The following is a 57671-nucleotide window of genomic DNA, read 5'->3' as shown; positions in this document are numbered from 1 at the left end:
AATGCCTTAGACTTTAAAAGTTTTATAGCGTCCCTTCGCCCCGCAGCCCGCCCATAAAGATGAATTGAAGAGGGGTTTGCCCCATAGAATATTCTTGAATATGCTATTTAATTATATCATATTAAAAAGCTGAGCAATAAATTTTACTGCTTTATGCAAAAAGCTTTTTTTGCTTCTTTATAATTTAGTAAAAAATCAATGACATATGTAATATAATTAAGTTGAATTCAAAAATGAGAGGTGGTGTTCTATGGGGATATCTTTAGTTAGCGATAAATTCAAGAAAGAAGAGTCTAAGTTAAAAGCCTTGTTGAACGATTATTTAGACCTTATCAACAAGAATTCTTTTTTGATTAAAGATAAAATTGACGAAGTAAAGAGCGAATTCGAAACACTTTTCAATTTTGTGGTTGTAGGCAAAGTTAAAGCTGGTAAAAGTAGTTTTTTAAACGCTTTACTTGGAATTAAAGAAGGAGAAGAGAATATCTTTGAGGTTGGACCAGGACCTCAGACTTCCAAAATAACAATCGTTCGAAAGGGTCAAGGAAACGTTGAAACAAAAGGTGATATGGTTACAATCTACAAAGATTTGGATTCTTTGGAAGGAATAGAGATAATAGACACCCCAGGAACGGACACAATAATGGAGAAACATGAAAAGATTACTAGAGATTTTTTAGAAAATAGCAATCTGATAATGTTTGTTTTCGACTCGAAAAATATATACACAAAAAGCGATTGGGATTTGATTGAAAAGATTATCAAGGATTTGAAAAAAGATGTCATCTTTATTCTTTCCCAGAAGGATAGAGCTTCACAAGAAGAGATAGAAACTGCTAAAAAAGAACTTATAAATAGATGCAACAAAATAGATTTGAATGATCCCAAAATCTTTTTAACTTCAGCTAAGTTAGAAATTGAGTCTAAAGATGATAGTGGGTTCCAACAGGTTAGAGAGTACATTTTTAACGAAATAGGTAGTCATGACAAGAAAAGAATGAAATTGAAAACAATTATAGGTAAGATTAGATTTTCCGTTGACCAAAATAGCAACATTTTGAACGAAAAAATCGAGAAATTGGAACTTCTTGAAAGATATTATGAAACCCTTAATGCATTCTTAGACGAGAACCATTCTTTTTTGAATATTAGGTTTGAGTCAATTAATGATTCTATAAAAAATTATTACTTGAGTAAGTTAACTAATTTGAAAGATTCAATCTTAAACTTTTATAAAACGCAGAAAAAAGTGAAGGAATTGATCGAGTACGAGATTACTAAATTTATAAAAGAGGGATCAAATATACTGGAAGAGAAAATAAAAAGAGAAATCACATATATTATCGATGAAGAAAAAAGAAGAATAGATAAATTTTTTGATAAAGAAGAAGTTGTTGAAAGATTAGGAAAGGATTCTTTCTTAAATGAAAAGTTAAAATCTGATGTTGATAAATTTTTTGACGATTTTCAGGAAGATTTGGAGAAAGAAATCAACACAATTTTAAATAGAACCTTTAAAACAGTGACGTTTAAAAACAAAAATCTGTTGAACAGGTTATACATCTCTAAAAGTGTTCAGAAGAGATTGGATAATGAAATTTCTAATCAAATGAAGGCTTTAGAAAATACACTTAGAACTAATGTTGAATCTTTTTTAAATAGCTTAAAAGTAAAAATGCAAACAAGTATGTTTGAAAACTACGAAGCATTTAAAAACGAAATAAATAACCTAGAACATTTCAAAGATCTAAAAGAAAGAATTGATGATTACACAAGACAATTGGAAGATATAGAGTCATCTATCAGCAGTAAGTCTTTTTAGTTTCTCTTATTTATGATATAATATTTCTATATTTTTAGGTTTGTGGAGGTGCTTTCTTTTTTGTTTGATCCCAATTTTATTAGAAATATAGCAATAATTGCACATATTGATCATGGAAAAACAACTTTGATGGATAGAATACTGGAATTGACGCATTCAATAGATGAAAGAAATATGAGAGAACAGTATTTAGATTCAATGGACCTTGAAAGAGAGAAAGGAATTACTATAAAATCACATCCGGTCAAGGTTTTTTATACTGGAAAAGATGGTAATGAGTATGAGCTAAATATTCTGGACACTCCCGGACATATTGATTTTACCTATGAAGTTTCAAGAAGTTTGGCAGCATGTGAAGGTGCTATTTTATTGGTCGATGCCACTCAAGGTGTGCAAGCCCAAACGGTTACTAACACGTATTTAGCGTTGGAAAACAATTTGGAAATCATAGGTGCAATAAACAAAATAGATCTTCCCACTGCAAATATTGATGAAACAATGTTGGAGATAAATGATTTGGTTGGTATCGAAGCTGACTCAATAATCCCTATTAGTGCTAAAACTGGAGAGAGTGTTACAGATTTACTGGAATTGATTATTCAAAAGGTCCCTTCTCCCCTTAGCAAAGGCAATACTTCAGACAAGTTGAAAGGTCTGGTATTCGATGCTAAGTACGATAAGTACAAAGGAATCATCGTTTATTGTAGAATATTTGGTGGGAAGGTAAAAAAAGGCGATAAGATTAAATTAATGGCGTCTGAAGGAACCTATGAAGTTACAGAGGTTGGGATCTTTCACCCAGAGATGATAGAGACAGAGGATTTGTCCGCTGGCGAAATAGGTTATATTATAGCGGGGATAAAAGATATTGAGCAAGCAAGAGTAGGAGATACAATTACTGATGCGCTAAATCCCATAGAAAAACCTCTTCCTGGGTACAAAGAAGTAAAACCTATGGTCTATGCTGGACTTTATCCAGGCTTACCTGAATATTATGAGGATTTAAGAAAGGCTCTTGAAAAGTTGAAATTGAATGATGCCTCTCTTGTGTTCACACCCGAAAGTTCCCCCGCTATGGGATATGGTTTTAGGGTAGGTTTTTTGGGCTTACTTCACATGGAAGTTGTTAAAGAACGTTTGCAAAGGGAGTTTGAACTTGCCGTTATCCTTACTGTTCCGAGTGTAATTTACAAAGCCAAGCTAAGAAATGGGGAAGAAATAGAAATTACGAATCCTTCAGAGTTTCCTGATGAAGATTTGATAGAGAAAGTTTACGAACCTTTTTGCAAGTTGGATATTATCACGCCGCCTGATTATATGGGAGATTTAATCAATCTTGCTCAAGTCGAAAAAAGAGGTAATTTTTCTCATGTATCAAATGCAGGTAAAAATCGGGTAGTTTTACATTTTGAAATTCCTTTGGCTGATTTGATCTTCGATTTTTTTGATAAGATGAAGGCTATCAGTAAAGGTTACGCCTCTATGGATTACGAGATAACTGGATACAAAGAGTCTAATTTAGTGAAGTTAGAAATTTTAATAAATAGAGAGAAAGTCGACGCCTTGTCTTACGTAGTTCATGAGAGCCAGAGTTATACACTTGCAAGAAAATTAGTAGATAAATTAAGGGATTTAATTCCCAGACATCAGTTCGAGATACCTATACAAGCATATTGTAAGGGTAAGATAATAGCGAGATCCACTATTAAAGCCTTAAGAAAAGATGTCCTTCAAAAGTGTTATGGTGGAGATGTGACAAGAAAGATGAAATTGCTAGAAAAGCAAAAAGAAGGTAAAAAAAGGATGAGAGAGATTGGTAAGGTCAATATTCCGCAAGAGGCATTTTTGGCTTTGTTGAAAGTCAATGAAGATGAAGAATAGATTTGGAGGTGTCAAAGTTGGCAGGAGATTTAAAAGAGAGCAAAAGTAAAGGTAGAATCATCTACAGAATAATCTTATGGATTGCCGGTTTGGCTTCTTTATTTGTGTTTTCCTTGGTTATTAACCAACCATGGATTCTTTTTGCTATAACCATTGTAGCTCTTTTGAGTAAAGAGTGGTTGTTGGCATTTATAATTACTGGAATAAGAGGAACAGGCATTTTTGGGGCTATGGGAGAAGTTGAAATGTTGTGGATTACATTATGTATATTTTTTATATTCATTTGGGGACTTTTCAGATTCTTCTTTGATACTGATAGATTTTTGAGAAAAAAGGTAAGAAGTTTACACACGAATCAGGAAAAAGAAAAGGTGTAGAATTTCTACACCTTTTTAAGTTATTTTTTTATAGTCAATTTTGTTTTATGTTGTATTTTCTTTTTATCCTTTTGATCTCGTCTCGGTACTTTGCTGCTTCTTCGTATTTTAATTCGGATGCCGCTTCGTACATTTTTTCTTCAAGCATGGCTAAGTAATCATCTGGAGAGAGGTTCTCCTCTACGGCAAATATATAATCTTCTTCTTTTACCTCGTTATCTTTGAACGGCGCAAATATATCTTCCGGTAATTTTTTAATGATGCTTCTTGGAGTGATGTTGTTATCTATATTGTATTGAATCTGTATTTCTCTTCTTCTATTGGTTTCGTCGATGGCGGTTTTCATAGCCTCCGTTATTCTGTCGGCATATAGTAATACCTTTCCTTGAACGTTTCTTGCAGCCCTACCAATCGTTTGAATCAATGTTGTTTCAGATCTTAAAAACCCTTCTCTATCTGCATCCATTATGGCGACCAGAGAAACTTCCGGTAAATCCAGCCCTTCTCTTAGTAAGTTTACACCCACAACTACTTCAATTTCGCCGTTTCTTAGCTTTTTCACTACCTCTGACCTTTCAATTGTGTCCAGTTCTGAGTGTAGATACAGTGATTTAATGCCCATTAGGTTCAAATGGTCCGAGAGAATTTCTGCATCTTTCTTCGTCAAAACCACCGCTAGAGCCCTTTCTCCTCTTTCTACGACCTCTTTTACTTCGGATATGAAATCATCCACTTGCCCTTCCGTAGATTTTACTTCAACCTTTGGATCCACAAGCCCTGTAGGTCTAATGATTTGTTCAACTATTTGGTCTGATACTTCCATTTCAAATGGACCTGGGGTAGCTGATACAAAGACTATTTGATTGGTTCTTTCTAAAAACTCTTCGAATCTTAAAGGTCTGTTATCTAAGGCAGACGGTAGCCTAAATCCGTAGTCAACTAGGTTTTTCTTCCTCGCGTAATCTCCTCTGAACATTGCTCTTAACTGTGGTACGGCTATGTGGGATTCGTCGATAAACGTAATAAAATCCTCGTCGAAGTAATCCAAAAGGGTCCACGGAGGGTCTCCAGGACTTCTTCCATCGAAATACCTTGAATAATTTTCTATCCCTTTGCAATATCCCAATGTTTGAAGAAATTCCACATCTTGACGTACACTTTGTTCTATTCGTTGAGCCTCTAAAAGTTTTCCTTCCCTTTTAAAATATTCTATTTGGGTTTGCAGATCGGCATTTATTCTTTCAATAGCTGAAAAAATCTTTTCCTGACTGGTTACAAATTCTTTCGCTGGATAAATAGTAATTTTATCAAATTCTTCTATTATAGTTCTGTTGAATACGTCCAGAGCTTGGATCTTTTCGACTTCATTATCAAAGAAAGTTACCCTTATTCCAAAATCTTCGTAGGGAGGAAATATTTCTAAAACATCACCCTTCCATCTGAACGTTCCACCAAGATAATCTTTTTCTTGCCTTGTGTATTGCATTTTACCGAGTTTAATAAGGATCTCTCTTCTAGAATACTCTTCATTCACTCGCAAATAAAGGTTTATGTTGGAAAAGTCATCAGGGTTTCCCGACGCATAGATAGCTGAAACACTTGAAACTACAATTACGTCTCTCCTTGTTAAAACTGATTTTAACGTTGAAAGCCTCATTTTGACTAAAATATCGTTTATGTCTGCATTTTTTTCTATGTATATGTCTCGCGAGGGGATGTAGGCTTCTGGTTGATAGTAATCGTAATAACTTATAAAAAATTCTACTTTATTTTCTGGAAAAAACTCTTTGAATTCGTTGTATAGTTGAACAGCTAAGATTTTATTCGGGGAGAGCACTAAAGTTGGTCGATTCACGTTTGCAATAATATTAGCCATTGTATAGGTTTTACCAGATCCAGTAACTCCCAATAAAGTTTGAAATCTATAATTTTTATTGATCCCAGAAGAGAGTTCTTCTATTGCTTTTGGTTGATCTCCTTGAGGCTCGTATTCTGAACGAAGCTCAAACACAATAAATACACCTCCATTCAACCTCTGCTTTAGATTCTAGTAGATTTAGAATCTAAAGGTGAATCCTGCGCTGATTTTAAAATCATTTGTCGTTTCGATATTTCCTACCTCTCCCATGGGGAATAAGAAATTGTATCCTACTTCCGTGTATAATCCTAAGGTTTCGTTCATATAATAACTATAATCAATAACTGGTGTGAGTTTAAAGTAAACAGCCGACGAATCATCCGAAGCTGTAACACTTTTCAACCCTACTAAGATTCCCATCAAAAGGGTTGCATCCGTTTCTGATAGATAGTTAAGATAACCTAATTTGAAATCAAAATCACCATCAAATGTGTTTTCATCGAACAAGAACACAAAAGAAAATCCAGTATATAGGTGTTCATAATTATCGAATCCTGCTTCGAACCCAACACCGTTCTTTTCAAATCCTTCGTTAACGTAATATATTCTAGTGATGGTCTTTATTGGAGAAAGAGTTGGATTTTCTAATACGTAAACATTTTCATCTTGGTAGTTGAAATTTTTTGGGGCTTCGAGTATCTTCAACAAACTGTTGTTATCCCAGACTTCTTCGGCTATTAATTTCCCACCGTGAAGATCATAAAACTGTCCATTTAATTCTTTAGTGATTACAAATTCAAACATCATACCTTTTCTTATTCCAACGTTTCTGCCAGCATCTATATGAACATATTTATTTTCTATAGCGATAATATTGGCTTTTATTTTAAAAAGTTTGTTCAACTCTGTGGCGATAGAAGAGGCGAGATTATTGGCAGCGGATCTTCTTGAATAGTATAACGCTTCAAAATCGCTGGTACTAGCATTTATATATGAGGTGCCACTTGAAGTAAGAAGTTTAGAATAGATATTTTCTCCTGTGGAAATTTTGACGACGTTGACCTTCGCTAGTATACGATACTCCCACCATATTAATTCTTCGGTTTTCTCTAAGTTAGGGAAGCTTTCAAGTATTTGAATATGGACTAAAAAATCTGCATCTAAATTTTTTTTCATATAATCTTCGTTTTCGATCATTTCTCTGAGATTTTCTAATAACAGATCATCTTTTGTTAATACCCTATATTTTCCTTGTTTTTCAAGATCATCTTTTAAATATTGTTCCAACAAGGAACCAATACTGGAATCACCTTCTGTGTATATCAAAAAACTTCTTCTTAGATCGATAACCTCGCTCGACTGAGAAAAAAGCTGCAATAAAAAGATTGAAACAAAAATTGATATGGTGATAATCTTTTTCAATTTTCACCATCCTCTCAACTTTAAATAGATGAAATCTTTTCAGCTAATTCCTTTTTTCCTGATTTTATAGCACATTTATACAGTTGCATCTTTTCATTGAATATTATACCAGCTTCCCAAAGAGTTTTTTCATCTAGCAAAACAAAATCATCAAAATTGCCTTTAAAAGCTTCTTCGCCTTTTTTTAACAACAGTACGTTAGGTTTCAAACTGGCGAATTCGTCTATCCAGTGGGTTGATATTATTATGGTCTTTCCCAAGTTGTGAAGTTCTTTTATAAGGTTGAATATAGAAGTTTTTGTCAGGTAATCCAATCCAACAGTGGGTTCGTCAAAGATTATATAATCAGGGTTATAGGAGAGAACAGAGATAATCGCTACCTTTCTCATTTCTCCTCCTGAGAGTTCAAATGGATTTTTTTCAAGGTATGATTCCGGTAACTTTACCAAGTCTAAATAGTACTTTAGTAAATCATCACTTAGTTGAACCCCAAAATTTTTTGGTGCAAACATTATTTCTTCCCTTACTGTGGGAAGAAAAAATTGCGATTCTGGGTATTGAAAAACTATACCTATTTTCTTTCTGATATCTTTTATGTTGACCTTTTTGTCCTTTGTGGATAGTCTCTCAACTAACACTCGTCCTTGTTGAGGTATAAGTAATCCATTCAGTAAACTCATTAACGTAGTTTTCCCGGATCCTGTATGTCCAACGAATAACCACAAATCACCTTTCTTAATTTCTATATTTATATTTGTTAGGGCTGACTTTTGAAAAGGTGTATTCAAGGAGTAAGTAAAACTTACATCTTCAAGTATTATCGACATAGTTCATCAACCAACTTTTTCAAATCCGTATGAAAGTGTCTGTTAATTTTTTCGTTGAAAGGTAGCTCAGATTGGATAACGTTATTCTTGTAAAATTGATCCTTGTCTCCTTCATAAACAATCTCTCCATCGTTGAGAGCGATGATTTTGTCTACATGTTCCAGGTCAGAAGAATGATGAGTAGCAATTATAATCGTTTCTCCTATTTCTCTGAGATTGTGTATAACTTTGTAGATTTCACTTCGACCTTTTGGATCTAGCATTGAAGTAGGTTCATCCATGAGTATAATCTCAGGTTCCATTGCCAGAATAGAGGCTATTGCAAGCCTTTGTTTTTGCCCTCCAGATAATGCATTTGGGTCTGCGTGGTTCAACCCTTCTAATCCTACCGTTGAAAGGGCCCACTCGATTCTTTCTAGCATTTTTTCTCTTGGGACCCCTATGTTTTCTAGCCCAAAAGCCACATCCTCTTCGACGGTGACCCCTATAATTTGATTTTCAGGGTTTTGAAAAATATAACCTACCTTTATTCTATTATGTTCATCTAATTTTTGATCTTTGATAATTACTTCTCCCTCTTGAGGGGATAAAATACCACAAAGAAGCTTTAGAAGCGTAGATTTTCCACTTCCATTACTCCCAACTAAACCGATAAATTCGCCTTTTTTGACGTCTAAATTGATATTTGTTAGTACCTTTTTTTCATAATAACTGAAAGAAAGATTTTTGCATCCAAAAAACATCCTAACCCCTCTTTATTGAAAAATATACTCTAAAACCTCCAGATTTTTCTAACTCTTTTACGTTACCAAAAATTTGCTCCATGTAATTTTCTAATGCTTTCCCACCCTTATTGTGGTAAGCAACTAAATACATCTTGCCATTCTCATTCAAATGGTAATAGGATCCTTCGATCAGTTCATGTAATACTTTCTTACCAGCGACTATTGGAGGGTTGGTAACAATGACATCGAAGTAGTCATCTTCCCATGGTTTGAATAGATTTCCTTGTTTGATCACAGCGTTTACATTGTTGTTTTTAGCGTTTATTTTAGAAAAATCAATGGCTCTGTTATTTATGTCACTCATATACAAATCGATGTCAGGAAACTCTTTTTTTAAGGCTATACCTATTGCTCCGTATCCGCACCCCATGTCTAAAACTTTTTCATTTGTTAGTTCTACTTTTTCAATCAATAAAATGCTTGCCCTGTCTATCCTTTTCTTTCCATACACCCCAGATGGGGCTTTAAATAGATACTTATGCCCGTTTCTTAATTTTAAAATTAATTCTTTTACAGTTAATTCTGACGTTGGGTTTTCGCTGTAGTAATGCTCAAAAGAAGGTGTTCTTTTGATTTCTTTTTCTTTAATGGGTTTCTGATCGCTATTAACTTTTTTGATTACCTCATCAACTTTCATGAAAGCGATATCATCAGGACCGTATATTTGAACATCTTCATATTCGTTCTTATTTTTCTTTTTTCGTGCCAATTTTTTTGTACCTCCAAAATTATTAAAGATGGCTGGGTTTCCCTGCTGCACATAGAAATCTCCGCTTATGGCTGCTCCCTTCCGGGCCTGACCAGTTTCACGGGTTCCTATTGCGCAGGACCCAGCCTCCTGTAATGGTGCTCTCATATTATAGCACTTCATTGTTGAAAAATCAATTAATCTTGTTAAAACCTATGTTAACCTTAAAAATCATCAGGATTTGCCCCAAATCTTTTACTCTGGTCTAAATTGTCAATTATCTTCATTTCTTCTTCTGTTAGTTCAAAATCGAAAATATCAGCATTTTCTTTTATTCTTTCTTTGTGTACAGACTTGGGTATAGTTACCACACCATGTTGCAAGTCCCATCTTAATACTATTTGTGCGGGAGTTTTTTTATACTTATTTGCTATGTCTACTATCTGAGAAATGTTTAAGACTCTCCCTCTCATTAAAGGACTCCAAGCTTCAAGCTGTATTTTGTTCCTTTGACAATAATCTAAAAGATCTCTTTGCAATAAGTATGGATGAAATTCTACTTGATTCACCATAGGGGTAATTTCACAGTTATTTATTATATCTTGGAGATGATGAATTAAAAAATTACTCACACCAATAGCCCTTACTCTACCTTCCTTATATAATTTTTCAAGGGCTTTCCAGGTTTCTATATATTTTCCACTTACAGGCCAGTGAATTAAGTATAAATCTAAATAGTCTGTTCCCAACCTTTTTAATGAATTCTCAAAAGAGTTTAAAGTACTTTCAAAACCTTGATTCGTATTCCATACTTTTGAGGTTATAAAAATTTCATCTCTTGGTATTTTACTCTGTCTGATTGCTTTACCTATCTCTTCTTCGTTTTCGTACATTTCAGCGGTATCTATCAACCTGTATCCTAGACTTAAAGCGTACTTTACACCCTCTATCAATTCATCTCCATGGGCTTTGTATGTCCCATATCCCAACCAAGGGATTTTCACTTTGTTGGCTAATTCCGCTTTATCGTAGATGTTTGTAATTCGCATAGATCAACCCCCTTGTTTTTATGATTTATTTTGATTTTGTTTTTTTTCATTCAACTTCAAGTAACAATCTCTACAGACGGCGATATATTTTTCAAAACCACCAACATCTATTTCTCCACCGTTTTCCACAATTTTGTAAGATATTGTACCTCTATACTCTCCACATTCATGGCAAACAGCTTTCTTTTTAATCACCGTGTCTGCATGGGCCATTAAAAGTGAGGTAACTTTGAATGGATTATTTTTATAACTCAAATCCAAGCCCGCACAATAAACATCCTTACCAGAATTGATCATCTCGACAACCACTTCTCTAAGAGGCTCGTCTAAAAACTGGATTTCATCTATAAAAACCGCTTTTTCGTCTCCCTCAAGTTGAGGTAAAATTTCAGCGGAATTATTTATGGGAATTGCTTTAACGGAAGTATTAGAGTGCGATACAATGTAAGTTTCATTGTATCTCTTATCTAACAAAGGTTTAAAGACTTTTATCTTCTTTTTCCCGAGGGTGTAAATTTCAATAAAAGAGATTAATTCGGAAGTTTTACCAGAATACATAGGTCCAACAATTACTACTAAATTTCCTGTTGCCATATTAAAGTTTCACATCCCTTTTTTCGTTAGTTTTGATCAAATTTTTCGGATAGTAGTTGATCAATTTCATTCAAAGACTCTTTCCACAATGTTTCTATTCCAAAATCATTCAGAATATCCAAGGAAGGGGTTCTAAATATAAAATAGTCCTTGTAATTGAATCTTCCCATGGAAACAACGTAGAGCACATATGAAGCAACCGCCTTAATAGGATACCATTTGTATAAGAAGAAAAAGTTTTTCAAAAAAACGTCATACAAATTTTTAATATTCACATCTTCTACCTCGTAATATTCGTAAAGAACTTCATCAAAGATTCTCATAAACCTGGCTGGTAATTTATTGGGGAAGAAATGCTTGTCTAACCTGAAAACCGTGGTGTTCCATTCTTTTTTCAATAAAGCTGCATCGATCAAGGTTTCTATTTTAGTATGTGATTTGCCAGTGTTTCTTTCTATAATATGGATTCGTGGATGTATTTTCATATCAAGATAAGAATGTAAGTATAAACCTAAGGCATACTCTGGGCTTTCCTTTTGAAGTTCTTCTATTAACCTTGTTAAATCAACATTATGCAACGTTTCACCAATAATGTGATATTTGGGATCAGAAATATTGTAATAAAAGATATCTGGACCCATCAGTCCAAGGTTAAACATCTTCACATTTTTCAAACTGTTTGGAAAAATCTTATGACCGAAGATAATGTGTGTTAAATATCCTGGCATCCCTTAACTCCTTCATATGTTTTCTCTTTTCAATTTTATCATATTTTTATAAATTACTGATTTAAAATTTCTAATCAATTAGTACCTTTTTATACACCCTTGAAAAATTCTCTCCCAAGATCTTTTTTATGTTTTCTTCACCATATCCCCTTTGCAGTAATTTCTCAACGAGTAACACAATATTTGAATGGTTATCTAAAACTTGAAAAGATGGAGATGGATTAAGTTCGTTAACAAACTGGGGGTTGAATTTTTTTAAATGCTCACAGAAATCAAATCCTAAACCAACATACTCAATTCCAACTAAATTTACAATGTGATCTATATGTTTAACTAAATCGTCAACGTTGGCTTTTTCCGGATCCTTGGCGACGATTTTGTTAAAGGCGTTTATTCCTATTACACCGTTGGTATCTGCTATCGCTTTTATCTGTGAATCAGAGAGATTTCTTTCTAAGTTTACTATCTTTCTACAATTAGAATGGGAAGCTATTATAGGTCCTTTAGTAAGTTCAATAACTTGCCAAAATCCTTTGTCGTTCAAATGGCTAACATCTATTATCATACCTAAACTTTGAGCCTTATTGACAAGATCTATTCCAAAATCAGATAAACCATTTGAATTTTTCGTTGGGTCTGGTGGTAAAAACTTACTTCCATCACCAGCATAGTTTCTTCTACTCCAAGTCAATCCAACAAATCTTACACCTAAACGATAAAAGATATCGAGTAAATCTAAATCGTTGTATAAGGGTTCAACACCCTCAAAAGATAAAAATATTCCGATTTTATTACTTTCTTTTGCTTTAATTATATCTTCGTATGATTTACATAACATTAAATAATCGCTTGATTCTTCTAATTCCTGGTAAAATGAGCTGATTTGGTCTAAAGCCTCTCTTAATGAGATTTCAGGGGTTAAAAAACTTTCGATAAACAAAGAGGAAATTACGGCATTTAGTCCGCCTTTGCGAAAATTGTCGAGATGATCGGTTTCTATCACTTTATGGATTCCAAATTTTCTTTGATTTGCTACATCCATTAGTAAATCGAAATGTGCATCGATTACAAGATTTTCTTCTAAGATTTTATGAGCTTGTTCTTTTGAATTAATCAAAATATTTCCTCCTCAATCTTTTTTATTTTTTGGCCTTAGGAACTCTAAAAAATTGTATATAGCGCCCCTTCGCCCCGCTGCCCACCCATAAGGAAAAGAGGTGGTAAGGCTTCGCTTCGCTGCACTCCCATAAGGAAAAAGTCCCTGATTCCTTTGCATCGCAATCCACCGTGAAGGTTATCGGTTTTTTAATTATACTATTATTTAATAAATTCTTCAAATTCTTTAAAAAATGGAGATAAATCCATATAATCGAAAATAATTACCCTTAAATGGATTTAGTTGCCGTTAATCGGATTTTGTTTATTTAAAATGTATTGGTATAATATGTCTAGACATGTATGTACATAAGGAGTGAAAGAATATGAATAACAAACCAAAATACGAAAAAATAAAGGATTTTTTGTTAGCAAATATAGAAAACGGAACATATAAACCTGATGAACAGATACCATCCGAAAAGGTGTTAGCCAAAGAATTTAAAGTAAGTAGAGAAACTGTCAGAAAAGCACTAGATAAATTAGTTTTTGAAGGTTACCTTTATCGAATTCAAGGTTTGGGAACGTTTGTCTCTCCTATAAAAGGGTTATCTTCAAGTTCTATGCAAGAAAAAAACAAAATAGGTGTTGTTCTTCCTATTTCACATGAATATTTATCTTTTGAAATATTGGCGGGGATTGAGAAGGCTTATCACAACACAGAATACGAACCTTTCGTTCAGTTCATAGATTCTAATTCCACTATAACGAAATTAAAAATGAAATATATTCTCTCTTCTAATCCAAAAGGATATATAATCCTTCCCACAAAAGAATTGGTAGAAGATGAAATTTTCAAAAGGTTATTAAAAAAAGAGGTTCCTATGGTTTTTGTAGATAAAACAGTTAACGATATTAGGAAACCACTTGTTCAATCTGATAATTACTTAGGTGCATATCACTTGACAAAAGAGCTTATTCAAAATTCAACAGTAAAATCTACCATGTTTTTCTCTGAAGAAGATTTTTCTATTAGCTCCGTGAAAGAAAGATATAACGGAATGTCCGATGCATGTAAAGAGCATAATATTCCCGTTTATAGCGAAATAGTTGGGAAAAATGAGATGGACAGGGCTATAGACAAATGTTTGAAGTACCATGTGGATACTATATTTTGTTGTAACGATATTGTAGCCGTAAGTACTTTGACAGCGTTGCAAGTAAGAGGTCTTTCGGTACCTGAAAAAGTGAAATTATATGGATTTGATGATAGACCAATAGCGCAAAGTATATTCCCAAATCTTACCACTGTAAGGCAACCTTTACGAAATATGGGTGAGGTTGCGGCAAAATACTTAGCTTCAATCATCGAAGGTGAAAATAAAAGCGAGAATTTCAAAATTACTTTGCCTGTTGAACTAGTATGGCGAGATTCAACCGGGCAAAAAATCAAGTGAGGAGGGATCAAGATGAGTAGGAAGATTTTAGTGAGTTTTGTGTTGTTTGTTATGATTTTTTCAAGCATGGCTTTAGCAGTGGAAAAGGTTGTTTTAACTGGAACATTCGCCGCTCCTGCAGATAGGTGGAATGAGTTGATACCAGTGGCTTTAGAAGAGTTAAACAAAAGACATCCCGACATGGACATCACGATGGAATACGAAGTGCTCCCATATGATGATACAAGGTCTAAACTTATCACTTTAACTGCTGGAAAAACTCCAAGAGACTTAGTTTCAGTCGATCAAATATGGTTGGGAGAGTTTGCACAATCAGGTTTCCTAAAAGATATTACAAAAGAAGTTAACTCTTGGGGAAGGATTGATGAATTTTATCCTGCAAATGTCGAAGGTTCAAAATTTAATGGCAAGTTTTACAGTATCTGGACTTGGACAGACGTACGGGTAACTTGGTATTGGAAAGATTTGTTAGAAGAAGCAGACGTAGATCCCGAAATGCTGAAAACTTGGGATGGATACATAGAGGCCTACAAGAAATTAGCTCCTGTCACTATGAAAAAGGGTATATTACCGATGCATTTAGTAGGTGCTAGTCATTCGCCTGATATGTGGTTTCCATATCTATGGATGAATGGTGGAGAAATTCTTGAACAGAAAGATGGGGAGTATTACCCAGCTTTTTATAGCGAGGCAGGTGTAAAGGCACTAACTTTCTTGAGAGATCAAGTAGAAGCAGGTATAAGGCCACAAGTCCAACATCAATGGGGCCAAGAATTTACTGATAAGAGATTTGCTGTAATGATCGAAGGAAGTTGGCTGTTAGGGAACTTCCCTGAAGGATTTGATTTCGATCAAATTGGTATGATTCCAGGATTTCCAGTTCCTGAAGAGGGTATGAAAAGTTCCACGATGATGGGGGGTTGGCTGTTGGCTGTTCCTTCAACATCCGAACATCCCGAGTTAGCTTGGGAATTGATGACTATCATGCTTGATCCAGAAATTTTGACCCCTGTTTTGGCTAAATACGTTTACTTGCCCACTCAAAAAACCATAGCCGAACAAGATCCTTACAAATCCACTCTTGAAACTGAGATACCCTTCTTCGAAGATCTTATGAAGGCGGTAGAAATAGGAAAGGGAAGACCAAATATTCCCGAATATCCACAAATAGCCGAGGCATTGCGAATAGCAATAGAAGAAGTCTATTATGGGGTAAAAACTCCAGAAGATGCCTTGAGAGATGCCTCAAAGAAGGTTGAAGAAATTTTGATCTTCTAAGGAAATTATGAAAAGTAAAAATTTAACAGAGCAGTCCTCCTTGTTTAAAGGAGGCTGCTTTTAGTAGAGAAAAGACGGAGGTGGTGAACCGATGCAAAAGAAAAAGTGGATGCCTTTTTTATTGTTACTACCTGCTTTGGCCATAATGTTCTTTTTAATGATTTTTCCTGTATTTTGGAATATCACTATATCGCTGAATGATGTTAAAACTACTAATATAAATGACGTTTGGCCTTTTGTTGGACTCCAAAACTGGGTAAAAATTTTTCAAGATGAATATTTCCTACAATCTTTAAAAGTTACACTCTTTTTTGTTTTAGGATCGGTATTTTTTCAAATTTTTATAGGATTTTTAATAGCGAGGATTTTAATTGAAAGAGTTTGGGGGACTAAATTTTTTAGAGTTCTTTTTATGCTTCCTTGGCTTTTGTCAGCGACTATCGTTGGATTTTCTTGGCAGTGGATGTACAACGATTATTTTGGATTGATAAATGGTATGCTCATGAGATTAGGAATGCAGCCTGTTAATTGGATATCAGATCCAAACATGGCCTTGATATCCTTATTGATAGCTAACATATGGTTTGGAACACCGTTTTCTATACTTTTTCAAGAATCCTCGTTGTTGACAATCGATAGAAGTTTGTATGAGGCCGCAAAAATTGATGGTGCTAACCCACTTCAAAGTTTTTTCAATATAACGTTGCCTTTGTTGACACCTTTTTTGGGGATAAATTTGATCCTTACTTCTATGTGGAGTGTAAACCTTTTTGATCTTCAATTGGTATTGACGGGAGGAGGTCCCTTAATGTCTACTACAACGGCATCTTTGTATATGTATAAACAAGGTTTTGAGCAAGGTAATCTATCAATTGGTGCAACAATAGGATTAGTTCTACTTATTATAAATTTGATAGTTTCTTTCCTTTATCTACGGGCATTGAGAGGTGAGGAGGCATGACCAAAAAGAATAAAACAATTAGAGCTATATTATTTATTATTCTTGTTATATTCGCTATTTATACGATAATGCCCATATTTTGGGTGTTTGTTACTTCACTAAAAACACCAGAGGAAGCAAGATCATTCCCTCCTACTTTAATTCCTAAAGAAATTACATTTGAAAACTACAAGTTGCTTTTTCAAGATGAACAAATGATGAGAAGCTTTCTGAATAGTATTATAGTAGCGGTTCCAGCAACTCTACTATGTGTTATAATTTCTGCGTTAGCAGCATTCTCCTTTTCAAGGTACAAATTCAGAGGGAAAAAGCAACTTTTAGCTGCAGTGATGGGAGTTTTTATGATTCCTATTACGATGAACACAATCCCGCTCTATTTGATATTTCAGAGGATGGGTTTGCTAGATACATATGCGGGAGTAATCCTGGCTTATCAGGTTTTAATCATACCCTTGAATATTTTTATTCTCAAAAATCATTTTGATACCATTCCTATTTCTTTAGAAGAGGCGGCGGCGCTTGATGGTGCCACTACCATGCAAAGATTTACTAAAGTGATAATGCCTTTATCTTGGCCTGGTTTAAGTATATCTTTTATATTCACTTTCAGATTTGCATGGAATGAATTTGTTTTACCTATGATCTTAATAAGTTCTCCCAGTAAAACTGTTTTCCAAGTTGCAATGTACAGGTTTTTGGGACTTTACAGTATAGATTGGGGCTTACTTAGTGCCGCTATAGTAATTGGTATGATCCCAATTTTGATAATAATAATATTCTTTCAGAGACAGCTCTTACAAGGGATACAGGCTGGTTCAATTAAAGGATAATTGGAGGCGAAGAGATGTACTACATCATTTCACACACTCATTGGGATAGAGAATGGTTCGCTCCGGCGGATATAACAAAAAAAATGCTACCTAGTTTATTTCAAAAACTCTTCGGGTTAATTGATAATAATCCTGAATACAAATTTGTGTTAGATGGACAAATGTTGATAGTGAAAGATTATTTAAGTAATTTTCAAGGAGAAGAAAGAAAAAAAGTAGAGAACGAATTGAAAAAATACTCTAAAAATATAGCCTTTGGCCCATACTATGGACAAATTGATTGGAGAGTCTCTGAAGAAAGCTCAATTAGAAATATTATATTGGGTAGACAAGAGGCTAAAAAATATGGAAATGTCATGAATATAGGTTGGTTACTGGATAATTTTGGTTTTTCGTCTCAAGTTGCACAAATTAATTCTAAATGTGAAATAGAAGGTTGTTTCCTCTGGAGAGGGTTAAAAATGAAATTTCCAAAAATCGGGTTTACTTGGAGCAGCCCCGATGGTAGCAAAATTCACGGCATATTTTTACTCGATAGTTATAGGAATATCATGAGGTTGAAAGATTTTCCAGAAGTTATGGAAAAAAGATTGGAATTGGAAATTAACAAGCTAAAAAAATATTCGAAAACTAATTATCTCCCTTTACTAAACGGATACGACTTGGATCCTGTTCCAGAAGATCCCACTGATGGAGAATTAAAAACGGTTTTTCCAGATGAGTTTATACAAGGATATTTTAAACAAGAAGACCCTTCTTTAATAGAAAAATACGTTGGTGAGCTAATTGATGGAAGCGTTGTTTCGACATTTCCAGGAAGTTTATCAACAAGGCAGTATTTAAAAATTATGAATTGGCATTCTGAATATATGCTCTCTAAGGTATTAGAACCCTTGATTGCTATCGCAGACAATTCTGAAGACGATAAAGAGATACAAAAGGCTTGGGAATATTTAATAATGAACCTAGTCCACGACAGCATAGGAGGAGTAGGAGTAGATCAGATTCATGAAGATATGGAAGAAAGATACAATAAAATTAAAGAGATTTTTGAATCAACTTTAAATAAAGTTTTGGATAAGGTAGGCCGGATTTTACCTTTAGGTTATACTTGTCTAAACTTGAATCCTCAGGAAATACCCGTATTATTTGAAGATAAAGAAACCCTTTATAGATTTTCTGCACCATCAGGCAGTTTATCAAAAGTAAATTTAAAAAAGTATAAAGTAAGTTATTTAGAAAAACCAATAAATAGTTTCCATTGGGAGAATGAACATTTCAAAGCATTCGTTGAAAACGGGAAGCTTAGAATTAAAAAGGAAAATAACGATTATTTAATCAGAGCTGTTTTGGTAGAAGATAAGGGTGATGAATACTCTTCTGCATTTGATAAAGAGTTGGACTTAACTTTCTCAAGAATGAGATTGAAAGCACAGTCAGATAATTATTCCAAAATAGCTCTTGATTTTACCAGCAACGAAGTTGACTTCACCCTTTATTTGACATTTTCAGAATTGCCCTATATCAATATCGAAATTGAATCTTTGGGAAAAGGATCAGATTATGGATTACTTTTATCTTTAATTGGAGATGGAGATATAAATGCAGGTGTACCTTTTGATTCTGTAAAAAGACCATATGAAGTAAAATATGAGGAACCAGAAGAAGAAATGAAAAAGTTTTTAGTTGCTGCAAGAGAAATCTCTTTTAATAACGTTTTTTCTATGAAGGATTACGCTGGATTAGAAAAGGATGACCATTTTGCAGCCTTTATGGCCAAAGGAATTTATAGTTATACCACACATTCTACGACATCCTTGACCCCGTTCGGGGCGTTTTCTGCAGAAAAAGCTGCTTCTTTAATTTTATTAAGATCTGTAAGCTGGCTTTCTGTTGAAAATGTAAAAGGAAGAATTGGAGATGCCGGTCCCGTAATGTACACTCCTGGAGCCGAAGTAAAAAGAAAAATGAAAATTGAAGCCGCCTTTTGCATATCATCTAAAGATAATTTTTTGAAATACAAAAATTCCTTTATCAATCCGCCTTTATTGTTTTATAAACATAGTAATAATTCAGGTTTAGAAAACCAGGCCGGGGTGGTTCATAAATTCTATTCTTCAGTGGATGAAAATATAGAATTTGTGAATATGAAACCTTCAATAGACAAAGAAGGGATAACCCTACGGTTTTTTAATCCTACTCACAAGAAAAAAGAGATAAAATTACCTCAAAAATCAATAAAAACCGATTTATTAGAGAATGAATTAGAAGAATTCGATGGAACAATCAAGCCAAAAGATATATTAACTTTAAAAATACCTAAGCTATCTTTTAATATTTGTTCTGATGATCAAGGCTCAAAAGTTAACATCGTATATCCTAAATTTACGTGGGATATCTCTGAAGATCTTTCGAAACCGGATATAGATATAATAAATAATATGGAAAGAGAAGCCAAAGATCTTAAAGAACATATAAAAGATTTAGAAAAGAAAATAAAAGAAAGTCAAGGTATTAACAGGTATGAATTGCTTTTTGAAAAGTATAAATTAATGAGGAAGGCGCTAGAATTAGAGTTATCCTCGTTATATAACAGATCTAAGATTGAACGTGTGGATCCTTCAAAAATAGAACATATAATTGTAGAGTTGAACGATGTCAGAATAAAAAGGAGAGGCATAGAGTTTTTACTGGCTACTCTCAAGTAGTTTCATAATCTATAATATATTATACGGGGGGACATCATTATGAAAAAAGTATTTGGTTTAGTGCAATTGAGCTCAAAATTGAATGACAAAGAAACAAACCTTAAAAAGTTAGATTCTTTGATTTCAAAAGAAGTAAAAAAAGCGGATTTATACATCCTACCAGAGTTTTTTAACATAGGATACGATCTTGAAAGTATTAACAATTACGCCGAAGATCTTGCCGAAATTATACCAGAAGGTGAAACTACTCAAGAAGTTATAAGGATTGCAAAGAAATACAACGTTTCTATTGTTGCAAACATTTTAGAAAAAGACCCAATAATAATTGGGAAGTATTACGATACCTCGATTTTAATAGATGATTCAGGTAAATTACTTGGTAAGTATAGAAAAATATTTGTTTTTCCAAAAGAAAAGTTTAGACTTTCCGAAGGAACGTCTATAGAGATAATAGATTGGAAAGGTATAAAAATCGGTTTATCAATTTGTTATGATCATGCTTTTCCAGAATTATATAGGGTAATGGCCCTTAGAGGGGCACAAATACTAATAATTACCTCTGCTGTTCCAAAAGGTTTTGAAAAATTAGTAGAGGTAAGAACATCCGCCCGGGCACAAGATAATCAACTGTTTGCAATCGGGGTAAACGCCGTTGGTAAACCCTCTGAAGATTCGATTCCTTTTTGCGGAAATTCCATAGCTGTTGATCCACATGGAGATACCCTGATTAAATTGGAAGATGAAGAAGATGTAATTGCACAGGTAAGTATAGATACCGATAAAATTCTTGAAGAAAGGCTTTTGGAGCCATCACTTCACGAAATAAAGATGTTGAAGATCTACGATGGGATAAATTTGAAAATTGATTAAACAAAAACCCTCCAACAGACGTATATGACTTTGGAGGGTTTTTGAATTTTTTAATTTAATATTGAAGATCAAATTTAGGGTCGACAGATTTAGCGTTTAACTCACGGGAAGTTTTGACTTCTTTTTTCAATAGTTCTTTCCAGGTATCTAAGAGCTCTTGTAGGAAAGATCTTACTTCTTTTAAAATTTCAATATCCTTTTTGGTATTTGATTCTAACAATCTTTGATACATGTAATTATAAAGTGCTCTGAGGTTTTTAGCTATCTCTCCACCTTTTTCAAGATTCAAAGAAACGTTGAGTTCTGTGACTATGTCTTCAACTCTTATGATCTGTTTATTGGCCTCGGAAAAATTTTTGTTTTCAATAGCTTTTATTGCTCTATTTATTCTTTCTATCGAATTTTGATACAAAAGTTCGACTAATTTTGCGGGACTAGCTGTTTTTATACTGTTTTCAAAATAATAGTTAGCGTTTTGATTATTATTGTACATTCAAATTACACCCCTTTTTTCTCAAGAGTTTTTTGAGCATTTTTTAAAATCGTTTCAAAGGTCGACAAAACTTCATTGAAATCAAATTCAATGATGTCTGAAAGCTCCAAATAATCTTGTTCACCTTGAGATCTAATTATATCTTGGACAACATTTTGTACGTTATTCAAATCTCCAGAATTGTAAAAATCTTCCTCGCTGAAAGCTCGTGTTTGTTCTATGACGTCTAATAGAGCTTGCAAACCTTCTGCAATACTGTTAAGCATGGTATGACCTTCATTTGTATTCAACAAAACTTCTTTTGAAACCCTTTCTAAATTTTCCCTAACCTTACTAATATATTCAAGTGATTGAGAGATAAGATCGAATAAAACTTCTTTTTTTGAAGTAAATTCCAACTCTACCTCTTCTCCACCTTCAAAGAAAGAATCTTTTATTTCATCGTAATAATTTAAAGGGATTTCTTTTTCATTGATCGTTATTTTAGTTAAAACGCCTTTTGTTTTGTTAATATAATCTTGCACCATCTCTTCAAAAGTATTGTACTTATCTGCTGGAATATCTAAATCAAAAGTTTTTACACCGCTTATTCTCAACTTTATATTCTCCTCATCAAACATTGTATTCACTCCTTTTTTTTCTGACTCTTAAACTTTTATCGTCTAAAAATGTTATTTCTTTAGAATAAAAGTATCACATTTTAATGATATAATAAAAAGAGAAAATTTAAAACAGATCTAGGCATTTAGAAAAATAAAATAAGGGTGGGCAGCGGGGCGAAGGGGCGCTAAATAATATTTTAGAGTTTCTAAAGACCAGACGATTTTTTGGGATTAGGAGGAGTCAGTATGGCTGATGTAAAAAGTAGAAGAGAAAAAATAATGAACGGTTTGGAAGAAGGTTCGATGTTGATTCTTTACTCAGGAAAAAGCCCAGTAAAAAGCGCAGACGAAACCTATAGCTTTACCCCTGATCGAAACTTCTACTATTTTACGGATTTAGATATAGAAAACGCTTATTTATTAATTTACAAAACCGAATCAAAAACAGTTGAAAAACTGTTCATAGAAAGAAACGATCCAAAGTTAGCTAGATGGGTTGGTGAAAAACCAAGTAAAGAACACTGTTCTAAGTTTAGTAAAATTCAAGAAGAAGATATATCTTTTTTGGACGAATTAAATGGATATATTGGAGACACCCTATCAAGGTCTAATATTAAAAATGTATATTTGTATTTAAAATCTCCTCATTGGGAGAATATGACAAAAGAAAAGCAAATTGCTCAAGAAACACAAAGATTATTTCCACATGTTAGTATAAAAGATGTTTCAGCAAAAATCGCAGAATTGAGGACTATTAAAGATGAAGAAGAAATCAATAATATTAAGAAAGCCATTGAAATTACAAGAGAAGGGATTTTGAACATAATAAAAAATTCAAAGCCTGGAATGTACGAGTACGAGCTCGAAGCATATTTTGATTTTTCTTTGAGAAAAAACGGGGTAAAAGATTTCGCTTTTAAACCAATAGTAGCCTCAGGACCAAATTCTACGATTTTACATTACTCTGCAAACAACCGAAAAACACAAGAGGGCGATTTAGTATTGTTGGACTTGGGGGCACAATATAATTATTATAGTGGGGATATATCAAGAACTTTCCCCATAAGTAGACAGTTTTCTCCAAGACAAGCAGAAATTTACCAAATTGTACTAGATGCCCAGAAAGAAGTTCAATCACAAGCCAAACCAGGTTTAACCCTTTTTGAATTGAATGAAATTGCCAAGAAATCGTTAGCAGATAGTTGTAAAAAAATAGGATTGATTCACTCTGATGAAGAACTTTCAAAATATTACTTTCATTCTGTGAGTCACTTTTTAGGTTTGGATACCCATGACGTAGGAGATAGGAATATTCCTTTAAAACCAGGAATGGTCGTTACCAATGAACCTGGTTTGTATATACAAGAAGAGGGTATCGGGGTTCGCATAGAAGACGATCTTCTTATAACTGAGAATGGATGCGAAAATTTATCTAGAGAAATCCCCAAAGATATAGAAGAAATTGAATGTATTTGGAGTGTGTTTTAATGGTAATTTTGGGAATAGATCCCGGCTACGGAAGGATAGGATACGGTGTCCTTGAAAAAAAAGGTAACAGGTTCAACTTGATTGATTATGGCGTAATATATACCAGCAAGGAAGACGAACTTCCAAAAAGGTTACTGAACATAGACGAACAACTTAGAAATTTAATAGAAACCTATAAGCCTGATGAGTCTGCTGTAGAAAAATTATATTTCTTTAAAAACGTTGCAACCGCCATACAGGTAGGAGAGGCGAGAGGTGTTATTCTACTTTGTTTAGAAAAAGAAAATATACCGATTTATGAATACACACCTTTTCAGATAAAACAGGCTGTTACAGGATATGGAAGAGCTGAAAAAGGGCAGATACAGAGAACCTTAAAATTATTATTGAAGTTGGAAAAAACGCCAACTCCAGATGATGCAGCAGATGCGTTAGCCACAGCTTTTTGTCATGGAAATTTTAGGAGGAGCTTCAAAAATGCAAGATATTAAAAATTTCTTGATGGAAAATGTAGGTTTTATTCCTTTTGAAATAAGTGGAGAAATCATTGTAAAAGATGAGGAGGCAGAAATCAATTTACAGGATATAGGTAAGGATATCGATGAGGCTTCATTGAAGCTTTTCTTTACTAGACTTCTCAAGAGAGATGTCAAAATCTCTTTTACAAATGATGAAGGACCTGAATTTATTGTTAGAAATTGGCAACAATTGATAATGAATCATCGTTTAAAAGATTATCTAAGACTTTTAAAGCCTGAATATTTTCAAGAAAACAAAATAGTATTTAAAACGTACTCGCCGATAGTAAAAAACAGATTAACAAAGGAAAAAGAAGAATTGGATAATATTTTATTTAAATATCTCGGTGGCAGAATCCCTTATGAATTTATTATAGATGAAAGTTTAAAACCCACTTTTATTGATAAAGGTTATGACAGGTCTGATTCCCATGATAGTAACTTAATGTCTAATTCCGATATTTCGAAAAAATTAGCCGATACAGAAAGGGACGTGATTATGGGGAGGGATTTTAAAAAAGTACCACTACCGTTATCGATGCTTCCTTCAAATGAAGGAAGTAACGTTGTAGTTAACGGGAAAATATTCTACAAAGAGTACAATGAAAAAGGGCCTGTATCTACTCTTTTCATTACTGATAAAAAAAGTTCCGCTGTTGTAAAAACCTTTTCTGAAACGGCTAATAATTTAAACAAAGAATTAGATGAGGGAGATAACGTATTAATTGAAGGTATTATTTTTTACGATTCTTTTAGTCATGAATTTGCAATTAGACCTATGAATATAGTTAAGTTAAAAGAAGAAACCCTTGAAAGGAAAGATAACTACCCCACAAAAAGGGTAGAGCTTCATTTACACTCAAAACTAAGTGCGATGGAAGGGTTACTCGACGTGGGGGAAGTAGTAAAGACCATAAAAAATTGGGGCCATAAAGCGGTAGCTATAACCGATTCTGGGGTCGTTCAGAGTATTCCAGAATTTTATGAAAAAGCTGTTGCAGAAGGTATAAAACCTATTTTTGGTATGCAAGCCTATGTCGTTGATGAATTTGTCAACATTATAAGTTTGCTGACGGAAGATAAAAAAATAAGTGAAACTGAATTTGTTGTTTTCGATTTGGAAACCACAGGATTAGAACCTGCTATGCACGAAATAATTGAGATAGGTGCTGTAAAAATAAAGAACCTGAAAATCGTGTCTAAGTTTCATCGTTTAATTAAGCCCAGAAAACCTGTCTCAAACTTTACAAGTAATTTTACAGGTATAACAAATCAGATGTTGGAAGTTGAAAAGCCGATAGAGGAAGTCCTACCTCAATTTTTGAGTTTCATAGAAGGCACGGTGTTAGTTGCCCATAACGCTGATTTTGATTACCGTTTTATACGGGAATGGGTTAGAAAAGTTTATAACGAACACTTTGAACAGACCTATATAGATACTTTAGCCCTTTCGAAATCCTTGTTAACTTTAAAAGGGTATGGGTTGGATAAGGTAGTTGAGGAGTTAAAGCTTGGAAATTTTGAACACCATAGGGCTCATGAAGATGCAAATATAACCGCTTTAGTGTTTTTAAAACTTATAGAAATGGCAAAACCTAAAAATGTGGAAATGTTGTCGGATCTTGAAAAATTACAAAAATTCATAGATTTTAGAAGAATCCGACCAAGTACTATGACTATTTTGGTAAAGAACAAAATCGGACTCAAGAATCTTTATAAACTAGTTTCAAATGCCCACGTAAAATATTTTTACAGAGTACCCAGAATTTTAAAAAGTGAATTATCCCGAATGAGAGAAGGTTTGCTGATAGGTAGTGGAGCAGAAGAAGGAGAAATCTTTCAAACCTATCTTAGGGGTGGATCTCATGATGAAATTATCGAAATAGCCAAGTTTTACGATTATCTGGAATTGACCCCATTGGATGCCTTATCAGAACGATCTATTTCAGAAGAGCAGTTAAAAAAGATTTATAAAGATATATATAACCTTGGCAACGAATTAAACATGCCCGTTGTAATGGTTTCAAACGCTCATTATCTAGATAAAGAAGACCAAATATTTTACAACGCATTAAAAGTTGCAGAAAAGAGAAAAACTTCCATTGCACACAGATACTTGCGTACAACTGATGAGATGGTAGATGAAGCTCAAAGAATTTTTGGAGATAAAGAAATAGCCGAGAAAATAGTCATAACCAATACTAATGAGATCGCAGATCAGGTAGAATCAATAAAGCCGCTTAGTAACAAACTGCATCCTCCCAAGATAGAGAATGCAGAAGTGGAAATAGAAGAAATTGCAAAGAAAAAGGCCTATGAGATATATGGAAATCCTTTACCAGAAATTGTTGAAAGCCGATTGAATAGAGAACTGGAATCTATCATAAAACATGGATATGCGGTACTGTATCTAATAGCTCAAAAAATAGTACAAAAATCCCTAGAGGATGGATATTTGGTTGGTTCCAGGGGGTCTGTTGGTTCTTCTTTATTGGCTACAATGCTGGGAATAACGGAGATAAACCCTCTCCCTCCTCATTACATATGTCCAAATTGTAAAAATGTAGAATTTTTTGATAATAAGGAGATAGGTTCTGGCTATGATCTTCCCGATAAAAAATGTGAAAAATGCGGAACAAAAATGAAAAAAGATGGCCAAGATATTCCTTTTGAAACATTCATGGGATTCGAAGGTGACAAAATACCTGATATAGATTTGAATTTTTCTGGAGATTATCAAAATATAGCACATAAATACATAGAAAAAATGTTCGGAGAAGATCATGTTTTTCGGGCAGGTACTATATCAACGATTGCAGATAGAACTGCCTTTGGTTTCGCTAAGAAATATTGTGAAGAGCAGGGAATTGTAAAAAATAGTGAGATAACGAGAATAGTCAAAGCGATAACAGGGGTGAAACGGACAACAGGACAACACCCCGGTGGACTCATGATAGTGCCAAAAGAAGAGGAAGTTTACGATTATACACCGATTCAGTTCCCTGCCAATGATAATAAAGCTAATGTTCAAACCACTCATTTTGATTACCACGTAATACATAACGATCTTGTAAAATTAGATGCGCTTGGACACGATGACCCCACATTCATTAAAATGATGTCAGATTTAACTGGAGTAGACCCCATGGCAATCCCCATGGACGATAAGAAAACCTTGAGTTTGTTCTCTTCCACAAAAGCTTTGAAAATAGACTTAAAAAATGAATTGGGTACAACTGTTGGAACGTTAGGGGTCCCAGAATTTGGTACTACCTTTGTTCGAAGGATGTTGGAAGACACAAGACCGAAGAGTTTTTCTGAATTGGTAAGAATATCTGGCTTATCTCATGGAACTGATGTATGGTCCGGAATAGCTAAAAACTGGATAGATAGGAAGGTTGCAACTTTAGATGAGGTAATTTCTTGTAGAGACGATATAATGAATTATTTATTATCTAAAGGCGCACCACCAAAAAGTGCTTTTTCAATAATGGAAAAGGTAAGAAAAGGTAAAGGTATAGACGCAGAAGATATTGAACTAATGAAAGAATTAAAAGTACCGGAATGGTTCATCATCTCTTGCCAAAAAATTAAATACCTCTTTCCAAAAGCTCATGCGGCTGCTTACGTTAGTATGGCCTTTAGAATCGCATGGTTTAAAGTTCATTATCCATTAGCTTTTTATTCTACATATTTCACCGTCAAAGGTGATGAATTCAACTTAAAAGTCATTTTCTCCGGTCGCGAGGCTATTAAGAGAAGAATATTTGAACTCCGTAATATGGATTTGGATGTTCGTAAAAAAAATGAGATGGTTGTTTTGGAGTTAGCATTGGAAATGATGCTCAGAGGGTTTAATTTCACCATGGTTGATTTGTACAAGTCTGATTCAAAGAAGTTTTTAATAGATGGAAATTCTCTTATTGTGCCTTTTATCAAGGTTCCGAATCTAGGCGAAAAAGCTGCAGAAAATATCATTAAATCACGAGAAAATGGGTTTAAATCCATAGAAGATTTTGCTGCAAAGAGTGGATGTAACAAAACAAATGTAGAAACTTTAAGGGAATTAGGTGTGTTGAAAAACTTACCAGAAACAAATCAAATGTCACTTTTTAGAGGATGAAATAAATGGAAGGTTGGTTGACTTATGTTGAATTAAAAACTATTACAAAACTTCTTGACGCATTCTGTGGTTCCGTTGAACCCTCCTTCAGAAATGCTTACTTTTATTATGACAGAGCTCTTAAAATTTATGCGACAGATGGATGTGCGAAGATATATCTGAATGTTACCAAAGAATTCCTCCCGTTTGATGGAGTTGCTTCCGTTCCAATTCAATACTTAAAGGGGATTATAAGGGATACGAAATTAAAAGATGATTCTTTGGTTAAAATAACTGTAGAAGATAAGCTTATATCCTTTGAAATTCAAGGGATCACATTGAATAGTAAAATAGAAAAGATGGATACCAAACAAATAGAGGTCAGTAGAGAGTTTACTTTATTAAGCAAAAAAGAGATAGGGTCTTTTCTTAATAAACTCGATTTTGTTTCTGCTTCTGCCAACGAAGGAGATGTCATTGACTTTTTCACGTTCAATGATAATTTAATTTTTGGTTATTTGAGTAATTATTATAAATTGAACAGCATCTACGGGAATGTTCGTGAGGAGTTTCATAGAGAAATTCCGTTTATTTCAGCAAGACATATAGTTAAGTCTTTAAATCTTTTGAAAAAAAGTTCTATCCTTGAATTTGGTATAAACAAAAAAGATATAGTATTAAGAGTCCCCGGAATATTCATCAAAATATGTTCATCGATCCCTTCTTACAATAAGAATTTGTTGGTAACGCAAAACAGTTTTGTTGAAGAAAAAGAAATCAACACAAAGGAATTAAAAAAGGTACTATCAAAATTATATGTAACCTTCTCTGAAAGTAATATTGCCTACTTACTGTTAAATAAAGGAAATAGTTACATTTATAAAGAAAACAACAATTCAAAAATTTCTTTTAAATTGCCTTATTCTTTTGAAAATCAATATTTAATCACAATACATACTAGGAAAATTCGTTCAATTTTATCTAGAATGTCAGAAAATTTAAGAGTTTACCTATCACCGAAAGAATTAGTATTAGAAGAAAAGAAAAACGAAAAAAGAGCCAGTTTTTTAGTTCAAGAGTTCAAAAAGCTAACTTAATTTAATCATCTTACAGAGAAGAAGCGTTAACAGTAATTTAGGAAATCATCTTTCTCTTGAAAAGAAATTAAGATATAATTCGTGTTGTAATAGCGACAATTTTAGTTATATTTAATTTAGCCGGGGAGTGATTGCATGAAAGGTATTTTAAATTTTTTTAAGGATTTTGGAAGAATTTTCAAAGCTTTGTCAAAAGATTTAGATATGTACATAAAAAAGGATCCGGTTGCAAAAAACAAGTGGAAGGTATTTTTCACTTCGATCCCTTTTCATGGATTGATGGCTTACCGTTTTGCCAATTTCTTTTATAGGTACAAGATATATCCTCTTGCTTACGTTATATATGTGTTGAGTAAGGTATTACATTCTATGGATATACATCCCGCAGCCTATATTGAACCTGGAGTAGTCATTGACCACGGTTTTGGTGTTGTTATTGGAGAAACTGCGAGTGTAGGTAGTGGAACGTTGATCTATCACGGGGTAACTCTGGGAGCTAAAAATGTCACTACAGGTAAAAGACATCCGATAGTTGGTAAAAATGTGATGATCGGTGCTGGGGCTAAGGTCCTTGGACACATATACATAGGAGATGAATCGGTCATTGGTGCTAATTCCGTTGTTTTAATGGATGTGCCACCTAAATCTTTGGCAGTTGGGGTACCAGCAAAGATCAAAAAAACCAATTGTCCATCTTCTAATTACTATGACTTAAACAATACAATAAACTCGGATTTTGTAATTTAGATAATTCATCTAGGAACGTCTGAAAACATATGCAAGAGTAAGATGATTTTTTTGATCTAATCTGAAATAATATAAGATTGATGGAAGGTGATCTTTTGATTTACACCTCGATAGGGAACACTCCAATTATTACCTTATCAAAGATTATTCAACCTGGAAGAGTTTTTGTTAAATTAGAAAAAAATAATCCCGCAGGTAGTATAAAAGATAGGCCCGCTTTTTTTATGATAAGTGATGGTGAAATTAAGAACAAGCTTAATGAGAGCCAAAATATAATTGTCGAACCCACGAGCGGAAACACCGGTATAGCTTTGGCAGCAATTGGTAGAAGCAGAGGTTATAGAGTCATATTAACTATGCCTGAAAGCATGAGTGAAGAAAGAAAGAAAATCTTAAAGTTTTTTGGTGCCGAATTGATACTTACTCCCGCTGATCAAGGAATGAAAGGGGCAATTAACAAGGCTTTAGATATTGTGAACGAAACAAAAGGATATATGCCCAATCAGTTCTCAAATCCTGCCAATCCATATTCACATGAAGTAACTACGGGACCAGAAATTATCAAACAGATGGACTATTCTTTAGATGCCTTTGTTGCAGGGGTGGGAACTGGTGGAACAATAACCGGGGTAGCAAGGGCGTTAAAAAAAGCATTCTCAGAATGTGTTAGAATAGTGGCAGTAGAACCAACCAATTCACCCGTCATATCTGGAGGTAACCCTGGTAAACACACGATTCAAGGTATAGGAGCGGGATTCATTCCAGATAATTTGGATCAGAATCTAATAGATGAAGTAATGCAGATAGATGACGAAGAAGCTATTGAAATGACAAAAAAATTAGCAAAAGAGGAAGGATTATTTGTAGGAATATCTTCGGGTGCAAATATATTGGCAGCGATTAAATTAGCCGATAGAATGGGAAAAGGTAGAAGAATTGTTACCGTTGCTCCTGATAGTGGCGATAAATACATGAGTTTATTATAAATTTATCTTAACATAAAAATGGTATAATAAGTTTGAATCTTCAAACAAGTAAGAAACGTATAACAGGAGGAATCATTGATGTCAGAAAAGTATTGCTCTTTTTGTGGGAAACCATCAAGCCAAGCAGAAGCTTTAATTGCAGGCCCTAACGGTATTTATATCTGTGACGAGTGTATAAACCTTTTTCAAGAGTTAGTTGAAGAGAATAAAACAAAAAACGGGGAAAAGGCTGAAGCAAAAGTTAAAACTCTTCCAACTCCACGACAGATAAAATCAGAACTAGATAAATATGTAATTGGTCAAGAAACAGCTAAGAAAATAATTTCTGTTGCTGTTTACAATCACTACAAAAGAATATATTCTTCAAAGAATATCAATGATGTTGAGTTAGATAAATCTAACGTTTTAATGATTGGGCCTACAGGTACTGGAAAGACCTTGATCGCTCAAACTTTAGCTAAGATATTAGACGTCCCCTTTGCAATTGCAGATGCTACAACATTAACTGAAGCTGGTTATGTTGGAGATGACGTTGAAAACGTTATACTAAGACTTTTGCAAGCTTGTGATTATGACGTAAAAAAAGCTGAAAAAGGAATAATTTATGTTGATGAAATTGATAAAATAGCTAGGAAATCGCCAAACCCTTCAATCACTAGGGACGTTTCTGGTGAAGGAGTACAACAAGCATTACTTAAAATAGTTGAAGGAACTTTAGCTAACGTTCCCCCTCAAGGAGGAAGGAAACATCCTTACCAAGAATTTATCCAAATAGACACCTCAAAGATCCTTTTCATTGCAGGAGGGGCGTTTGACGGTTTAACAGACATAATAAAACACAGGGTAAAGGATTCTTCTTTAGGATTTGGAGCTGACATAAAAAGTAATAATAAACAAAGAGATGGCGAGATCTTAAGAAATATTGTTCAAGATGATCTTATTAAGTATGGATTAATTCCTGAGTTTGTAGGTAGATTCCCTGTAGTTGCAACCCTTAACGATTTGGATCAAGAAGACCTCGTTAAAATTGCCATGGAACCAAAGAATGCATTATTTAAGCAATATCAAAAGATGTTGGAAATAGAAGGTATAGAGCTAGAAATTACAACAGAAGCTATGAAAGAGATATGTTCGCAAGCCTTGAAACGAGGCACAGGTGCAAGGGCATTAAAGACAATATTTGAAGAAATAATGCTCGATATAATGTATGAAGCCCCTGAGATAAAAAATAAAATTAACAAAATCGTTATAGATGAAGAGGTAGTAACTAAGAAAAAACCAGCCGTCAAAAGGAAGGAAAGCGCTTGAACATATTAGAAAGTGAAAAAGATCCGATTATTTTTGGAGTAGAAACTTCATGTGATGAAACTGCGGTGGCAATATTAAAAGGAAAAGATCAATTGCTTTCTAATTTAGTTTATTCACAGATCGATGTTCATAAGATATTTGGAGGAGTTGTACCAGAAGTTGCCGCTCGAAAACATGTCGAAGTTTTGTACAAATTAAGTTTAAAAGCCTTCGAAGAGGCACAAATTACCCCAAATGACATAGATGCAGTTAGTGTATCTTTTGGCCCTGGATTAATCGGGGCCTTACTTATTGGGGTAAGTTTTGCTAAGGGGATGTCTTTATCCTTGGGTAAACCATTAATTGGTGTAAATCATTTAATGGGTCATATATATGCTAACTTTCTTGAATTCCCAAAACTGAAACCTCCTTTTGTCACATTATTAGTTTCCGGGGGACATACAGCAATTTTGCTGGTTAAAGATTATTTGGACTTTGAAATAATAGGGGAAACACGTGATGATGCAGCGGGAGAAGCTTTTGATAAAGTCGCTAGGATTTTGGATTTGGGTTATCCGGGAGGACCAGTTATAGATGAAATTTCAAAAAAGGCTCAAAAATTGTACGATTTTCCTAGACCATTGTACAACAAAGGATATGACTTTTCTTTTTCTGGCTTAAAAACATCTGTTTTGTATTTTGTAAGAGATTATCCGGAGGCAAAAAAAGAAGATATAGCTGCTTCATTTCAAGAAGCAATAATAGACACCCTTGTTTATAAAGTTACTAAATTTGCAATTAAAGAAAATATAAAAGATATTGTAATAGCAGGAGGAGTTGCCGCAAACTCTCTGTTGAGAGAAAAATTAAATACTTTTAAAGACAAATTGAATATCTATTATCCAAGACAATCGTTATGTACTGATAATGCAGCGATGATATGCCGTGCTGGGTACGAAAAGTATATAAGAAACATGTTTGATACGTTAGATTTGGATGTTGTTCCTAATTTGGGATTATCTAAAATATAACGACAATTAGTTCTGTGAATGGTTGACGGTAAGGGATTATTATGATATAATAAATTTCGGAAAAGTTAATAACTATTATGGAGAGATGGCCGAGTGGTCGAAGGCGCACGCCTGGAGAGCGTGTGACGGTTAAAAGCTGTCCGTGGGTTCAAATCCCACTCTCTCCGCCATCAAGAATAATAAATGCTGGAAAATTTCCAGCATTTATTATATTATTTTCTTATTTTACAGTTTCTTTCATACCCGCTTTTATTGCCTTTAGGTTTATTTCTAACAATTTTCCCTTTTTCCCTGTTAATTTTTCTTTTAAAGCTTCTTCTACGGCTTCAAAGCTGACTGCTTGTGTTGCTTTTAAGTAAGCTCCAAGCATAACCATATTTAAAACTTTTAAATTACCTAGTTCGTCCGCTATTTCATTAGCAGGTACTTTAACTAAATGTATGTCTTTTCTTTCTGGTTTTCTATCGATCACAGAAGAGTTGATCAACAATAGCCCATTCTCTTTCAATGCTTTTTCAAATTTTATCATAGACGGAATATTGAACGCAGCAACTTCATTCGGTTCATCTAACACCGGTGACGCAATGTATTCATCAGAAATTATTACCGTACAGTTTGCAGTTCCACCTCGCATTTCAGGTCCATATGATGGAAGCCATGTGGTATATTTTCCATCAATCATAGCCGCTAAAGAAATTATTTGACCGAAAAGCATTACACCTTGTCCACCAAAACCGGCGGCTATTAACCCATGGTATGACATAAAAACACCTCCATTTATTTATTCCCTTTGATATTTGTAAGAACAAGGGAATATAAGATGACTAGCGAACATCTCCCACTTTATCAACATATACACCTAAAGGAAACTCTTTTACCATATTATCTTCCAACCACTTCATAGATTCTATGGGTGTTAATCCCCAATTAGTGGGGCATGTTGATAAAACTTCAACTAAACCAAAACCTATATTATTGAGTTGAGCATAAAAAGCCTTTTTTATATACTTTTTTGTTTTTATTACGTCTTGCGGAGTTGTAACTTTTGTACGAGCTAGAAACGCAACTCCTGACAATTCTTTTAGAACCTCTGAAACATGAATAGGATACCCTTCAATATTTTCTCTTCTTCCATATGGGCTAGTTGTGGTTTTCATTCCTAAAAGGGTAGTTGGTGCCATTTGTCCTCCTGTCATACCGTATATAGCATTGTTTATAAAAATTGTTGTAATACGTTCACCTCTATTGGCAGCATGTATTATTTCTGCGGTTCCAATAGCTGCTAAATCACCGTCCCCTTGGTATGTAAAAACAACGTTATCTGGACTTGCTCTTTTGATACCAGTAGCTACCGCAGGTGCCCTTCCGTGAGCTGCTACGGTGCCATCTACATCAAAAAATTCATAAGCAAATACGGAACATCCAACAGGTGCAACCATTATGGTTTTACCTTGTATTTCCAACTCATCGATTACTTCAGCAATCAATCTATGAACAATTCCGTGAGAACATCCTGGGCAATATGTAAACTCTTTTTCACTTAATGAGGTTGGTGCTTTAAATCTTTCTGCATAGGCCATTAATCTCACCTTCCTTTAAACTAATTCCATTAATTTTGCCAATACTTCTCCTGGGGTTGGAACTACTCCACCCGTTCTTCCATAAAATTCTACTGGTTTTTTTCCGTTGACTGCCAGTCTTACATCCTCCACCATCTGACCGAAACTCATTTCTACGGTGAAGAACAATTTAGCGTTTTCAGTGTATCTTCCCAATTCTTCATATGGAAATGGCCATAAACTTATTGGGCGAAATACCCCTGCTTTTACGCCTTTCTCTCTGGCAGTATCCGCAACTGATTTAACTATTCTTCCCATCGTTCCATAGGCAACCAGCACAACTTCTGCATCGTTTAATTTATATTCTTCAAATAATTTTTCTTCTTTTACTATTGTTTTGTATTTTTCATGTCTTTGAATATTCATTTTTTCTAATTTTACAGGGTCCAAATCAAAGGATGTAACTCTGTGTGGTTCTCGCTGCATTTTGGTTCCAGTCAATGCCCAATCTGAATGATCGGGTAAAGTGTTTAGATTTTTAAAGCTGGGGAATTTCACTGGTTCCATCATTTGACCAAGTAATCCATCTGTCAATAGTAACACCGGTATTCTGTACTTATCGGCTACATCGAAAGCTCGAATAGTCAATTCAACAGCTTCTTGAAGGGATTCAGGACCATACACGATCAACTTATAATCGCCATGCCCACCACCTTTTGTGGCTTGAAAATAGTCTGATTGCGCTGGTTGTATATCTCCCAATCCTGGTCCACCTCTCACAACGTTTACAAAAACGCATGGAAGTTCAGCCCCTGCTATGTAAGAAACCCCTTCTTGCATTAAAGAGAATCCAGGGGAAGAAGTGGAAGTCATAACTCTTTTTCCAGTGCTAGCTGCTCCATATATCATATTTGAAACTGCCACTTCGCTTTCAGCTTGTAAAAAAGTTCCATTTACCTCAGGTAATCTTCTTGCCATGTATTCTGTTAATTCACTTTGTGGAGTAATTGGATAGCCAAAATATAATCTACATCCTGCTCTTACTGCAGCTTCACCTATTGCTTCGGTACCTTTAACCATAACTTTTTCGGCTTTTTCCATAAAAATCAACTCCTTGCCTTTTCTAATACTTTTACAGTTATACATACATCAGGACACATTTGATAGCAAAAACCACATCCTATACAATTTTCAACGTTCTTAACTTGTGCTGGATGATACCCTTTGCTATTGTACCCTTTAGAAAATTCTAAGACATCCTTGGGACAAGCTTCAATACATAGTCCACATCCTTTGCATCTTTCTTTATCAATATCAATTGAGAATTTTGTTTCTTTCATCGTTTTCCCTCCAATCATTCAATTTTTACTGACTTTAGAAGTTGTGAAGCCTGTTTTAGCGCCCCTTCGCCCCGCTCCCCACCCATAAGGATAAAAGAATTTTTATCTACTTGCCACCACTCCCTACCCTTCTAAGGAAGGAACCTGGGATCCCTTAACCCTGCAAGATCTATAAAGAAATGGGTGTTTATTCTTTAATTCTGTAACTCGTTCAGAGCACTCAAAAACCATAATCTCCAAAAAATCTTTGAATCACAAATTTTTCGAACTTGGTATTTATCTTATCTTCCAAATCTTTTGATACTACTGTAAATGCAACGGGGATATTTGTTATGTTGGATACTTCTTCTATTATGTTTTCTCCTTCTTGTATGATTTCTTTAGTTGTTTCATTTTGAATGTTTGAATTTACAACTAAATAATTAATTTTTAATCGTGAGCTACTTTCCAAGGATTGCAAATTTTTTATTATATATTCCTTAGTATCCATAAAAGGTCTTCTCGTGTTGATTACAAAGTACAGGGCACAATTTGCATTATCTATATAATTTTTTAAAGACCCTAAAACTTTTACACCGTCTTCGTTTCCTCCTACATCTATTACCGTTTTATAATCTTGGTTTGTTATGTATCCTCCTATTTCACCAGGAACGATGGGAACATCTGCGTGCAAGTATTTTGTTGGGGGAGTGATTACCTTAATATCTTTTCGATTCAATTCTTCAATTTTATCTCGCACCCGAAAGTACGGGCTTATAATATCCAAATCCGCAATGGCCACATTTTTGTGCTCCTTTTTTAATTCCATTGCTATGTTCATAGAAACTTCCGTTTTTCCAGAACCAAACATTCCAATAAAAATATGAACTTGATAATCTTTTAATAAATTCTTCAACATTGATTTAGAGCTCCCTTATTAGTAGATTTTTGCTGGTTCTACTTTTTTTAGTACTCTAAGCGCTGCTAGGGCTAAAGCTTTTTCTTCGTCTCCTCCAGGAAACACATAAACCGGAGCGATAAAACTTACTTTTTCTTTTATTTGTGGGACAAGAAATTCATTTTCATATGCTATTCCTCCAGTTAAAGCTATGGCATCAACGTCAAAATTCAATACAGCAGACATTTTTCCTATCCATTTGACAATTTGATGTATCAATCCAGAATACACTAATTCGGCCTTTTTATCCCCGCTTTTTATTCTTTTTACTACCTCTCTCACATCGTTGGTACCTAAATAAGCAATTAACCCTCCATTACCTTTTATGAGCTTCCTTATTTCACCTTCAGAATACTTTCCTGAGTAGCAAAGGTCTATAAACCCAACAAGGGGTAACGTTCCTGATCTTTCAGGGGTAAAAGGACCGTCTCCATCAAGCGCGTTGTTAACATCAACTACCATGCCTTTTTTGTGTGCTCCAATGGATATTCCCCCGCCCATATGAACAACGATGAGATTCAAGTCATAATAATTGCGACCTAGTTTTTCACTGAGTGATCTTGCCACAGCTTTTTGATTTAAAGCATGAAAAATCGATTTTCTTTGAAAGAAAGGATGACCTGAAACTCTTGCTATATCTTCCATCTCATCCACCACAACGGGATCGGCTATATAAGCTTTTACACCAATCTGTTCAGCTAGTTCGTTTGCTATAAGAGCCCCTAAATTCGATTCGTGTTCTCCGTATTTAGCACTTTGCAATTCTTCTAGCATCTGATCGGTTATTTCATAAGTCCCACTTGGTATAGGTCTTAAAAGCCCTCCGCGCCCAATGATGGCTGAAAAACTGTGTAAGTTTATTCCTTCTTCATTCAAAAACTGTAAAATCGTATTCTTCCTAAATTCGTATTGATCGGCAACACTCTTGTATTTTTTCAATTCATTGACATCGTGATCGATGACTTTTTTTAGCCTTTGATTTTCATCTTCATAAACAGCAATTTTGGTCGATGTGGACCCTGGATTTATAACGAGAATTTTATACATATGAATTCTCCTTTTTAAATTTAAGACATTAAAATTGAAAACGCTATAGCGTTGAGTTTGGATTCATCGCTATCGGCTCTAGAGGTCAAAACAACCGGTTTTTTGCCCCCTACAATTGAACTTGCCAGCTTTGCATCGGCGAAATATACTAAGGTCTTATACAATATATTTCCCGCTTCTATATCTGGCATGATCAATATATCCGCATCTCCAGCGACTTCACTGTTTATTCCTTTGTGTATAGCTGATTCTTTAGATATGGCGTTGTCCATAGCGAATGGTCCGTCTACTATACAACCCTTTATCTGACCTCTCCTGTTCATTTGTGTTAATATTGCTGCTTCTACTGTTGCAGGCATCTTTGGATTAACCTGCTCTAATGCCCCTACAACAGCAACTTTTGGTGTTTCTATACCTAACTTATGGGCGACTGACACAGCGTTATTTATAATATCAACTTTTTGTTCAAGAGTTGGAGCGATCACCATACCAGCATCAGAGATTATCAACAACTTGTGGTATCTGGGTATTTCAAAGGCACAAACTAAATTCATTGTTTTTCCAGTTTTTAAACCATATTCATCCTTTAAATATACCGATAAAATCTCTGAGGTGGTCAGTTTTCCTTTCATAGGCAGATCGGCTTCTCCATTGGCAACGGCTTGTATTGCTCCTTTTGCTGCTTCAAGAGGGGTTGAAGCATTTCTGATTTCTATGTTGGTAGTATCAAGTCCAATTTCTTCTGATATCTGTTGAATTTTTTCTTTATCACCATACAAGATAAAGTTACATAAATCGATTTCTTTAGCTTTTTGAACAGCTTTCAAGACAACATCATCTTCAGCTGCTGCCACCGCAACCGTTTTTGATTTGTGTTCATTTTTTACTAATTCTATAATTTGACTTATACTCTCAATTTTCATAAAATATTTTCACCCTCCCATACCTTTGTGTTTTCTAATTGATTAAGTGCTCTCAAAGCTCCTAGAGCGAGACCTTCCATTTCATAGGCCCCAGGATAAACCATTACCACACCTAATTTATCGATCCTTCTTTTGATCAATTCAACAAAGTAATCGCTATGAGCCATTCCACCAGTTAAGACAATTGCATCGAGATCTCCACCCAGAATTGCTGCCATCCCACCTATTTCCTTTGCAACTTGATAAGCCATGGCTTCTACAATTAATTTTGCATATTCATCTTTTTCGGCAAGTTTTAAGGCATCTTTTAAACTTGCTGTTTTTAAATATGCAAACAAACCTCCTTTTCCTACAAATGTAGATTTGACATCATTTTTGGAGTATGAATGCATATTTTTAAAAATCCATTTTACAAGGTCCCCCATTGGTAATTCTCCCGTTCTTTGGGAACTAAAAGGTCCTTCATCTGTTGCGTTGTTAACATCGATCATAAGGCCTTTTCTTTGCGCACCAACAGAGATTCCGCCACCTAAATGCGCAATAACAAAATTACATTTTTCATATTCTTTGTCCAATTCTTTTGCTGCAAATCTCGCGACAATTTTCATATTCAAGGCGTGAAATAAACTGTGCCTTTCAAGTTGAGGTATTCCTGAAATTCTCGCTTCGGGGATAAACTCATCAACAGAAATAGGATCAGTGATGAAAACAGGTAAATCTTTCGAGGAATTCTTTGATAGTTCAAAGGCTATTACAGCAGCTAGGTTCGATGCGTGTTCAACTCTTGTTTTGGTTTTAAGGTAATTAACCATATTCTCATCCACGCGGTAAGTCCCACTTTTCATAGGAGGGAGTATCCCACCTCTAGCAGCTATCGCATCTAATTCATTGATAGATATGTTGTATCTTTTTAGAAACTCCTCTACACATTTTTTACGAAAAGGAAGTTGATCCATAATCGTTTTACAATTTTCTATCTCATTACTGGAATGCTCTATACTTTCCGAGATTACTTCTTTCTCATCCTCAAAAAGTGAGAGCTTTGTAGACGTTGCCCCTGGATTTATTACCAATATTTTATACATAAAGCTCCTCCTACAATTAGTTTTTTAGGATTTGCTCCGCATAGAATTCGCATTTACATAATTTTCTACAACTTTTCTCAATCTTCTTATGCCCTCTTTTATTTCTTCGTGTGAAGGAAGGCAGAAAGATAATCGCATGTGATTTTTTTCGACCTCGTTTACATAAAACGCCTCTCCTGGAACGTACAATACTTTGTTCTTCTTTGCTTCTTCAAACATTTCCATAGTATCTACCCATTCAGGAAAAGTTAACCATATGAATAGGCCACCTTCGGGGCGAGTCCAGCTTACCCCTTGCATATCACCGAACTCCTTTTCTAACACATTCAACATGGTATCTTTTTTTGATTTATAAAGTTCTAACGTGGGTTTTAACTGTTCGATCCTATCATGAGCCTGAAGATATCTAGCTGCTAATCTCTGGGTCAAAGTTGGGGTACATAGATCTACACCCTGTTTAATAATTGTAAGCTTTCTTAATAAATCTGTTGAAGCAATAATTATTCCAATTCTCATACCTGGACACAAAATTTTGGAAAAGGTATTCAATAAGATCGTCCTTTCTGGGTCAAGAGAGTAAATCGAAGGAATTGGTTCTCCCTCAAATCTCAACGCACCATATGGATCATCCTCAAGAATTAAAAAATCGTATTTATGTGCTAAGTTAATTAATTTCTTTCTTTTTTCTAGTGGCATACTTACTCCTGCAGGATTTTGAAATGTAGGTACCACGTAAACAAATTTAAACTTATCAATTTCTCCCTTATTTACCAATTCGTCCAATTTTTCTTCAAGGATATCAACATTCATTCCGTCATCTTCCAAGGGTATTTCCAAAAACTTTGGAAACATTTGTCTAAAAGCGCTGACTGCACCTAAATATACTGGTTTTCCTACAGCGCAGTAAGAATCTTCATCTAGCAAGGCCAGACCTATCAATTGCAAAGCTTGCTGGGAACCAACAGTTATCAACATATTCTCAGGGGATACGCCTTCTATTCCTTCGTGTTTTTTTAGTAGATTTATATAAGCATTTTTTAATTCGTTATCTCCTTCAGTGGGACCATACTGTAGTGTTATTTTGTATTCTTCTTTAACAATTTTTGAAGCAATTTCTCCTAATTCTTCTCGAGGAAAAGTCTCTGGATCAGGTACACCCCCACCAAACGATATCATCTCCGGATCAGAAGCCACCTTCAATAATTCCCTTATAATGCTTGCTTTTGCAGTTTTTGCAACTTTTGAAAACTTTTTGTCATAGTTCATAATTTGCTCCCCCTTTTTCATTATTTATCCTACAATTCAATTATAATCATATAAGCGAGAGAAGTCAAACTCGATTACAGACGATTACAGCCGTTTATTGGCGATTAGAAGCGATTATTGCCGATATGAAAAAAATTTCATGAAAAATATTTCATTATAAAAATTTAACATTGAGATGTGATAACTGGCCTTAATTAAACCTGAAAATTAAGTAGTGTGTTAAAATATTATGTGAAATTGTGGGAAGGTTAGGGATTATCTGGGAATGTTTGTGTTGAAAAACTTTTATCCCGTTGAAGGAGGTAAATGATGGAAAAGATTAAGTTAGGGATCATTATATGCGATCGTTATCGTACATGTGCAGGAGGAAAATGTTTTAGATCTCTTAAAAAACGTGAAGGGGCTTTCGAAATTTACAAGGAAAAGGAAGTTGAAATAGTCGGATATACAACGTGCGGTGGATGTCCCGGTGGAAACATCGAATATTCTCCTGATGAAATGATAAAAAATGGAGTAGAAGTAATTCATTTAGCCACAGGCATGATAGTCGGGTATCCTCCATGTCCTTATGTTTCTTACTTCAAAAAATTCATAGAAGAAAAATTTGGCGTAAAAGTCGTGATTGGAACTCATCCTATACCTCAAAAATACTACATAACACACTCAAATTTAAAGAGTTGGGACTCACCGGAATGGGAAACACTTTTGGCTCCAACTCTAACAGACGAAACCACGCGTTTGAATTATGATTAAGTTTGTGACTATTCATGTATGCCAGTTAAAAAACAATGGGCCAATTCTGCGAACCAGAGCTTTGCCTGCGGTTCCCTTCAGATTCCATATAATTTAATATTGATATGAGATGACCGATCTTAATTAAACCTGAAAATTAAGTAGTGTGTTAAATTAAAAATATAATTTAACACACTACTTTAGTATAAGAACTCTATTTATATTTTTGTAAGAAGATACTACTTTTTCTTTTTCTTCTGTGAATTTTTTGAAGAATTAATTGCTTTATTAAGCGTGATAAATAATCCTCCGCCTAAAATTACTAGGACAATAACAAGAACAACTATAGCTGAAGATGTCATATTAAATTCCTCCTCTCAATTCTCTTCTAAGGCTTGATCTGTATTGGTAACTTCTGTGATATTTCTGTTACCTATCTTGTTTAATAAAGTAACTACAATAAGCAAAGCAATTAACATCCCCCAACCACCTAACCATTGGTATCTCAGAGCGTAATCTCCGTATGGTTTTGTGATATCACCAATAAAATTGTAAATTAGAAATATAGTTAATATGATTGGTACTATATATTTAATCATGGTGTTCCACCATTTTCCAATCCTATATTCAGAAACTGAGTTAACATAACTTCTTAACTTTTCAGGATAATAATACCAACCAATAACAATGGCTTCTAAAATACCTCCCAAGACTAGTCCATAATTGTTTATATAATGGTCAATTATATCAAGCCAATATAAACCACCTTTGGTTGTAAAAAGTAAACTTACTATACCCAAAACAACTATTACCCATAGAGTAACTTTTCTTTTATCCCACTTGAATTTATCTACAAAAGCGGTAATATTGGATTCAACTAATGAAAAAGCTGAATCAATTCCTAAGGTAAGTAAAGTTAAAAAGAATATCACCCCTATAGTTGTAACTACTGCTGGACCTCCAGGTAACAATTTGATAGCGGTTGGAAATACTTCAAATGCCAAGCCAATACCTGAAGTAGCTACTTCGCTTATCGGTACCCCTTGAGTTACCGACATATAACCTAATGTCCCAAAAACTGCTATACCAGACATAAAACTAATACTTGTATTAGCTAATACTGTTATTAAAGCATTATTAGTTATATCAGAATCTTTTGGTTGATAACTTGCATAAGCAAACATTATCCCCATACCAAGACTTAATGTAAAGAATACTTGTGAATAAGCATCAATCCAGACATGATAATCAAGCAAACGTGAGAAATCTGGTTGCAAAAAATAATTGAGTCCACTCATCGCACCAGGTAGAGTAACAGCACGAACGATTAATACCACTAACAACCCTATAGGTGCTAGAACTGTGAACCAAACGACTTTGCCCACGCTCTCTGTACCTTTTCTTAAGATAAAATATATTAATATCCACGTTAAAATAACTCCAAGCAATACAGGAATACTAAATCCACCTAGATCACCGGGTCCAGAAGAAAGTTGGAGTACATTCTCATAGAAATATTCCTGAACACCAGTGTCTATCCAAGTACCTGTAAAACTATCTACCAAATAAACGATGCTCCATCCCATTATTACAGCATAATACGTCACAATAATAAAAGCCGATAGTACTGTCCACCAGCCTATTTTCCCGAATTTTTTCTTAACAGAAGCCATCGCTCCTGGCGCACCTAACTGATTTTTTTGTCCCATTGAAAATTCTAAAATTAGAAGTGGTAATCCCGCAGTAAGAATAGCTATAAAGTATGGTATTAAAAAAGCTCCTCCTCCATTTTGGTATACTATATAAGGGAAACGCCATATATTCCCTAAACCTGCAGCAGAACCAATAGCGGCAAGTACAAATGCTCCTCTATTACCCCATTGTTGTCTTTCCATTTTTTTAAAACCCCCTCGTACGATATGTGTTTAAGTATTTCAGAAACTAGTGTTTGATCATCTTTTAATGTTTGTAATAAGAAAGATTCACCTCCTCATTAAAGTGTGTTAAATTACTAGAAATGTAATTTAACACACTTTTTTAGTATGAGAACTTCTTTTTATCCTTTATTTTATTCTCTTTAATACTTCAGTTAAAAGTTGGTATACTCTTTGCGTTGATGAAATACTTAATGATTCCTCAGGAGTATGAGCATTGTAAATATTTGGTCCAATCGATACCATATCAATTTTACCCAATTTTTCCTGTAGAAAACCACACTCTAACCCAGCATGAATCGCATCAACTTTCATTTCTTGGTTATTGTTCAATTCTTTATATACTTCATTCATAATCTGTCGAATTTTTGAATTGGATTCATATTCCCATGCTGGATAATCCGATTCTAATTTCATTTTTGCACCAATTAAATCACAAACACTTGAAATACGATCGTTGATCTCCTCTTTTAAGGATCTTACTGAGCTCCGAACAGCACTACTTAAAATAATAAAATCCTCTTTTGTTTCTAATGTTCCAATATTATTTGAGCTTTCTACTAAACCCTCTATATTTGCGCTCATGGTCTGTACTCCCGCAGGAATTAAACGAAGGGCATGAATAAGATTCATTTTTGTGCTATCTGCAAACACTCGCTTCACTGATTCAATTTTATCCAGCTGTATTTGAATATTAGGATCTGATGCTTCAAATTCTTTCTTGAAGACTTTTTGATATGTATCAACCATGTTTTCAATTTCATTTCGATTGTTTGGATCAGCAACAATAATGGCAGAGGCCATTTTTGGGATGGCATTCATTTTTTCTCCACCTTTGACGTTGGCGATTTGAATATCAAAAGATTGGTGAAGAACTTTTAAAATTCTGCCCAATAATTTTATAGCGTTTGCTCTGTGTTTATCAATCTCAAGCCCTGAATGCCCGCCCCGTAAGCCTTTTATCGATAAAGTGTAGGATTGTTTTTGTGGATTAGCTTCTTTCCACTCAATCGGAATAGAAACAACATTTCTCACACCTCCAGCACAAGAGGCCAGCATCTTTCCCTCTTCTTCGGAGTCTAGATTAATCAAAATCTTACCGGATAGATGTTCGGGATGCAGATTCCGCACGCCATCCATCCCTGTTTCTTCTGCTACTGTAAATAAACATTCGAGCGGTGGATGCTCTAATTCTTTTGATTCTAAAATAGCCATAATCATAGCCACAGCAATACCATTATCTGCTCCTAATGTAGTTCCTTCTGTTTTTACATAATCTCCTTCAACAAAAAGCGGAATCGGGTCTTTGGAAAAATCAAAAGGAAAGTCCTCTTTCTTTGCGCAAACCATATCCATATGACCTTGAAGAATAACCGTAGGAGCTTGTTCATACCCCGCTGTTCCAGGTTTTTTGATAATGACATTCAAAGATTCCTCTTGAATTACTTCAAGGCCAAGATCTTTTCCAAACTGAGTCAAATAATCGCTAATCTGCTTTTCATTCCCTGATCCTCTTGGAATTCTGCTAATTGTCTCAAAATGTTTAAATACAGATGCCGGTTGAAGTCCTTCTAATTTGCCTTTCATATACCTGCTCCTTTCATTCGCTGTTTTCATTCTTACTCAGCGTGATAAATTTATTATTTCTTAAAATATTGATATATATAACCAATCTTTCATAAAGAGGCTCAACTTCGTCGCCAAATTCTAAGTTTAATTGTTCTCCAATTTCTTTGATATTTCTTTTCCCGTCAATCAAATTCCAAACAAATGTACCATATTCATCTAAATCGATTTTCATTACCTCAGGAGTCTTCTTAAAAACTCTAACAATTCGATCTAACATACCGTTCCTAGGAACGAGGATTTGAATGATTCCAGTCTCAGTCTTTATCGCTTTATATTGCTCTGTTTTTATAGGGATCAATTCTAAAAAATTATCTTTCTTTGAAATTGTTTTCACCATCGTTTTACCACTAATCCCCTTTTCTTTTATGATTTTTTGCGTTTATCTTTTTAATACAGAAAATCTCATTAACATATAGGTTAATATCCCAAAGAAAATCAAGGAACCAATTGGTCCTAAATTTATACCAAGGGCGAGATCTACACCAAGAACGGCAAATACGGCTAACAAGATACCTATTAAACCTTCTCCAGCAATTAATCCTGATGCAAAAAGAGTTCCTGACTCTATTCTTTGAGTTATTTCTTGCTTATCTGCTTCTTTTTTATTCAATTTTCTATTTAAGATACCGCGAACAGTACCACCAACCATAATGGGGGTACTTAGATGGATAGGCAGATATAAACCAATAGCAATTGGTAATACAGGTAAACCTAATAATTCTATGGCTACTCCTATTCCCATACCGACAAAGATTAAATTCCATGGTAAGTTGCCTCCCATAACTCCTTCAGTGACTAATTTCATCAGGGTGGCTTGTGGTGCAGGTAACTCTTTCGAGCCAAAACCCCATGCCTCATTCAGTAATACCAATACAAGTCCAATCACTAAAGCAGAAGCTACCACGCCTATAATTTCACCAATTTGTTGTTTTTTAGGAGTAGCTCCAACAATAAAACCAGTTTTCAAGTCTTGAGAGGTATCCCCTGCAATGGCCGCAATAATAGCAATGATCGAACCCACAGTTATTGTAGCAATCATTCCTGTTTGTCCATCATTTCCTGTTGCTTTAAAGATAATGGCAGTAATGATCAAAGTTGCGATCGTCATTCCTGAAACTGGATTGGATGAACTTCCTACCAGACCAACGATTCTTGAAGAAACAGTCGCAAAAAAGAAGCCAAAAACAGCAATTAACAATGCACCAACAAAACCACCAGGAATGATTGGTAGCATCATCATGGTAAGAATAATCACAAGAATGATAATCAAAATAAGTTTCAAGGAAAGATCTTGATCCGTTCTTTTATCTGTCTTCTCACCTACGCCTTTTGAATAATCCTTCATTGCATCTCTAAAAGTTTCGATTATCATTGGGAGAGATTTAATTAAGCTAAAGATACCACCAAATGCAACAGCTCCGGCCCCCATGTAACGAATATAGCTATCCCAAATGCCCCAATAGCCTAACTCACTAATAGGGACGTTAGCAGGAGCCATAATAATTTCCCCCATACTTCCAATATAATCAATTAAAGGAATAAAACCAAACCAACCTATGACTGCACCTGCTAACATATAAGCAGCAATCTGCGGTCCAATAATAAAACCAACACCCAATAACGCCGGCAAAACATCTGCACCAATAGCGGCTCCTTTGTATCCGGGTATAGGAGTTTCGATTTCACTGGGAAATAGTTTAAACCCATCGGCAATAAATTTGTAGATTGCGCCAACTCCTAAACCTAAGAAGGTTGTTTTCGCTTTTTCCCCACCTTCTTCTCCTGCTTTTAAGACTTCAGCACATGCCGTGCCTTCCGGATAAGGTAAAACTCCATGCTCTTTAACAATTAAAGCTTTCCTTAAAGGAACCATAAACAGAACACCTAAAACCCCTCCAACAAGAGCGATCATCGTGATCAACAGTAAACTTGGTGATTCCGTCCCCCATTCGCTCGACCAAATATAAAGAGCTGGTATTGTAAAGATGGCTCCTGCCGCAACGGATTCTCCAGCAGAGGTAATTGTTTGAGCCATGTTGTTCTCTAAAATCGATTCTTTTTTGAGTAATCCACGAATAATACCCATCGAAATAACAGCTGCTGGAATCGACGCACTAATAGTCATTCCGACCCTTAACCCTAAGTAAGCGTTTGCAGCACCAAAAACAATAGCTAATAAAATCCCTAAAACAAGTGAAGTTTTGGTAAATTCAGGTAAAACTCGATCTGCAGAAATAAACGGTTTAAACTCTTCCGTACTCTGTTCCCTTTTAGCCAATTCACTTCTCCTCCTTTGTTAGGTAAAATATATGGTCTTTAGAAAGTCTAAAACACTTATCAGATAAGATTTTCAGAAAAGAAAATTATCTTTACCACCTCCTTTTTCATTATTTATCCTGCAATTACATTATAATAATATCACTGAGAGAAGTCAAACTCGATTACATACAATTACAGACATTTATTAACGATTAGGAACAATTATTAGTGTTATGAAAAAAATTTCATGAAAAATATTTCATTATAAAAATTTAATATTGAGATATAATAACTAATCTTTATTATTTTGGAAAATCAAATAGTGTGTTAAAATATTTAAAATGTGATTTTTATATTAGACATCTTACAATTTTAAAAAAGGGGTGTTGCCAGTGTGGGAAGCTTTAAAAGGTTCTGATAACGAAATTTACGAAATTCTTCAAAAAGAACTTAAAAGGCAAGAGTATGGTTTAGAATTGATCGCATCAGAAAATTATGCGTCAAAATCTGTTATGGAAGCTGCAGGAAGCATTTTTACTAATAAATACGCCGAAGGTTACCCAAAAAGAAGATATTATGGAGGGTGTGAATATATAGATGAGGTCGAGACACTTGCAAGAAATAGGGTAAAAAAACTTTTCAATGCAAAGTTTGCGAACGTTCAACCCCATTCAGGTTCTCAAGCAAATATGGGTGCTTATCTTGCACTTATGAAACCTGGGGATACGTTAATGGGGATGTCGTTGAGCCATGGTGGTCATCTAACCCATGGTGCTCCTGTAAATTTTTCAGGTATGTTGTTCAATGTCGTTTCTTATGGTGTTGATGAAGAAACAGAAACAATCAATTATGATGAGGTTGAAAGAATAGCTAAGAATGCAAAACCTAAAGTTATTGTGGCAGGTGGAAGTGCATACTCTAGGATAATAGATTTTAAAAGATTTAGAGAAATAGCCGATGAAGTTGGTGCGTATTTAATTGTTGATATGGCCCATTTTGCAGGATTAGTTGCGGCTGGTATTCATCCAAACCCAGTTGAGTATGCCCATGTTGTCACTTCAACAACACATAAAACTTTAAGAGGACCAAGAGGTGGAATTATTCTAACAAACGATAGTGAAATTTACAAATCGATCAATAAAATTATCTTTCCTGGCATACAAGGCGGTCCCTTAGAACATATAATAGCTGCAAAGGCTGTTGCCTTTAAAGAAGCCATGAGTGAAGAGTTCAAAGAATATCAAAAACAAGTAGTTAAAAATTCCAAGGCTTTAAGCAATGAACTTTCCAATAAAAATTTGAGAATCGTCTCAGGTGGAACGGATACACATTTGTTCTTGGTGGATCTCTCTGAGCTGAATATTACAGGAAAAGCCCTTGAAAAGGCTTTAGGACAATGTGATATTACGGTTAACAAGAATACTGTCCCGAAAGAAAAGTTGTCACCCTTTGTTACTAGTGGAATAAGGATAGGTACACCAGCCGTTACCACACGCGGGATGAAAGAAGAAGAAATGAAAGAAATCGCTTCAATGATAGCAAAAGTTGCAGACAATGTTCTTGATGAAGAAGGGAATATAGATAAAGATTTAGCTCAAGAAATAAAAAAAGATGTTGTTTCTCTCTGTCAACGTTTCCCAATGTATGCAGATCTTGTAGAGTAAGAGGGGCACCTACGGGTGTCCCTTTTATATTATTTCCAGCTATTTAAATAATCTTGCTGCTCTTCGGATAGGGTGTCTATCTCGATCCCTAATGTTTTTAGTTTGATTTGTGCTATTTTTTCGTCTATTTCATAAGGTACTGGGGAAAGATTTACTTTCATATTTTGGTGGTTTTCTTTGATGTATTTTGCACCTTCTAATTGTAAACTGAATGAAAGGTCCATTATTTCTGCGGGATGACCGTCGCCGTTAACTAGATTAACCAGTCTTCCTTGTCCTAATAAAAATACGCTTTTCCCGTTTGGTAATTTGTATTCTTCTACTCCGTTTCTTACATTGATTTTGTCTACTGCAATTTCTTCCAAATCCTGTACCTTTACTTCAACATCAAAATGTCCTGCGTTTGAAAGAATTGCTCCATCTTTCATTTCTAAAAAGTGCCTTTTCGTTATTACATCGATGTCACCTGTTACCGTAACAAAAAAATCACCGTATTTTACCGCCTCATCCATTTTCATAACCCTAAAGCCATCCATTATCGCTTCGTTAGCTTTTATTGGATCAACTTCAGTTATTATTACGTTAGCGCCTAACCCCTTTGCTCTCATAGCAACACCTTTACCGCACCAGCCGTATCCTGCTACAACTACTACTTTGCCCGAAACAGAAAGATTGGTAGATCTCATAATTCCATCCCACGTTGATTGTCCTGTACCATACCTGTTGTCAAACAAATATTTCATGTAAGAGTCGTTTATTAAAATCACAGGTACAGGTAATTTATTTTCTTTGAAAAGGGATTTGTATCTTTTTACACCTGTGGTTGTTTCCTCACATATTCCCCAAAGATTGCTTACTTTTTCGGGGTGTTTTTCTATTAAGGTTATTCCCAAATCTGCTCCGTCGTCTAAAATTATATTAGGGTTAGTTTCTAATATTTTATCGATATTTTTCCAATAGACCGATTCATCTAAAGTTCTTTCTGCATGGACGTTGAGTCCATATTCTTTCAGAGCTTCCACGACATCTTCTTGCGTGGATAAGGGATTACTCCCTGTTATTGCAACGTTGGCACCTAATTCGTGCAAAACTATTCCTAAGTAAGCTGTTTTTGCCTCTAAATGGATGCTTATAGCTACATTTATCCCTTCAAAGGGTTTTTCTGTTTGGTATAGATTTTTTAAATAGTTTAAGACTTTCATGTGCTTTTTTACCCATTCTATTTTCTTTTTGCCGTTTTCTGCTAGCGAAGTCATAATAGTCCTCCCTTTATTCTTAAAAATTATACTCTAAAACATTGTATATAGCGCCCATTCCCCGATTCCCGCCTTTCTATGGAAGGGACCTGCGGTCCCTTAGACTCTGGTGGGGGGAGGGCTTCGCCCCGCTTCTTAACTGTATAGATATTGGCATAACCTCCAGCCAAATAATAATCTCAAGGCTTCATAAAAAGGTAGATCTAAAAAGAATGTAAAGTTCTTTTGGTACTTAGTTTTAAGATCTGTTATCGCTTTGTTTAGGGTGTCATAATAGTTGGGACCTTTTAAATTGATTTTGATTCCCGTTTTGTGTTGTGCAAATAGATCCGTTATAACTTTTTTAGAAGTAGTTTCTGTTGATGGTAAAAATATTAGTGGAACATTGTTGAAATATCGTTCAATTTTTTTAGCGTACAAATTAAATTGTTGTATATTTTTTTCTTGGTAATATTTGTAGAATAATATTTCGTAAAGTTCGGAATCTTCTGCCTTGTAAGGTTTAGGATTACCAGTTTGAAATAGTATTCTTTCATAAAAAGGACAATAACTCGGAGGTTCTACTTTTTCAGAGCTCGATAAGGTTTTGATACATTTTATACATGGAGTTTTATCTTCTTTCAAGAGAGCTAAAGTAGAGAGGGCTTTTTCCGAATCGGAAATAAATAGACTTACATAATAGTTTATCAAATTTACAACCCTTTTTGCCTTCCCTTCAAGGTAAGCTTTTGATAAAAAGGATAAAGATTTTTGAAAATCTTTCTCGTAAGCGATCAATCCCATGTTTATAAATGAATAATCTAAAAAAGAATTAGCCAATTTGATCATTTTATAAGCATTATAAAAATCTTTTCTTTTTAGAAAGAATAGACTGAGAGTTAAATATACTAAGCCATTTTTTGGATGTGTACTGATTAATTCAGTAAAATATTTATTAGCGTCTTCGTCATCACGTATTATTTTCAAAAAACCTTTGTTTATCTTAGAATTTATGTCGTTCTTTCTTTCAAAAAAGCTTTCAGCTTTTTGAAAATCATTTCTGAAGAGGTGCATCATGCCGAATTGGTTTGAATATTCTTGAAGAGATTTGTGACTTAACCTGAGTTCAAAAAAATACGATAGTTTTTCGTTCGATAGATCTATATCGTAAATTGTTAAATCGAACCAATTATTTATATTGTTTATTGACACACTTAATTTTTCTATTTCGTAGTCAGGTTTATAAATGGTTCTAGTTGTTTTCTTTTTCAGTTGCGTATCAGGTCTTCTTATGCCTTTTTTTTCTAATTCTTTTTCGATTTCTTCTTTTATTTTGTATAAATTTTGCAATTTATCTTCTGCATTATTGTTTTCATTTTTGTCAGTCAATTTTTTCACTCCTATCCAAAGTGAAACTGAAATAAGAATCCTTTCCAATTATTATATGATCGTTCATATTGATACCTAAAATCTCACCAGATTCCGTGATTCTTTTCGTAATGTCCCTATCATGCATACTTGGTGTGGGATCCCCAGATGGATGATTGTGTACTAAAATGAAAGATACTGCATTGTACATTATAGCTTCTCTAAAAATATCCCGCGGGTGAGCAATTGACATATTTACCGTTCCATTAGAAATATCTTTGATAGTAATGATGTGAAGTTTGGAATCTAAAAAAATAGCTCTTACTGTTTCTGTGGTTAAATATATCATATCCTCACAAACATGGTATGCTTCTTCTGGAGATGTTACCTTTTGGTACTTTTGACGCAACTTTTGAAGGTGATATCTTTTTCCTATTTCTAAAGCAGCTTTTAGATTTATTGCACCAACTTTTCCTACTCCTTTTTCTTTTGATATTTCTTCAAGTGATATATCGACCAAATGACTCAATGTTTTATACTTTTTTAATATCTGTTTAGAAACATCAAATACGTTATAATTTTTAACTCCATGTCTTAGGATAACGGCTATAAGTTCCTCGTCTTTAAGGGATTGCGGGCCATATTTTTCAAGTTTCTCTCTTGGTCTTAGTTCATCTTCCATTATTCTCTCCTTTTCAGTTTTTTATACTATCATTAGAAACTTTAAAACATGCTTTAAACAGGATCCCTAGAATTCAAAATTTTTTAAAATATCTTCATCAATGTAAATTACCTTGAACCCCTTTCGGGATGTTTCTCCTGGCCTGCTTTAGCGCCCCTTCGCCCCGCAGCCCACCCCGCAATTGGGTCGGGGCTCCGCCCTGTAACCCTTTAAAAATCTTAAACTAATTTTTGAAATTTACTTTATTACTAAAGTGTCCAGGTTTTTGATAGAAATTTTTGAAATATTTGAAATTTTATAAGCTAGCCAACATTTGTCTCAATTGCCAGTATAATTTTGCTAAAGGTAGACCCATTATGTTATAGTAATCACCTTCGATTTTTTTTACAAAAACAGCAGCGAAATCTTGAATAGCATAGGACCCAGCTTTGTCATAGACGTTATTGTTTTTTATATAAAAATCTATTACTTCTTCATCCAATTTGTAAAAAGTTACCTTCGAAACTTCATAAAAAGAAGAGAATTTTTCCAGTGATCTTAAAGTTATTCCTGTGTAAACACAATGAGTTTTATTTGATAAGGTTTGAAGCATGTTGAAAGCTTCAACGTAGTTGTGAGGCTTTCCAAATATTTTTCCATCCAAAGTTACTATAGTATCAGCCGTTATCAGAAGCTCTCTCTTTGAAATTTCTATATTTTTACTTTTTTTAAATGAAATTTCTTGCACAATTTCAGAAGGTTTTGTAGAGTTATAAGTTTCATCAGTATTAGCTGTTCTGATCGTAAAATTTTTTGTTATTAATTTTAAAAGTTCTTGCCTTCGAGGGGATGAGGATCCTAAAACTATTTTAACTTTTGAATCTATCAAGGTTCACACTCCTTAAAATATAATTCACAATTGTTGCGTTTATAAATGCCGTTAATATACCAAAAAAAAGCATGTAAGGGAAATACCAAAAAATATTGGGTGACTTAACGATAAAGAGACTGGCGATAATCAATTGTATAGCGTTGCTGAAAAAGGCTCCTATTTCACTAATCCCTAAAATACCAAATTTATTGGTAAATTTGAAGGATATGGACATAGATAAAGCACTGGCGAGTGAACCTCCTAATCCCATCCAAAACATGGGAGATAAAAATCTGCCACTTAGTATTGAACCAAGCAACGTTTTTAAAAGGGCTATGTACAAGGTATTAGTAACGCTAATTCCACTTACTACAGACAACAACAAAGGAAAGTTAGAAAATCCCCATCTGGCACCTGGCACAGAAACAGGCATGGGTAAAAAGGATTCAACATAGTAAATTGCTGAGGCTAATGCTGTTAAAATCGCTATATGAGATATTGTTTTTGTTCTTTTTACCATGTATAGATATCAATCCCCGTGTCATCTTCGGTACCTAATGGTTTAACAATTATTTCATTTGGAATACAAATAATTGGTTGATTAGGATTTTCTACCCATCCTGTATTTTCACAAACTTTCAAAGGACATGATGAATCGGTAACTCTAACTCTTTGATCTATGTATTCTACATTCATCAATAACTCACCTTCATCGTTTTTTATACTGTAAGTGCCTTCTTTTGTTATTTGTAAAATCTTTTCTCCTTTTAAGTAAACTTCTGCGCCATTTATTCCCTTTTTTGGATAAGCGTTCATAAAAATCATCACTAAAACTAACAATATTACAACTAAAAGTAGGTACAAATCATTTTTCTTAGTGAATTTCATAGACTATCACATTTTCTCCCGAAAATAGTCAAAACCTTTGGTCTCGGTGCTTTCTCCCGTTGGAGATATAACCAAAGCTTGAATGCCAAAATCCGTGAAATAATCTAAGGCAGGGTTATCGTATCCTAAAACAAAAAGAGCAGTAGAAAAGACGTCCGCTACCATTGCTTTTTCTGCTATCACAGTCACACTGGATGCGTTTTCTGCAGGGTATCCATCTTCTGGATCTAATATATGATGATATTTTTTACCCTCTTGGACAAAAAATCTTTCGTAGTCTCCAGATGTAGCCACCGCACCGCTTGTTAAATAAATAGTATCTATGGATTTTAAGGCATCTTGTGAAAAAGGGTCCCTTATCCCTATAACCCAGGCAAGCTCTCCAAACTTTGGACCTATTATTCCAATATCTCCCCCCGCATCAACAAAACCTGTAGCCCCAGGATCTATTTCCTTAATTTTTTGTATGACTAAATCAATTGCATATCCCTTGGCTATTCCTCCTAAGTCTACTTCGACACCATCTTTTAGTAAAGTGATTTCTCTGTTTTCTTCGTCAATTTTTATGAATCTATAATCAACGTTTTCTAGTGTTTTATTGATTTCTTCTTGGGTTGGAACTTTTTTTGTAGAATTTATGTCATCAAATCCCCACAATTTAAGTAGAGGCCTTACTGTAGGATCGAAAGCTCCACCGGTTATTACTGCGTAATTGTAGGCAGCTTGAAATAAAAATAATCCCTCTTCGTCGACTTCAACTTTTTTATCAGTATTTAATTTTTGAACTAGACTACCTTCGACGTTGGGACTAAATTTGTTGTGTAATCTATACAACTCTTGTTCTGCTGTGTTCAATAAAACATTTGAAGATACTTTTTCTCCAGCTACTTTTACTCGTACAATAGTGCCTAGTACTGGGAACTCTTTTTCTTCGTAAACTGGGGTGGGTTTAGAAAATAACAACAATGATAATAAAAATATCCCTACACCAAGTGCAATTATATACAGATATACTCTTAAACTGTGCATATTTTTCTGCCGCAATTTTTACACTCTCCATTTTCATTTAGATTTTCAATTTTTATGTCGTATCCTTTTCTTTGAATAAGGAGTGTTCCGCAATCTGGACAATAAGTATTTTCGTATGTTGGAGATAAAATGTTTCCAAGATATACAAAATTGAGATATTTTTTTGCAAGCTTATAAGTTTTTTCTAAAAAGCTGATATCTGTCGGTGGCTCGTTATATTTATATGCCGGAAAATATCGTGATAAATGTAAGGGAATATCTTTAGAAATGCTTGATAGCCAAGAAAATTCTTTTTCTAGTTCTTCCAAATTATCGTTTACTTTGGGAACTACCAATGTTGTTACTTCAGTATGAATGCCTTCTTCATAAGCTATTTTTATTGTTTTTTTAACAGGTTCTAATCCTCCTTTTAATATTTTCATATAATTCTTATCGTCAAATACTTTTAAATCTATATTCATCGCGTCAATATATTGTAGCATAAGTCTCAAGGGTTTTTCGTTTATGAATCCGTTCGTTACTAAAACATTGTAGTTGTCCGGATTAGCATATTTAACTTCCCTTGATGAATCTAAAACGAATTCGTACCAAACTATTGGTTCCGAATATGTATATGCAACACCTTGAACGCCATAGTTTTCCATTAAAGATGGGATAGCTTTAGGATATATTTTCTTTTGATATTCAGGTTTCAGATGGGCAATTTCGTAATTTTGACAAAAAGGGCACTTTAAATTACAGCCCCAAGTTCCCAGAGAAAGCACTTTTTCTCCAGGATGGAAATGAAAAAGTGGTTTTTTCTCCATCGGATCAAGAGCTATACTGGTAACGTCCCCATAGTTTAATGAATACATCTCGCCTTTTATATTTTGCCTAACCCCACATATCCCTGTTTTGCCAGGATATAATATACATTGACGAGGACATAAGGTGCATTTCAAAATATCGTCTTTAAATTCCTCATAAAACAAGGAATTAATTTTCATTTACTTCACCTCTATTATTTTAAAAAAACCTCTCCACAGTAAATTTGTATATTTCTATTGGTTCATTTTTATAAATGCCCGCTTTTAATTTTACTATTCTCAATTGTTCTTCTACGGTATCAACTCCTTCTAGGTCAGGTAGAAGAACTCCTCTTTTGTAACCACTTTTAACAACTATTCCGAAGATTTTAGGATCTAGTTCATTAATATCGTTAACTTTTTCTAAATCCGATAGAACATCAACAGAAATAACTAGATCGTCTAATTCCTTTGGCGAAAGAGGAGGAAACCGTGGATCACTTGTTGCAGCAGCGATCGCATTTTCTCTTATCTCCATGATTAAATTATCGTAAACGGGCATAATGGTACCAATACAACCTCTCAATTCTCCAGAGCTTTTGTGAAGACTCACAAAACAACCTCTTTTTTTGTTAAATAAATCCTTTGGAAGAGTTTCATCAAAATCTATTTTTCTTTTTTCTTTTACATATGCTTCTATCACTTTTCTTGCCCAAATTACATATGGATGGTGTTCATTCAATATTATCACCTCTCAAATTTAAAAACGATTCAAGGCGAATTTCATTCAAAGACAAAAATAGGTTCTATCACGAAAATAGTGGGTAATTAAGCTGGAGTTAAATTAAGTTTACCAAGGGCAATAAAGATAGTGATTT

At 34.5% G+C, this 57671-nt stretch carries 53 protein-coding genes, 1 tRNA gene and 1 other RNA gene; 20 read left to right on the top strand and 35 right to left on the bottom strand.

Translation table 11 applies throughout. The annotated features are described in order from the left end of the window. Positions 1–250: 250 nt before the first annotated feature. Genes ACW9JY_RS04555 through ACW9JY_RS04545 form a run of 3 tightly spaced genes read left to right on the top strand, consistent with a single transcriptional unit; the run spans position 251 to position 4080 of the window. Complete coding sequence (locus tag ACW9JY_RS04555) at positions 251–1822, top strand: dynamin family protein (RefSeq protein ID WP_457283549.1); 1572 nt, start codon at positions 251–253, stop codon at positions 1820–1822. A 60-nt stretch (positions 1823–1882) separates the two neighbouring features. After that, positions 1883–3703 carry a translation elongation factor 4 gene (lepA, locus tag ACW9JY_RS04550; protein WP_457283548.1) on the top strand — a complete coding sequence of 607 codons (1821 nt, stop codon included), beginning with the start codon at positions 1883–1885 and terminating at the stop codon, positions 3701–3703. A gap of 17 nt (positions 3704–3720) precedes the next feature. Continuing rightward, on the top strand, positions 3721–4080 hold the full coding sequence (locus tag ACW9JY_RS04545) for a hypothetical protein (RefSeq protein ID WP_457283547.1): 360 nt from the start codon (positions 3721–3723) through the stop codon (positions 4078–4080). Positions 4081–4114: 34 nt separating this feature from the next. Here ACW9JY_RS04545 and uvrB read toward each other — a convergent pair whose 3' ends face one another. The 10 genes from uvrB to ACW9JY_RS04495 form a co-directional block, all read right to left on the bottom strand. Next, entirely contained in the window at positions 4115–6091 is a 1977-nt protein-coding gene (uvrB, locus tag ACW9JY_RS04540) for an excinuclease ABC subunit UvrB (RefSeq protein ID WP_457283546.1), read from the bottom strand. Positions 6092–6136: 45 nt separating this feature from the next. Then, a complete protein-coding gene (locus ACW9JY_RS04535; RefSeq protein WP_457283545.1) occupies positions 6137–7360 on the bottom strand; it encodes a hypothetical protein in 1224 nt (407 codons plus the stop codon). 20 nt (positions 7361–7380) lie between these two features. Next, positions 7381–8187 carry an ATP-binding cassette domain-containing protein gene (locus ACW9JY_RS04530; RefSeq protein ID WP_457283544.1) on the bottom strand — a complete coding sequence of 269 codons (807 nt, stop codon included), beginning with the start codon at positions 8185–8187 and terminating at the stop codon, positions 7381–7383. Next, positions 8178–8930 (bottom strand): energy-coupling factor ABC transporter ATP-binding protein, encoded by a 753-nt coding sequence (locus ACW9JY_RS04525; RefSeq protein ID WP_457283543.1) that lies wholly within the window; start codon positions 8928–8930, stop codon positions 8178–8180. Before ACW9JY_RS04525 ends, ACW9JY_RS04530 begins: the two co-directional genes overlap by 10 nt. Before the next feature lies 1 nt (position 8931). After that, positions 8932–9609 carry a class I SAM-dependent methyltransferase gene (locus tag ACW9JY_RS04520; protein WP_457283565.1) on the bottom strand — a complete coding sequence of 226 codons (678 nt, stop codon included), beginning with the start codon at positions 9607–9609 and terminating at the stop codon, positions 8932–8934. Between the two features lie 99 nt (positions 9610–9708). Further along, an RNA gene (gene ffs / locus ACW9JY_RS04515) (signal recognition particle sRNA small type) lies at positions 9709–9808 on the bottom strand. A gap of 76 nt (positions 9809–9884) precedes the next feature. Then, on the bottom strand, positions 9885–10709 hold the full coding sequence (locus ACW9JY_RS04510) for an aldo/keto reductase (RefSeq protein ID WP_457283542.1): 825 nt from the start codon (positions 10707–10709) through the stop codon (positions 9885–9887). 18 nt (positions 10710–10727) lie between these two features. Then, positions 10728–11303 carry a thymidine kinase gene (locus ACW9JY_RS04505; protein WP_103076816.1) on the bottom strand — a complete coding sequence of 192 codons (576 nt, stop codon included), beginning with the start codon at positions 11301–11303 and terminating at the stop codon, positions 10728–10730. Between the two features lie 26 nt (positions 11304–11329). Beyond that, positions 11330–12031, bottom strand: coding sequence for a hypothetical protein (locus tag ACW9JY_RS04500; protein WP_457283541.1), 702 nt, complete (start codon positions 12029–12031; stop codon positions 11330–11332). 70 nt (positions 12032–12101) lie between these two features. Further along, positions 12102–13148, bottom strand: coding sequence for a dipeptidase (locus ACW9JY_RS04495; RefSeq protein WP_457283540.1), 1047 nt, complete (start codon positions 13146–13148; stop codon positions 12102–12104). A gap of 364 nt (positions 13149–13512) precedes the next feature. Between ACW9JY_RS04495 and ACW9JY_RS04490 the strand changes: the two genes are divergently transcribed. The 6 genes from ACW9JY_RS04490 to ACW9JY_RS04465 all read left to right on the top strand — a co-directional run bounded on the left by ACW9JY_RS04490 (position 13513) and on the right by ACW9JY_RS04465 (position 21230). Continuing rightward, the gene (locus tag ACW9JY_RS04490) at positions 13513–14583 is read left to right on the top strand and encodes a substrate-binding domain-containing protein (RefSeq protein WP_457283539.1); all 1071 of its coding nucleotides are present in this window, start codon (positions 13513–13515) and stop codon (positions 14581–14583) included. Between the two features lie 12 nt (positions 14584–14595). After that, positions 14596–15861, top strand: a complete 1266-nt coding sequence (locus ACW9JY_RS04485; protein ID WP_457283538.1) for an ABC transporter substrate-binding protein — start codon at positions 14596–14598, stop codon at positions 15859–15861. 91 nt (positions 15862–15952) lie between these two features. Beyond that, positions 15953–16822: a carbohydrate ABC transporter permease gene (locus ACW9JY_RS04480; protein ID WP_103076806.1), complete on the top strand. Its 870-nt coding sequence runs from the start codon at positions 15953–15955 to the stop codon at positions 16820–16822. Continuing rightward, a complete protein-coding gene (locus tag ACW9JY_RS04475; RefSeq protein ID WP_103076805.1) occupies positions 16819–17652 on the top strand; it encodes a carbohydrate ABC transporter permease in 834 nt (277 codons plus the stop codon). Before ACW9JY_RS04480 ends, ACW9JY_RS04475 begins: the two co-directional genes overlap by 4 nt. A 14-nt stretch (positions 17653–17666) precedes the next feature. Continuing rightward, the gene (locus ACW9JY_RS04470) at positions 17667–20360 is read left to right on the top strand and encodes a glycoside hydrolase family 38 N-terminal domain-containing protein (RefSeq protein ID WP_457283537.1); all 2694 of its coding nucleotides are present in this window, start codon (positions 17667–17669) and stop codon (positions 20358–20360) included. 39 nt (positions 20361–20399) lie between these two features. After that, positions 20400–21230, top strand: a complete 831-nt coding sequence (locus tag ACW9JY_RS04465; protein WP_457283536.1) for a carbon-nitrogen hydrolase family protein — start codon at positions 20400–20402, stop codon at positions 21228–21230. Between the two features lie 55 nt (positions 21231–21285). On the opposite strand, the gene fliS is transcribed toward ACW9JY_RS04465, so the two are convergent. Beyond that, positions 21286–21723 carry a flagellar export chaperone FliS gene (gene fliS / locus ACW9JY_RS04460; RefSeq protein ID WP_103076802.1) on the bottom strand — a complete coding sequence of 146 codons (438 nt, stop codon included), beginning with the start codon at positions 21721–21723 and terminating at the stop codon, positions 21286–21288. 5 nt (positions 21724–21728) lie between these two features. Continuing rightward, positions 21729–22343: a hypothetical protein gene (locus ACW9JY_RS04455; RefSeq protein ID WP_457283535.1), complete on the bottom strand. Its 615-nt coding sequence runs from the start codon at positions 22341–22343 to the stop codon at positions 21729–21731. Between the two features lie 228 nt (positions 22344–22571). On the opposite strand from ACW9JY_RS04455, the gene ACW9JY_RS04450 reads away from it, so the two are divergent. From ACW9JY_RS04450 to ACW9JY_RS04410, 9 genes are all read left to right on the top strand, one after another. After that, the gene (locus ACW9JY_RS04450; RefSeq protein WP_457283534.1) at positions 22572–23813 is read left to right on the top strand and encodes an aminopeptidase P family protein; all 1242 of its coding nucleotides are present in this window, start codon (positions 22572–22574) and stop codon (positions 23811–23813) included. Continuing rightward, on the top strand, positions 23813–24304 hold the full coding sequence (gene ruvC, locus ACW9JY_RS04445) for a crossover junction endodeoxyribonuclease RuvC (RefSeq protein ID WP_103076799.1): 492 nt from the start codon (positions 23813–23815) through the stop codon (positions 24302–24304). Before ACW9JY_RS04450 ends, ruvC begins: the two co-directional genes overlap by 1 nt. Continuing rightward, positions 24291–28454 carry a PolC-type DNA polymerase III gene (locus ACW9JY_RS04440; RefSeq protein ID WP_457283533.1) on the top strand — a complete coding sequence of 1388 codons (4164 nt, stop codon included), beginning with the start codon at positions 24291–24293 and terminating at the stop codon, positions 28452–28454. Before ruvC ends, ACW9JY_RS04440 begins: the two co-directional genes overlap by 14 nt. A 5-nt stretch (positions 28455–28459) precedes the next feature. Next, a complete protein-coding gene (locus tag ACW9JY_RS04435; protein WP_103076797.1) occupies positions 28460–29530 on the top strand; it encodes a hypothetical protein in 1071 nt (356 codons plus the stop codon). A 135-nt stretch (positions 29531–29665) separates the two neighbouring features. Beyond that, the gene (epsC, locus tag ACW9JY_RS04430) at positions 29666–30277 is read left to right on the top strand and encodes a serine O-acetyltransferase EpsC (protein WP_457283532.1); all 612 of its coding nucleotides are present in this window, start codon (positions 29666–29668) and stop codon (positions 30275–30277) included. 80 nt (positions 30278–30357) lie between these two features. After that, positions 30358–31263: a cysteine synthase A gene (gene cysK / locus ACW9JY_RS04425; RefSeq protein WP_457283531.1), complete on the top strand. Its 906-nt coding sequence runs from the start codon at positions 30358–30360 to the stop codon at positions 31261–31263. 78 nt (positions 31264–31341) lie between these two features. Beyond that, the gene (clpX, locus tag ACW9JY_RS04420; RefSeq protein ID WP_103076794.1) at positions 31342–32571 is read left to right on the top strand and encodes an ATP-dependent Clp protease ATP-binding subunit ClpX; all 1230 of its coding nucleotides are present in this window, start codon (positions 31342–31344) and stop codon (positions 32569–32571) included. Continuing rightward, positions 32568–33581: a tRNA (adenosine(37)-N6)-threonylcarbamoyltransferase complex transferase subunit TsaD gene (gene tsaD, locus ACW9JY_RS04415; protein WP_457283530.1), complete on the top strand. Its 1014-nt coding sequence runs from the start codon at positions 32568–32570 to the stop codon at positions 33579–33581. Before clpX ends, tsaD begins: the two co-directional genes overlap by 4 nt. 79 nt (positions 33582–33660) lie before the next feature. Then, positions 33661–33751, top strand: a tRNA-Ser gene (locus tag ACW9JY_RS04410). 50 nt (positions 33752–33801) lie between these two features. Here ACW9JY_RS04410 and ACW9JY_RS04405 read toward each other — a convergent pair. From ACW9JY_RS04405 to ACW9JY_RS04365, 9 genes are all read right to left on the bottom strand, one after another. Continuing rightward, positions 33802–34344, bottom strand: coding sequence for a 2-oxoacid:acceptor oxidoreductase family protein (locus tag ACW9JY_RS04405; RefSeq protein WP_103076792.1), 543 nt, complete (start codon positions 34342–34344; stop codon positions 33802–33804). A 61-nt stretch (positions 34345–34405) separates the two neighbouring features. Further along, positions 34406–35161 (bottom strand): thiamine pyrophosphate-dependent enzyme, encoded by a 756-nt coding sequence (locus tag ACW9JY_RS04400; RefSeq protein ID WP_103076791.1) that lies wholly within the window; start codon positions 35159–35161, stop codon positions 34406–34408. A gap of 15 nt (positions 35162–35176) precedes the next feature. Further along, a complete protein-coding gene (locus ACW9JY_RS04395) occupies positions 35177–36241 on the bottom strand; it encodes a 3-methyl-2-oxobutanoate dehydrogenase subunit VorB (protein WP_457283529.1) in 1065 nt (354 codons plus the stop codon). A gap of 5 nt (positions 36242–36246) precedes the next feature. Next, positions 36247–36480, bottom strand: a complete 234-nt coding sequence (locus ACW9JY_RS04390) for a 4Fe-4S dicluster domain-containing protein (protein ID WP_103076789.1) — start codon at positions 36478–36480, stop codon at positions 36247–36249. Positions 36481–36700: 220 nt separating this feature from the next. Continuing rightward, positions 36701–37378, bottom strand: a complete 678-nt coding sequence (locus ACW9JY_RS04385) for a cobalamin biosynthesis protein CobQ (protein WP_457283528.1) — start codon at positions 37376–37378, stop codon at positions 36701–36703. Between the two features lie 18 nt (positions 37379–37396). Beyond that, positions 37397–38464, bottom strand: coding sequence for a butyrate kinase (buk, locus tag ACW9JY_RS04380; RefSeq protein WP_457283527.1), 1068 nt, complete (start codon positions 38462–38464; stop codon positions 37397–37399). Between the two features lie 20 nt (positions 38465–38484). Continuing rightward, positions 38485–39387 carry a bifunctional enoyl-CoA hydratase/phosphate acetyltransferase gene (locus ACW9JY_RS04375; protein WP_457283526.1) on the bottom strand — a complete coding sequence of 301 codons (903 nt, stop codon included), beginning with the start codon at positions 39385–39387 and terminating at the stop codon, positions 38485–38487. After that, positions 39384–40472, bottom strand: coding sequence for a butyrate kinase (buk, locus tag ACW9JY_RS04370; protein ID WP_457283525.1), 1089 nt, complete (start codon positions 40470–40472; stop codon positions 39384–39386). The genes ACW9JY_RS04375 and buk (ACW9JY_RS04370) overlap by 4 nt, the downstream gene beginning before the upstream one ends. 24 nt (positions 40473–40496) lie before the next feature. Further along, a complete protein-coding gene (locus ACW9JY_RS04365) occupies positions 40497–41738 on the bottom strand; it encodes an aminotransferase-like domain-containing protein (RefSeq protein WP_457283524.1) in 1242 nt (413 codons plus the stop codon). Positions 41739–42044: 306 nt separating this feature from the next. Between ACW9JY_RS04365 and ACW9JY_RS04360 the strand changes: the two genes are divergently transcribed. Then, positions 42045–42491 (top strand): CGGC domain-containing protein, encoded by a 447-nt coding sequence (locus ACW9JY_RS04360; RefSeq protein ID WP_457283523.1) that lies wholly within the window; start codon positions 42045–42047, stop codon positions 42489–42491. A 218-nt stretch (positions 42492–42709) separates the two neighbouring features. Here ACW9JY_RS04360 and ACW9JY_RS04355 read toward each other — a convergent pair whose 3' ends face one another. From ACW9JY_RS04355 to ACW9JY_RS04335, 5 genes are all read right to left on the bottom strand, one after another. Continuing rightward, a complete protein-coding gene (locus ACW9JY_RS04355; RefSeq protein ID WP_281255676.1) occupies positions 42710–42832 on the bottom strand; it encodes a hypothetical protein in 123 nt (40 codons plus the stop codon). A 15-nt stretch (positions 42833–42847) separates the two neighbouring features. Continuing rightward, positions 42848–44365, bottom strand: a complete 1518-nt coding sequence (locus tag ACW9JY_RS04350; protein ID WP_457283522.1) for a sodium-dependent transporter — start codon at positions 44363–44365, stop codon at positions 42848–42850. Between the two features lie 168 nt (positions 44366–44533). Next, entirely contained in the window at positions 44534–45991 is a 1458-nt protein-coding gene (locus tag ACW9JY_RS04345; protein ID WP_457283521.1) for an aminoacyl-histidine dipeptidase, read from the bottom strand. Positions 45992–46004: 13 nt separating this feature from the next. After that, positions 46005–46370, bottom strand: a complete 366-nt coding sequence (locus tag ACW9JY_RS04340; RefSeq protein WP_103076780.1) for a PqqD family protein — start codon at positions 46368–46370, stop codon at positions 46005–46007. A gap of 42 nt (positions 46371–46412) precedes the next feature. Then, positions 46413–48311 (bottom strand): OPT family oligopeptide transporter, encoded by a 1899-nt coding sequence (locus ACW9JY_RS04335; protein ID WP_457283520.1) that lies wholly within the window; start codon positions 48309–48311, stop codon positions 46413–46415. Positions 48312–48684: 373 nt separating this feature from the next. Here ACW9JY_RS04335 and glyA point away from each other — a divergent pair, with 373 nt between their 5' ends. Continuing rightward, complete coding sequence (gene glyA / locus ACW9JY_RS04330; RefSeq protein WP_457283519.1) at positions 48685–49956, top strand: serine hydroxymethyltransferase; 1272 nt, start codon at positions 48685–48687, stop codon at positions 49954–49956. A 29-nt stretch (positions 49957–49985) separates the two neighbouring features. On the opposite strand, the gene ACW9JY_RS04325 is transcribed toward glyA, so the two are convergent. The 9 genes from ACW9JY_RS04325 to amrA all read right to left on the bottom strand — a co-directional run bounded on the left by ACW9JY_RS04325 (position 49986) and on the right by amrA (position 57535). Beyond that, complete coding sequence (locus ACW9JY_RS04325) at positions 49986–51212, bottom strand: adenosylhomocysteinase (RefSeq protein ID WP_457283518.1); 1227 nt, start codon at positions 51210–51212, stop codon at positions 49986–49988. A gap of 135 nt (positions 51213–51347) precedes the next feature. Beyond that, positions 51348–52580, bottom strand: coding sequence for a tetratricopeptide repeat protein (locus ACW9JY_RS04320; protein ID WP_457283517.1), 1233 nt, complete (start codon positions 52578–52580; stop codon positions 51348–51350). Beyond that, positions 52573–53241: a RadC family protein gene (gene radC, locus ACW9JY_RS04315; RefSeq protein WP_103076775.1), complete on the bottom strand. Its 669-nt coding sequence runs from the start codon at positions 53239–53241 to the stop codon at positions 52573–52575. The genes ACW9JY_RS04320 and radC overlap by 8 nt, the downstream gene beginning before the upstream one ends. 295 nt (positions 53242–53536) lie before the next feature. Beyond that, complete coding sequence (locus ACW9JY_RS04310) at positions 53537–54109, bottom strand: Maf family protein (protein WP_457283516.1); 573 nt, start codon at positions 54107–54109, stop codon at positions 53537–53539. Next, positions 54090–54611, bottom strand: coding sequence for a Gx transporter family protein (locus tag ACW9JY_RS04305; RefSeq protein WP_457283515.1), 522 nt, complete (start codon positions 54609–54611; stop codon positions 54090–54092). The genes ACW9JY_RS04310 and ACW9JY_RS04305 overlap by 20 nt, the downstream gene beginning before the upstream one ends. Further along, entirely contained in the window at positions 54605–54979 is a 375-nt protein-coding gene (locus tag ACW9JY_RS04300) for a NusG domain II-containing protein (RefSeq protein WP_457283514.1), read from the bottom strand. The genes ACW9JY_RS04305 and ACW9JY_RS04300 overlap by 7 nt, the downstream gene beginning before the upstream one ends. Before the next feature lie 6 nt (positions 54980–54985). Then, the gene (locus tag ACW9JY_RS04295) at positions 54986–56008 is read right to left on the bottom strand and encodes an FAD:protein FMN transferase (protein ID WP_457283513.1); all 1023 of its coding nucleotides are present in this window, start codon (positions 56006–56008) and stop codon (positions 54986–54988) included. Further along, the gene (gene amrS / locus ACW9JY_RS04290) at positions 55996–56994 is read right to left on the bottom strand and encodes an AmmeMemoRadiSam system radical SAM enzyme (RefSeq protein ID WP_103076770.1); all 999 of its coding nucleotides are present in this window, start codon (positions 56992–56994) and stop codon (positions 55996–55998) included. The genes ACW9JY_RS04295 and amrS overlap by 13 nt, the downstream gene beginning before the upstream one ends. A 19-nt stretch (positions 56995–57013) precedes the next feature. Continuing rightward, the gene (amrA, locus tag ACW9JY_RS04285) at positions 57014–57535 is read right to left on the bottom strand and encodes an AmmeMemoRadiSam system protein A (RefSeq protein ID WP_457283512.1); all 522 of its coding nucleotides are present in this window, start codon (positions 57533–57535) and stop codon (positions 57014–57016) included. Positions 57536–57671: the final 136 nt, after the last annotated feature.

It is taken from the genome of Petrotoga sp. DB-2, assembly GCF_054051725.1.
This window is presented reverse-complemented; position numbering and strand designations above follow the sequence as displayed.

Excerpts from the sequence above, each read along its gene's own strand:
- ACW9JY_RS04555 (WP_457283549.1), top strand. The coding sequence starts at position 251 with ATGGGGATATCTTTAGTTAGCGATAAATTCAAGAAAGAAGAGTCTAAG.
- ACW9JY_RS04530 (WP_457283544.1), bottom strand. The coding sequence starts at position 8,187 with ATGTCGATAATACTTGAAGATGTAAGTTTTACTTACTCCTTGAATACA.
- ACW9JY_RS04525 (WP_457283543.1), bottom strand. The coding sequence starts at position 8,930 with ATGTTTTTTGGATGCAAAAATCTTTCTTTCAGTTATTATGAAAAAAAG.
- ACW9JY_RS04520 (WP_457283565.1), bottom strand. The coding sequence starts at position 9,609 with ATGAAAGTTGATGAGGTAATCAAAAAAGTTAATAGCGATCAGAAACCC.
- ACW9JY_RS04510 (WP_457283542.1), bottom strand. The coding sequence starts at position 10,709 with ATGCGAATTACAAACATCTACGATAAAGCGGAATTAGCCAACAAAGTG.
- ACW9JY_RS04505 (WP_103076816.1), bottom strand. The coding sequence starts at position 11,303 with ATGGCAACAGGAAATTTAGTAGTAATTGTTGGACCTATGTATTCTGGT.
- ACW9JY_RS04500 (WP_457283541.1), bottom strand. The coding sequence starts at position 12,031 with ATGCCAGGATATTTAACACACATTATCTTCGGTCATAAGATTTTTCCA.
- ACW9JY_RS04490 (WP_457283539.1), top strand. The coding sequence starts at position 13,513 with ATGAATAACAAACCAAAATACGAAAAAATAAAGGATTTTTTGTTAGCA.
- ACW9JY_RS04485 (WP_457283538.1), top strand. The coding sequence starts at position 14,596 with ATGAGTAGGAAGATTTTAGTGAGTTTTGTGTTGTTTGTTATGATTTTT.
- ACW9JY_RS04480 (WP_103076806.1), top strand. The coding sequence starts at position 15,953 with ATGCAAAAGAAAAAGTGGATGCCTTTTTTATTGTTACTACCTGCTTTG.
- ACW9JY_RS04475 (WP_103076805.1), top strand. The coding sequence starts at position 16,819 with ATGACCAAAAAGAATAAAACAATTAGAGCTATATTATTTATTATTCTT.
- ACW9JY_RS04470 (WP_457283537.1), top strand. The coding sequence starts at position 17,667 with ATGTACTACATCATTTCACACACTCATTGGGATAGAGAATGGTTCGCT.
- ACW9JY_RS04465 (WP_457283536.1), top strand. The coding sequence starts at position 20,400 with ATGAAAAAAGTATTTGGTTTAGTGCAATTGAGCTCAAAATTGAATGAC.
- fliS (WP_103076802.1), bottom strand. The coding sequence starts at position 21,723 with ATGTACAATAATAATCAAAACGCTAACTATTATTTTGAAAACAGTATA.
- ACW9JY_RS04455 (WP_457283535.1), bottom strand. The coding sequence starts at position 22,343 with ATGTTTGATGAGGAGAATATAAAGTTGAGAATAAGCGGTGTAAAAACT.
- ACW9JY_RS04450 (WP_457283534.1), top strand. The coding sequence starts at position 22,572 with ATGGCTGATGTAAAAAGTAGAAGAGAAAAAATAATGAACGGTTTGGAA.
- ruvC (WP_103076799.1), top strand. The coding sequence starts at position 23,813 with ATGGTAATTTTGGGAATAGATCCCGGCTACGGAAGGATAGGATACGGT.
- ACW9JY_RS04440 (WP_457283533.1), top strand. The coding sequence starts at position 24,291 with ATGCAAGATATTAAAAATTTCTTGATGGAAAATGTAGGTTTTATTCCT.
- ACW9JY_RS04435 (WP_103076797.1), top strand. The coding sequence starts at position 28,460 with ATGGAAGGTTGGTTGACTTATGTTGAATTAAAAACTATTACAAAACTT.
- epsC (WP_457283532.1), top strand. The coding sequence starts at position 29,666 with ATGAAAGGTATTTTAAATTTTTTTAAGGATTTTGGAAGAATTTTCAAA.
- cysK (WP_457283531.1), top strand. The coding sequence starts at position 30,358 with ATGGAAGGTGATCTTTTGATTTACACCTCGATAGGGAACACTCCAATT.
- clpX (WP_103076794.1), top strand. The coding sequence starts at position 31,342 with ATGTCAGAAAAGTATTGCTCTTTTTGTGGGAAACCATCAAGCCAAGCA.
- ACW9JY_RS04405 (WP_103076792.1), bottom strand. The coding sequence starts at position 34,344 with ATGTCATACCATGGGTTAATAGCCGCCGGTTTTGGTGGACAAGGTGTA.
- ACW9JY_RS04400 (WP_103076791.1), bottom strand. The coding sequence starts at position 35,161 with ATGGCCTATGCAGAAAGATTTAAAGCACCAACCTCATTAAGTGAAAAA.
- ACW9JY_RS04395 (WP_457283529.1), bottom strand. The coding sequence starts at position 36,241 with ATGGAAAAAGCCGAAAAAGTTATGGTTAAAGGTACCGAAGCAATAGGT.
- ACW9JY_RS04390 (WP_103076789.1), bottom strand. The coding sequence starts at position 36,480 with ATGAAAGAAACAAAATTCTCAATTGATATTGATAAAGAAAGATGCAAA.
- ACW9JY_RS04385 (WP_457283528.1), bottom strand. The coding sequence starts at position 37,378 with ATGTTGAAGAATTTATTAAAAGATTATCAAGTTCATATTTTTATTGGA.
- buk (WP_457283527.1), bottom strand. The coding sequence starts at position 38,464 with ATGTATAAAATTCTCGTTATAAATCCAGGGTCCACATCGACCAAAATT.
- ACW9JY_RS04375 (WP_457283526.1), bottom strand. The coding sequence starts at position 39,387 with ATGAAAATTGAGAGTATAAGTCAAATTATAGAATTAGTAAAAAATGAA.
- buk (WP_457283525.1), bottom strand. The coding sequence starts at position 40,472 with ATGTATAAAATATTGGTAATAAATCCAGGGGCAACGTCTACAAAGCTC.
- ACW9JY_RS04365 (WP_457283524.1), bottom strand. The coding sequence starts at position 41,738 with ATGAACTATGACAAAAAGTTTTCAAAAGTTGCAAAAACTGCAAAAGCA.
- ACW9JY_RS04360 (WP_457283523.1), top strand. The coding sequence starts at position 42,045 with ATGATGGAAAAGATTAAGTTAGGGATCATTATATGCGATCGTTATCGT.
- ACW9JY_RS04355 (WP_281255676.1), bottom strand. The coding sequence starts at position 42,832 with ATGACATCTTCAGCTATAGTTGTTCTTGTTATTGTCCTAGTAATTTTA.
- ACW9JY_RS04350 (WP_457283522.1), bottom strand. The coding sequence starts at position 44,365 with ATGGAAAGACAACAATGGGGTAATAGAGGAGCATTTGTACTTGCCGCT.
- ACW9JY_RS04345 (WP_457283521.1), bottom strand. The coding sequence starts at position 45,991 with ATGAAAGGCAAATTAGAAGGACTTCAACCGGCATCTGTATTTAAACAT.
- ACW9JY_RS04340 (WP_103076780.1), bottom strand. The coding sequence starts at position 46,370 with ATGGTGAAAACAATTTCAAAGAAAGATAATTTTTTAGAATTGATCCCT.
- ACW9JY_RS04325 (WP_457283518.1), bottom strand. The coding sequence starts at position 51,212 with ATGACTTCGCTAGCAGAAAACGGCAAAAAGAAAATAGAATGGGTAAAA.
- radC (WP_103076775.1), bottom strand. The coding sequence starts at position 53,241 with ATGGAAGATGAACTAAGACCAAGAGAGAAACTTGAAAAATATGGCCCG.
- ACW9JY_RS04305 (WP_457283515.1), bottom strand. The coding sequence starts at position 54,611 with ATGGTAAAAAGAACAAAAACAATATCTCATATAGCGATTTTAACAGCA.
- ACW9JY_RS04300 (WP_457283514.1), bottom strand. The coding sequence starts at position 54,979 with ATGAAATTCACTAAGAAAAATGATTTGTACCTACTTTTAGTTGTAATA.
- ACW9JY_RS04295 (WP_457283513.1), bottom strand. The coding sequence starts at position 56,008 with ATGCACAGTTTAAGAGTATATCTGTATATAATTGCACTTGGTGTAGGG.
- amrS (WP_103076770.1), bottom strand. The coding sequence starts at position 56,994 with ATGAAAATTAATTCCTTGTTTTATGAGGAATTTAAAGACGATATTTTG.